General features: G+C 60.6%; 31 protein-coding genes, 1 tRNA gene, 2 rRNA genes and 9 pseudogenes (2 of these 43 cut by a window edge). 27 read left to right on the top strand and 16 right to left on the bottom strand.

Features of this window, described 5'->3' with window-relative positions; all coding sequences use genetic code 11:
* The 3 genes from ACW4PC_RS11910 to ACW4PC_RS11900 all read left to right on the top strand — a co-directional run.
* Nucleotides 1-1,929: ribosomal RNA gene (locus ACW4PC_RS11910) — 23S ribosomal RNA — on the top strand; it begins 1,015 nt to the left of the window's first position.
* Between the two features lie 106 nt (nucleotides 1,930-2,035).
* Nucleotides 2,036-2,150 (top strand): 5S ribosomal RNA (gene rrf / locus ACW4PC_RS11905).
* 112 nt (nucleotides 2,151-2,262) lie between these two features.
* Nucleotides 2,263-2,339: transfer RNA gene (locus ACW4PC_RS11900), tRNA-Met, on the top strand.
* A 574-nt stretch (nucleotides 2,340-2,913) separates the two neighbouring features.
* Here ACW4PC_RS11900 and ACW4PC_RS11895 read toward each other — a convergent pair.
* The 9 genes and pseudogenes from ACW4PC_RS11895 to bglB all read right to left on the bottom strand — a co-directional run bounded on the left by ACW4PC_RS11895 (nucleotide 2,914) and on the right by bglB (nucleotide 13,386).
* Nucleotides 2,914-3,807, bottom strand: coding sequence for an alpha/beta hydrolase family protein (locus tag ACW4PC_RS11895; RefSeq protein WP_455873955.1), 894 nt, complete (start codon nucleotides 3,805-3,807; stop codon nucleotides 2,914-2,916).
* A gap of 12 nt (nucleotides 3,808-3,819) precedes the next feature.
* Nucleotides 3,820-4,330: pseudogene (locus ACW4PC_RS11890) on the bottom strand (SDR family oxidoreductase).
* Nucleotides 4,314-5,399, bottom strand: coding sequence for an ABC transporter ATP-binding protein (locus ACW4PC_RS11885; RefSeq protein WP_455873954.1), 1,086 nt, complete (start codon nucleotides 5,397-5,399; stop codon nucleotides 4,314-4,316). Before ACW4PC_RS11885 ends, ACW4PC_RS11890 begins: the two are co-directional and overlap by 17 nt.
* Before the next feature lie 11 nt (nucleotides 5,400-5,410).
* The gene (locus ACW4PC_RS11880; protein WP_283069367.1) at nucleotides 5,411-6,463 is read right to left on the bottom strand and encodes a carbohydrate ABC transporter permease; all 1,053 of its coding nucleotides are present in this window, start codon (nucleotides 6,461-6,463) and stop codon (nucleotides 5,411-5,413) included.
* Nucleotides 6,460-7,488 carry a carbohydrate ABC transporter permease gene (locus tag ACW4PC_RS11875; RefSeq protein ID WP_455873953.1) on the bottom strand — a complete coding sequence of 343 codons (1,029 nt, stop codon included), beginning with the start codon at nucleotides 7,486-7,488 and terminating at the stop codon, nucleotides 6,460-6,462. Before ACW4PC_RS11875 ends, ACW4PC_RS11880 begins: the two co-directional genes overlap by 4 nt.
* A gap of 132 nt (nucleotides 7,489-7,620) precedes the next feature.
* On the bottom strand, nucleotides 7,621-8,889 hold the full coding sequence (locus tag ACW4PC_RS11870) for an ABC transporter substrate-binding protein (RefSeq protein ID WP_283069365.1): 1,269 nt from the start codon (nucleotides 8,887-8,889) through the stop codon (nucleotides 7,621-7,623).
* Nucleotides 8,890-8,971: 82 nt separating this feature from the next.
* Nucleotides 8,972-11,456 (bottom strand): annotated as a pseudogene (locus ACW4PC_RS11865) (hypothetical protein).
* Nucleotides 11,453-12,289 carry a 5-dehydro-4-deoxy-D-glucuronate isomerase gene (gene kduI / locus ACW4PC_RS11860; protein ID WP_455873952.1) on the bottom strand — a complete coding sequence of 279 codons (837 nt, stop codon included), beginning with the start codon at nucleotides 12,287-12,289 and terminating at the stop codon, nucleotides 11,453-11,455. Before kduI ends, ACW4PC_RS11865 begins: the two are co-directional and overlap by 4 nt.
* On the bottom strand, nucleotides 12,286-13,386 hold the full coding sequence (bglB, locus tag ACW4PC_RS11855) for a beta-galactosidase BglB (RefSeq protein ID WP_455873951.1): 1,101 nt from the start codon (nucleotides 13,384-13,386) through the stop codon (nucleotides 12,286-12,288). Before bglB ends, kduI begins: the two co-directional genes overlap by 4 nt.
* A gap of 115 nt (nucleotides 13,387-13,501) precedes the next feature.
* On the opposite strand from bglB, the gene ACW4PC_RS11850 reads away from it, so the two are divergent.
* Nucleotides 13,502-14,605 carry a LacI family DNA-binding transcriptional regulator gene (locus ACW4PC_RS11850; RefSeq protein WP_455873950.1) on the top strand — a complete coding sequence of 368 codons (1,104 nt, stop codon included), beginning with the start codon at nucleotides 13,502-13,504 and terminating at the stop codon, nucleotides 14,603-14,605.
* A gap of 273 nt (nucleotides 14,606-14,878) precedes the next feature.
* Here the strand turns inward: ACW4PC_RS11850 and ACW4PC_RS11845 are convergent, their stop codons facing one another.
* Nucleotides 14,879-15,877 (bottom strand): LacI family DNA-binding transcriptional regulator, encoded by a 999-nt coding sequence (locus ACW4PC_RS11845; RefSeq protein ID WP_455874991.1) that lies wholly within the window; start codon nucleotides 15,875-15,877, stop codon nucleotides 14,879-14,881.
* A gap of 227 nt (nucleotides 15,878-16,104) precedes the next feature.
* Here ACW4PC_RS11845 and ACW4PC_RS11840 point away from each other — a divergent pair, with 227 nt between their 5' ends.
* The 5 genes from ACW4PC_RS11840 (at nucleotide 16,105) to ACW4PC_RS11820 (ending at nucleotide 21,512) form a co-directional block, all read left to right on the top strand.
* Entirely contained in the window at nucleotides 16,105-17,421 is a 1,317-nt protein-coding gene (locus ACW4PC_RS11840; RefSeq protein ID WP_455873949.1) for an MFS transporter, read from the top strand.
* 85 nt (nucleotides 17,422-17,506) lie between these two features.
* Nucleotides 17,507-18,442: an L-threonate dehydrogenase gene (gene ltnD / locus ACW4PC_RS11835; RefSeq protein ID WP_455873948.1), complete on the top strand. Its 936-nt coding sequence runs from the start codon at nucleotides 17,507-17,509 to the stop codon at nucleotides 18,440-18,442.
* Between the two features lie 11 nt (nucleotides 18,443-18,453).
* Entirely contained in the window at nucleotides 18,454-19,230 is a 777-nt protein-coding gene (gene otnI, locus ACW4PC_RS11830) for a 2-oxo-tetronate isomerase (protein WP_455873947.1), read from the top strand.
* A gap of 3 nt (nucleotides 19,231-19,233) precedes the next feature.
* The gene (gene otnK, locus ACW4PC_RS11825; protein WP_455873946.1) at nucleotides 19,234-20,514 is read left to right on the top strand and encodes a 3-oxo-tetronate kinase; all 1,281 of its coding nucleotides are present in this window, start codon (nucleotides 19,234-19,236) and stop codon (nucleotides 20,512-20,514) included.
* Between the two features lie 668 nt (nucleotides 20,515-21,182).
* Nucleotides 21,183-21,512, top strand: coding sequence for a hypothetical protein (locus ACW4PC_RS11820; protein ID WP_455873945.1), 330 nt, complete (start codon nucleotides 21,183-21,185; stop codon nucleotides 21,510-21,512).
* 54 nt (nucleotides 21,513-21,566) lie between these two features.
* On the opposite strand, the gene ACW4PC_RS11815 is transcribed toward ACW4PC_RS11820, so the two are convergent.
* Nucleotides 21,567-22,202 (bottom strand): response regulator transcription factor, encoded by a 636-nt coding sequence (locus ACW4PC_RS11815; protein WP_455873944.1) that lies wholly within the window; start codon nucleotides 22,200-22,202, stop codon nucleotides 21,567-21,569.
* A gap of 443 nt (nucleotides 22,203-22,645) precedes the next feature.
* Here ACW4PC_RS11815 and ACW4PC_RS11810 point away from each other — a divergent pair, with 443 nt between their 5' ends.
* On the top strand, nucleotides 22,646-23,038 hold the full coding sequence (locus tag ACW4PC_RS11810; protein WP_074069787.1) for a response regulator transcription factor: 393 nt from the start codon (nucleotides 22,646-22,648) through the stop codon (nucleotides 23,036-23,038).
* Between the two features lie 81 nt (nucleotides 23,039-23,119).
* On the opposite strand, the gene ACW4PC_RS11805 is transcribed toward ACW4PC_RS11810, so the two are convergent.
* The 3 genes and pseudogenes from ACW4PC_RS11805 to ACW4PC_RS11795 all read right to left on the bottom strand — a co-directional run bounded on the left by ACW4PC_RS11805 (nucleotide 23,120) and on the right by ACW4PC_RS11795 (nucleotide 27,846).
* The gene (locus ACW4PC_RS11805) at nucleotides 23,120-26,254 is read right to left on the bottom strand and encodes a PAS domain S-box protein (protein WP_455873943.1); all 3,135 of its coding nucleotides are present in this window, start codon (nucleotides 26,252-26,254) and stop codon (nucleotides 23,120-23,122) included.
* 175 nt (nucleotides 26,255-26,429) lie between these two features.
* A pseudogene (locus ACW4PC_RS11800) lies at nucleotides 26,430-26,794 on the bottom strand (ISNCY family transposase); the annotation flags it as partial.
* Nucleotides 26,795-26,934: 140 nt separating this feature from the next.
* Complete coding sequence (locus ACW4PC_RS11795; RefSeq protein WP_194730243.1) at nucleotides 26,935-27,846, bottom strand: helix-turn-helix domain-containing protein; 912 nt, start codon at nucleotides 27,844-27,846, stop codon at nucleotides 26,935-26,937.
* Nucleotides 27,847-27,932: 86 nt separating this feature from the next.
* On the opposite strand from ACW4PC_RS11795, the gene ACW4PC_RS11790 reads away from it, so the two are divergent.
* The 12 genes and pseudogenes from ACW4PC_RS11790 (at nucleotide 27,933) to ACW4PC_RS11735 (ending at nucleotide 41,859) form a co-directional block, all read left to right on the top strand.
* The gene (locus tag ACW4PC_RS11790) at nucleotides 27,933-29,207 is read left to right on the top strand and encodes an ABC transporter substrate-binding protein (RefSeq protein ID WP_455873942.1); all 1,275 of its coding nucleotides are present in this window, start codon (nucleotides 27,933-27,935) and stop codon (nucleotides 29,205-29,207) included.
* A 76-nt stretch (nucleotides 29,208-29,283) separates the two neighbouring features.
* Complete coding sequence (locus ACW4PC_RS11785; protein ID WP_455873941.1) at nucleotides 29,284-30,144, top strand: carbohydrate ABC transporter permease; 861 nt, start codon at nucleotides 29,284-29,286, stop codon at nucleotides 30,142-30,144.
* Nucleotides 30,141-30,984: pseudogene (locus ACW4PC_RS11780) on the top strand (carbohydrate ABC transporter permease). Before ACW4PC_RS11785 ends, ACW4PC_RS11780 begins: the two are co-directional and overlap by 4 nt.
* Nucleotides 30,985-30,997: 13 nt before the next feature.
* Nucleotides 30,998-32,083, top strand: coding sequence for an ABC transporter ATP-binding protein (locus ACW4PC_RS11775; protein ID WP_455873940.1), 1,086 nt, complete (start codon nucleotides 30,998-31,000; stop codon nucleotides 32,081-32,083).
* A gap of 42 nt (nucleotides 32,084-32,125) precedes the next feature.
* Nucleotides 32,126-34,132, top strand: a pseudogene (locus ACW4PC_RS11770) (aldo/keto reductase).
* Between the two features lie 204 nt (nucleotides 34,133-34,336).
* The gene (glpD, locus tag ACW4PC_RS11765) at nucleotides 34,337-35,854 is read left to right on the top strand and encodes a glycerol-3-phosphate dehydrogenase (protein ID WP_455873939.1); all 1,518 of its coding nucleotides are present in this window, start codon (nucleotides 34,337-34,339) and stop codon (nucleotides 35,852-35,854) included.
* A 42-nt stretch (nucleotides 35,855-35,896) separates the two neighbouring features.
* Complete coding sequence (locus ACW4PC_RS11760; RefSeq protein ID WP_455873938.1) at nucleotides 35,897-36,976, top strand: ABC transporter ATP-binding protein; 1,080 nt, start codon at nucleotides 35,897-35,899, stop codon at nucleotides 36,974-36,976.
* A gap of 9 nt (nucleotides 36,977-36,985) precedes the next feature.
* Nucleotides 36,986-38,056, top strand: coding sequence for an ABC transporter ATP-binding protein (locus tag ACW4PC_RS11755; protein ID WP_455873937.1), 1,071 nt, complete (start codon nucleotides 36,986-36,988; stop codon nucleotides 38,054-38,056).
* 2 nt (nucleotides 38,057-38,058) lie between these two features.
* Entirely contained in the window at nucleotides 38,059-38,925 is an 867-nt protein-coding gene (locus ACW4PC_RS11750) for a carbohydrate ABC transporter permease (RefSeq protein ID WP_022716001.1), read from the top strand.
* A 10-nt stretch (nucleotides 38,926-38,935) separates the two neighbouring features.
* The gene (locus ACW4PC_RS11745) at nucleotides 38,936-39,763 is read left to right on the top strand and encodes a carbohydrate ABC transporter permease (RefSeq protein WP_074069775.1); all 828 of its coding nucleotides are present in this window, start codon (nucleotides 38,936-38,938) and stop codon (nucleotides 39,761-39,763) included.
* A gap of 11 nt (nucleotides 39,764-39,774) precedes the next feature.
* Complete coding sequence (locus tag ACW4PC_RS11740; protein ID WP_455873936.1) at nucleotides 39,775-40,056, top strand: DUF2160 domain-containing protein; 282 nt, start codon at nucleotides 39,775-39,777, stop codon at nucleotides 40,054-40,056.
* Between the two features lie 78 nt (nucleotides 40,057-40,134).
* Nucleotides 40,135-41,859, top strand: coding sequence for an ABC transporter substrate-binding protein (locus ACW4PC_RS11735; RefSeq protein WP_039846210.1), 1,725 nt, complete (start codon nucleotides 40,135-40,137; stop codon nucleotides 41,857-41,859).
* Between the two features lie 112 nt (nucleotides 41,860-41,971).
* On the opposite strand, the pseudogene ACW4PC_RS11730 reads toward ACW4PC_RS11735, so the two are convergent.
* Nucleotides 41,972-42,665 (bottom strand): annotated as a pseudogene (locus ACW4PC_RS11730) (TIM barrel protein).
* Nucleotides 42,666-42,856: 191 nt separating this feature from the next.
* Between ACW4PC_RS11730 and ACW4PC_RS11725 the strand changes: the two are divergent.
* The gene (locus ACW4PC_RS11725) at nucleotides 42,857-44,392 is read left to right on the top strand and encodes a phospholipase D-like domain-containing protein (protein ID WP_455873935.1); all 1,536 of its coding nucleotides are present in this window, start codon (nucleotides 42,857-42,859) and stop codon (nucleotides 44,390-44,392) included.
* Here ACW4PC_RS11725 and ACW4PC_RS11720 read toward each other — a convergent pair.
* Nucleotides 44,357-45,313: a lysylphosphatidylglycerol synthase domain-containing protein gene (locus ACW4PC_RS11720; RefSeq protein WP_455873934.1), complete on the bottom strand. Its 957-nt coding sequence runs from the start codon at nucleotides 45,311-45,313 to the stop codon at nucleotides 44,357-44,359. The genes ACW4PC_RS11725 and ACW4PC_RS11720 overlap by 36 nt on opposite strands.
* A 65-nt stretch (nucleotides 45,314-45,378) precedes the next feature.
* Between ACW4PC_RS11720 and ACW4PC_RS11715 the strand changes: the two genes are divergently transcribed.
* From ACW4PC_RS11715 to ACW4PC_RS11700, 4 genes and pseudogenes are all read left to right on the top strand, one after another.
* Complete coding sequence (locus ACW4PC_RS11715) at nucleotides 45,379-46,167, top strand: endonuclease/exonuclease/phosphatase family protein (protein WP_455873933.1); 789 nt, start codon at nucleotides 45,379-45,381, stop codon at nucleotides 46,165-46,167.
* A 226-nt stretch (nucleotides 46,168-46,393) separates the two neighbouring features.
* Nucleotides 46,394-47,758: pseudogene (locus ACW4PC_RS11710) on the top strand (ABC transporter substrate-binding protein).
* Between the two features lie 149 nt (nucleotides 47,759-47,907).
* A pseudogene (locus ACW4PC_RS11705) lies at nucleotides 47,908-48,799 on the top strand (carbohydrate ABC transporter permease); the annotation flags it as partial.
* Nucleotides 48,800-49,747, top strand: a pseudogene (locus ACW4PC_RS11700) (carbohydrate ABC transporter permease); it runs 43 nt beyond the window's last position.

Here is a 49,747-nt window from a genome sequence, read left to right as displayed (position 1 = left end):
AGAGCGTCGAGCGAATACCCCCGGGGGTAGAGCACTGGATGGGCTATGGGGACTCACCGTCTTACTGATCCTAACCAAACTCCGAATACCGGGGAGTACTACTCGGCAGACACACGGCGGGTGCTAACGTCCGTCGTGAAAAGGGCAACAACCCTGACCTCCAGCTAAGGTCCCCAAGTCATGGCTAAGTGGGAAAGGATGTGAGGATCCCAAAACAACCAGGATGTTGGCTTAGAAGCAGCCATCATTTAAAGAAAGCGTAACAGCTCACTGGTCTAAATAAGGGTCTTTGCGCCGAAAATGTAACGGGGCTGAAGCCATGCACCGAAGCTGAGGATGTGTAGCAATACACGTGGTAGCGGAGCGTTCCGTAAGCCTGTGAAGGGACAGTCGTGAGACATCCTGGAGGTATCGGAAGTGCGAATGTTGACATGAGTAACGATAAAGAGGGTGAGAGACCCTCTCGCCGAAAGACCAAGGGTTCCTGCTTAAAGTTAATCTGAGCAGGGTTAGCCGGCCCCTAAGACGAGGCGGACACGCGTAGTCGATGGGAACCACGTTAATATTCGTGGGCCTGGTGGTAGTGACGGATTGCTCAACTTGTAAGGTCTTATTGGATTGATCTTGCAGGGACGCGGTTCCAGGAAACAGCTCCACCGTATAGACCGTACCCGAAACCGACACAGGTGGTCAGGTAGAGTATACCAAGGCGCTTGAGAGAACTATGTTGAAGGAACTCGGCAAATTGCACGCGTAACTTCGGAAGAAGCGTGACCCCATTTTGGGCAACCAGGATGGGGTGGCACAGACCAGGGGGTAGCGACTGTTTATCAAAAACACAGGGCTCTGCGAAGTAGCAATACGACGTATAGGGTCTGACGCCTGCCCGGTGCTGGAAGGTTAAAGGGAGAGGTGCAAGCTTTGAACTGAAGCCCCAGTAAACGGCGGCCGTAACTATAACGGTCCTAAGGTAGCGAAATTCCTTGTCGGGTAAGTTCCGACCTGCACGAATGGCGTAACGACTTCCCCGCTGTCTCCAACATAGACTCAGTGAAATTGAATTCCCCGTGAAGATGCGGGGTTCCTGCGGTCAGACGGAAAGACCCCGTGCACCTTTACTATAGCTTTACACTGGCATTCGTGTCGGCATGTGTAGGATAGGTGGTAGGCTTTGAAGCGGGGACGCCAGTTTCCGTGGAGCCATCCTTGAAATACCACCCTTATCGTCATGGATGTCTAACCGCGGTCCGTTATCCGGATCCGGGACAGTGTATGGTGGGTAGTTTGACTGGGGCGGTCGCCTCCGAAAGAGTAACGGAGGCGCGCGATGGTGGGCTCAGACCGGTCGGAAATCGGTCGTCGAGTGCAATGGCATAAGCCCGCCTGACTGCGAGACTGACAAGTCGAGCAGAGACGAAAGTCGGTCATAGTGATCCGGTGGTCCCGCGTGGAAGGGCCATCGCTCAACGGATAAAAGGTACGCCGGGGATAACAGGCTGATGACCCCCAAGAGTCCATATCGACGGGGTTGTTTGGCACCTCGATGTCGGCTCATCGCATCCTGGGGCTGGAGCAGGTCCCAAGGGTTTGGCTGTTCGCCAATTAAAGCGGTACGTGAGCTGGGTTCAGAACGTCGTGAGACAGTTCGGTCCCTATCTGCCGTGGGTGTAGGAATATTGACAGGATCTGTCCCTAGTACGAGAGGACCGGGATGGACATATCTCTGGTGGACCTGTTGTCCTGCCAAGGGCATAGCAGGGTAGCTACATATGGAAGGGATAACCGCTGAAGGCATCTAAGCGGGAAACCCACCTGAAAACGAGTGTTCCCTATCAGAGCCGTGGAAGACGACCACGTTGATAGGCCGGGTGTGGAAGTGCAGCAATGCATGAAGCTTACCGGTACTAATAGCTCGATCGGCTTGATCGTTCTCATTGACAATGCTCATCAAAATGAGCCTGACCCTGACAGGTCAAGACGTGTTCAAAACGAAGTGAAAACTTCACCAGCTTCTCAAATCGTTGCGCTTCGCTGACCTGGTGGTTATGGCGGGGTGGCTGCACCCGTTCCCTTTCCGAACACGGCCGTGAAACGCCCCAGCGCCTATGGTACTTCGTCTCAAGACGCGGGAGAGTCGGTCGCCGCCAGGTCTGCGAAACGCAACAACGAAATCACAAATCTTCTCAACACAATAAAACGGCCATAAGCCGATATAAACCGGCCGCAAACAAAAGCGGTCCGTTCCGCTCAAAAAAACAATAACGCGGGGTGGAGCAGCCCGGTAGCTCGTCAGGCTCATAACCTGAAGGCCGCAGGTTCAAATCCTGCCCCCGCAACCAAACAAACTTTGCCAGGCAAGTTGTTTCTGATCGAACTCCTCCAGATAGCTCTGGAGGAGCTTTTTGCGTTTGGAATCAGAGTCGATCCGCTAGTCACCCGAATCTGAAGTTCGGCTCATTGTTTTTTGGCAAAATCGCTTGACCGAGGCGAGGATTTGGTCGGCGGATTTCACCCATCTGCCGACACGCAGTTCGAGGTTCGATACGAGCTCGTAGTCGCCCGGCGCCATGAGGTCGGCGAGATCGACGTATTGGTTTCGAGGAATGCACGCACCTGGCGCCCATCGGCGGACCGTTCTTCCTCTTCAGGTATGCGGACACGATGCACGCGATGCTTAGGCACGACACCGTGTTCAGGCGGCATAGCGGAGCACCGCCGAACGAGACAGGAGACCGAAACGAGCTCCCGATCCGAGCGACGCCCCGAGAGGGGTTGGGTGACGGCGCCGATTCTCTAGCCACGGTCGTGCACACCGGCCGACCGCGATTTCAACCAAGCCGCTCCATACCTAGCTTACGCCATCAAGTGCCACGTGCGCACGCTGAGCTCGCTGGCACCGCGTCGATTCCGCAATCACTTCAACCGGTATCGAAGAAAGTCGAGGACAGCGCGGCGCATCGATGGGGTTTCCCGGTGGCCGACGCCGGCTTCTGCCAGAAGAGCGATGGCGCCGGGGGCGCCAGCCGTGCGATAGGCGGCGTTCGTTTGGGCGAAAGCGCGCTCTGCTGCGAGCTTTGGAGTCAGCGGATCCTCGAGGCCGAGGCAGATGAGCTGAGGTCGCGGGGCGATGAGGCCGGCGATCTCGCCGATCGAGGTTTCCGACAAAAGGCCGGGGATGGTGAGGTAGTGGCCGTGCAGGTCGTGGGCGCCGGTTTCGACCAGCGTCGCGAAATCGGCGTAACAGCAAAGATGCGCGACAGCCGCGAGGCGAGCATCGATGGCGGCGAGGAAGTAGGAGAGGGTGGCCCCCATCGAAATGCCGGTCATGCCGATCCGGCCGGCATCGACATCGCTGCGCGCGGCGAGCCAGGTCAATGCGGCAGATTGTTCGCCGAGCATCTGCCCGAACAGCGTCCGCCCCTGCCAAAGGGCTGCCTTGGTCGCGGCACTCTCGCTTACCTCGGCGCGCTCTCCGAAAGTCGGCATCTCGATGCACAGGGTGACATAGCCTTCGCTCGCCAGGACAGGTCCGGGTGCATCGAGAAGTGCCGGCCGTCCTTCGATCAGCTCGCTCGCGCCGATGTCGTACCGGCTGCCATGTGCGTGGGCATAGAGAATGGCCGGTCCGGGCGCGCGGCTTGCAGACGGTCGTGTCAGGAAACCGCGGATTTCCGTTCCTCTGGCTAGGCGAAAACGCAGATGCTCAACAACGTGGTCACCTCGGTCTTCCGCGACAGATGCCACGAGATCCAGGGACGTATCCGTCACCCGCAGTAGCGCCCTGAGCCGTTCAACGGAAATCGTCATCGCCACGGCGGCCTATCGGACGAGCCAGCCGCCGTCGACCGGCAGGACGGTGCCCGTCATAGCCTGACGCAGGCGCGGCGAAGAACAGGACCGAGGTGGCGAGATTGTCCGGCGTGCCCCAGCGTCCCATCGGGATGCGCGCGGAAATCTGGGCATTGCGATCGGGATCGTTGCGCAGCGCCTCTGTATTCTCGGTCGCCATATAGCCGTGGGCGATGGCGTTGACGGTGATGCCGTGTGGCGCAAGCTCGTTCGCCATCGCCTTCGTCAGCCCGGTAATGCCGTGCTTGGACGCCGAATAGGCGGGCACCCGGATGCCCCCCTTGGAGAGATCGACCTCGAGCGCGTGAAAGCGGCGGCCGGTCTTCCGGACGAGACCGGCCGTCTCCGGCATGGGAGAGGAGCCGAGCGCCACGATGTCGGCACCGGCATCAGCCAGTGCCAGCGCCATGCCCTGGCCGAGGCCTGTCCTTGCCCCGGTGACCAGGGCGACTTTTCCGGAAAGATCAAACAGCGTTATCAAGGCGCAGGCCCTTCTCGTTGAACAGATGAAGCGGTGCGGCCGAGAGCGACAGGCGGAGCTCGCTCCCGGTCGTCAGGTTGTGCTGGCCAGGTGCGACCACCAGAACCTTCTGCCCGGCGACATCGGCATGGATGACGGTTTCCGAGCCGAGCGCTTCCACGAGCCTGATCTTGGCCGGAATGGCGGTCGGCTCGCTGCCAACCGTAATATGGTGGGGGCGCACGCCGACCGTGACCCGCGCGCCTTGGCCAAGATTGGCGCCGTTGACCGGAAGCTCGATCCGTTGACCGCCGGGCAACGCTGCAACGGCCCTGCCGGACTGCACGAATTCGACCGTTGTTTCGAGGAAATTCATGTGCGGCGAGCCGATGAAGCCCGCAACGAAGCGGTTGGCCGGTGAATTGTAGAGTTCGAGCGGCGTGCCGACCTGCTCGATCCGGCCGGCGCGCAGCACGACGATCCGGTCCGCCAGCGTCATCGCCTCGACCTGGTCGTGGGTAACGTAGATCATTGTCGCCGAAAGCCGGGCATGGAGTGCTGCAAGCTCGGCGCGCGTTGAGCCGCGCAGCTCGGCGTCGAGGTTGGACAGCGGTTCGTCGAGCAGGAAGGCGACCGGCCTGCGCACGATGGCGCGACCGATGGCGACACGCTGACGCTGGCCGCCAGAGAGCTGGCCCGGTCGCCGGTCGAGATAGGCCTCGATCTCCAGCATGCGCGCGGCTTCGCCGATACGCTCGGCGATCTCCGCCTTCGGCATCCTGGTGTTTTCCAGGCCGAAGGCGAGGTTCTGGCGCACGCTCATATGCGGATAGAGCGCATAGGACTGGAACACCATGGCAAGGCCGCGGTCGGCGGCCGGGATAGTGTTGACCACCTTGCCGTCGATGGCGAGTTCGCCGCCTGTCGGCTTTTCCAACCCGGCGATCATGCGAAGCAGTGTCGACTTTCCGCAACCGGAGGGCCCGACGAAGACGACCAGTTCGCCGTCCTTGATCTCCAGGTTGATGCCATGGAGCACGTCGACCGCCCCGAAGGATTTCGTGACATTGGTGAGCTTGATATGACCCATGACGGCCTCCTCTATTTCAGTCCGGTTCCGGCAATGCCGGTGGTGATGAAGCGCTGCAGGAAGATGAAGACGAGGACGACCGGGATCATCGTCACCACCGTCATCGCCAGGATGAAATGCCACTGCACATTGAGCTCGCCGGAATAGATGCTGAGGCCAACCTGCAGAGTATAGAGTTCCTTGCGCGACAGCACGATCAGCGGCCAGAGGAAGTCGTTCCAGCGCCAGACCACGGAGAAGATCGCAAGAACGGCGAGCGCGGGCGCGGTCAAGGGCAGGATGATGCGCCAATAGATCTGCCATTCCGACGCCTTGTCCATGCGGGCCGCGTCGATCAATTCGTCGGGAATGGTCAGCATGTACTGGCGCAGGATGAATACGCCGGTCGGCGTCGCCACGGTCGGCAGGATGACGCCCCAGAGATTGTTGAAGAGGCCGAGCGCCGAGACGATCGAATAGAGGGGCACCATGATCACCGAGAGCGGCACCATCAGAGTGGCAAGGATGAGCAGCATGGCAAATGTCCGGCCGCGAAACTCGTATTTGCTGAGCGCAAAGGCCGCCATTGAATTGACCACGAGCGTAATCAGCGTTGCCGTTACCGTCACGAAGACGGAATTCCACAGATAGCGGACGAAATCGAAATGGGTGAAGGGTTCGGTATAGTTCTCCGAGGCGAACGACATTTCGCGGACCGGGGCGCGCTGCGAGATGTTGACCTTGACGATCTCCCCCGGTTTCTGCGGATCGATCATCTGGCTCACGATGCCGATGCGCCGGACTTCGGCGAGTGTCGCCTTGCTGCCATCCGGCAGCGTGACGTTGTAGAGATCGAGCGGTTTGTCATAGCCTTCGACCGTCACTTTCTGAGTGACGTAGGGCAAGATGGTCGGCGGGAATTCGGCAAGGGCTGCCGGAGACTTGAATGACGAGCCGACGAGCCAGACTGCCGGGCCGAACATGACGAACAGGCCGCCGACGAGCCAGACCCAGGTGACGATATCCGTCCAGTGCCAGCCCTTGCCGCCCTTGCGGCGCAGGATGAATTCCGCAACCCGGCTCATTTGCGGGCTCCCTTCTTCTCACTGGATCGGCTGAGGCCGAGCTGCATCAGCGTCAGCACGACGAGGACGACACCCATGAGGATCGAGGCCGCCGCGGCAAGCCCGGGATTGCGCAACTGCGTGGCAAAGCCGGTCTCGTAGATATACTGGGTGAGGTAGAGCGTGCTGGTGCCCGGTCCGCCGCCCGTCAAGACGTAGACTTCATCGAAGATCTGCACGGCCTTGATAAGGACGAGGACGACAACGACGAGCAGGTTGGGCGCAAGCAGCGGCATGGTGATGCGCAGGAACGCCCGCGTCGGCCGGGTGCCATCCATTTCGGCGGCTTCGTAAAGATCCTTCGGGATCGCCTGCAGGCCGGCGAGCAGGATCAGCGTGTAAAAGCCCATATGCGCCCAGATCGACACGCCGATCGTGGCGGCAAAGGCCCAGTTGCGATCGTTCAGCCAGGCATAGGGATCAAAGCCGAAACCGTAGAGGCCGAAGTTCATCAGGCCCTGGCGCTGCAGGATCCATTTCCAGATCAGGCCGACAACGACAGGCGACAGCAGCACCGGGAAGAAGAACACCGCCCGCCAGAAGCTGCGCGCCGCCAGCTCACGGTTGAGGATCAGCGCGGTCACGAGCGAGACGGCGATCATCAGGGTGACCTGGATGATGACGAACCAGCCGGTATTGCCGACGGCCGTCCAGAACGTGTCTTCGGCGCAGCTATTGGGATTGAGATAGTTCGTGCAGTCGAACAGCCGGGCATATTGATCGCCGCCGACGAAGCTGCGATCCGGCAGGAAGAGGGCAGTCCCACCGGTCATCGAATAGGCGAAGTTGATGAAGAAGGGCAGAAGCACGAAGATGCCGAAGATCAGCATGTTGGGCAGCAGGAAAAAGGCCGCCATGCCGCTGATCCCGGTCACCCTTTGCAGCCACCGCAGCGGCGCGTCGATCAGCCCCATCGCGAAGCGCACCGGCGCGAGAACGACTTCGCCAATACCGGAGCCGGTCTTTCCGAGAACATTTGCCTTCATTGCCCACCTCCCTGCGGCAGGAGGAAAACTTACTCGTTTCCAGCTGCTGTCGCATTTTGCAAACTGCTTCTCAAGACGTGCAAGTGGGAGGCGAGCGGCGACGCAGTTTTGCTGCCGCCGCCCGCCTCACTGTTAGCGGCCCGAATCCTTGACCTTGGCCGCGATGTCCGCATCGATACGGGTGTAGGCTTCGGCCACCGGCATCTCGCCCGCAGCTGCCTGGCTCACTCGGGTGACCAGCGCCGCATAGTAGGTGTCCGACCAGAACCAGCCGGGCAGCTTCCGGGCGATATCGGAAAGCGAGCCGGTCGCCCCGACGAAGATGTTCAGGGCTGCCTTTGCCTGTGCATCGTCAGTCTTGAAATCCAGACCCTTTTCGACCACGCCTTTGTGCGCGGGCAGGAACAGCGTGCGTTCGGAAAATTCCTTCACGATGTCTTCGCGTGCCAGATAATCCATGACCTTGGCCACTTCGGTCGGGTTCTTGGTGTATTTGACCGCGACCAGGCCAGCGCCGCCGGTCATGCCGGTGCAGTTTGTCGGACCGCAAGGGCTGCCGGTTGCGACCCAGTCGAAGTTCGAGCCGATCTTGGTCGAGAAGTTCGGGACCTGCCAGGAGCCGGAATAGTAGTAGGCGAGCTGGCCGTTGATGAAATCGTCGGCGCCGGCGCGGTAGGTTGAGCCAGCTGCAGACACCCAGACGTCCTTGCTCATCGTTCCGTCGCCGACCCAGCCGACGAATTTTTCGATGAACGCCTTGGCGCCGTCATCCAGCGGAGCGGGTTTTCCGTCGGCACCGATGTAGTTCGAGCCATAGGCTAGGATCGGTCCGCTCAAGCGGTGACCGGATCGGTCAAGCGCCATGGCGAAAGGCACCTGCTGGCTTTCGGCGACCTGCTTGGAGGCCTTGGCCCAGTCGTCCCAGGTCGCATCCTTGCCCGGCAGGGCAATGCCCGCCTGGTCGAACAGCGTCTTGTTGGCAAAACCGCCGGCAAGCGTGATCTGCGTCATGAAGCCGGAAATCTGGTTGGACCCATCCGGACGCATCCAGTCGGCCTGAGCGCCGAAATTCGTGTCCCAATAGGCGGCGTCGGCGACCAGCGGGCGAAGATCGAGCCAATGCTGGCTCATTGCCTTCAGGTTGGTGACGCGGGCGATATCCGGACCGTCGCCGGCTTCAAGCTGCACTGGCAGCTGTTCGCGCACGACCGTGTAGGACACGTTGTCGAGCACGACGTTGATCCCGGGATTTTCCTTCATGAAGCGGTCGAGCAGATCTTTCAGGACCTCGCCCTCGACGCCATCGGAATACCACATGATGCGGACGTCGCCGGCGAGTGCCGCCGTCGACGTCAAAAGCCCGACGGCAAGCGCCGCCAGCAGTGTTCTGGTCTTTTGCATTGTCTTCCTCCTCTTGTGCACGAGCCCTTCTCCCGCTCGCAGGTAAACGTCGCGCCGGTTTCTCCTAGCCGGCGCTTCGCTATCAGTTGGCAGCCAGCATGGTGACCTCGCCGGCAACCGTGAAGTCCTTGGGCGAAACGGTGCGGCCCTCGGCCTCGACCGATCCGTCGGCGCGAAACGTTACTGTGCCGTAGTCCGGGTCCTCGATAGCGAGCGAGCCGTCTTCCTTCTCCTCGACCGCAAGCGCCGTGAACCGGGCTTCTACCGCGGCAAGGGTGGAGGCCTCGCAGACCCGAACGATCCAGCGGGTTTTTCTGCCGTATTGGCGCAGTTCCGCATTGGCGGATGGACCATCCTTGATCGCGACGAGATCGGTGCTGCCGCGCAGCATCATCGCGCCGTGTCCCGCAGCGCGCCAGCGCAAGGGTTCCATTGACGCTGCTCTCGTCGAACTCGCCAACCGGAAACCAGGCATGGGTGAAATCCGGCTGCTCTTCAAAGGTGGAAAAGTCGAGTACGGCCAACCCCCGGTACTGGTGGGCGCGAGGGAGGGTGCCGCAACCACCCCAAAAGGACGGCCGGCCGTACCCGAACTGAATTGTTTCACCGGGATGGTTGATCCAGACGGCCGCTTCTGGCCGCTCGCCGAGCCGCAGATGCAGCACGGTTTCCTGGTAACCCCATTCGTTCCAGCGGTAATGGGCAGCGGACCCCATGGCGAAGTCGCGGCTCTTGTAGTGATAGAGCGCTGCGAACCTGTTTTCGCCTTGGGCAAACCGCCATTCCTGGTGCTCGTCGGCCTGATGGCAGGCGACAGTGACAAGGCTTTCCGGAACGGTGAGGCCATGATCGCGCAGGCATACGGCGAGCTGCGGCAGTGCATGGACACGGCGGCCATACCAGCCCTTGCCCCAGAGTAGACGGGCAACCCCCGAAAGCTCCAGAGAACGGCCGGCGCAAAGCGTGTGTTCGTAGGAGCGCCCCTGCGCTGCTGTCACCATGCCGTGATGCGCCGAACGGGCGATCACTTCGCACAGGCGAACGATGCCCTTCTGCGCGCGCTCGGCGATGTCGGCATCGGGTGACAGGGCGGCGAGCGCGGTCAGCCCCTTGAGGTCGATCGGGAAATAGGGGGCGGAGTTGAACTCCGCCATTTCCCAGGCCTCGAAATGGTCGAGCCAGGCGCGAACACGGGCAGCACCAACGGCGCTCTGCTCGGCGCCTGTGCGGCCGGAGCGGGCGAAGGTCTTGTCGGCCAGAAGATGTCCGGCGAGATGGGCCGAGGTGTGGAACAGCAGCGCGTGGTTTTCGGAGAAGTACCATTGAACGTCGTTGCCGGGCTCATCCATCCAGTAGCGGAAACCGACGATCGCCTCGTCGATGCGGGCGCGTGTCGCCTCGCCGATGTCCTTGCCCCAGACGGTGCGCGACCAGATCAGCGGAACGAGCGAGAAATCGGCGCAGTCGTGGCAGTCCTCGATCGATGGCAGGATTTCCTCGATCATCGCATCGGTGTCGGCGCCACTGCGGCCGCTTGCCAGCCGCGCAAAGGCGCGGACGGTATCGCGTTCGGAAAATTCGGAGATCTCGTCCAGAGTTTCGGTGATCCGTTCGGCAAGTGCTGCCGGTGCTTCGCCCTGACGGCCGGCATGGCAGATTTCGACGCCGAGCGAGCGCGAGGCGACGAAACCGCCGGCCTTCAGCGTGATGCGGAAATGACGGAAGTCGGCGGGTGCGTTTTCCGAGAGGCCAATAACCAGACGCGCATCGCCGGCCTTGAGGACGAAGTCGTAGTCGAAGCGCTCGGTCGACATGAAGTCGCCTTCGACGGTCACATTGACATCGACATCCACCGGCAAGGGCTCGGCGAGAAGCAGTGTGATGTCGCCTTCGAAATAGGCCGTCTTGTCGAAATGCATGCCTTCGAGCGCCGCCTCGATCGTCTCGGCGATCTTGCCTTCGATCGGCACGGGCACGGCGACGCTTGCCGGCGGTCCGTCGAGATAATCAAGCTGGAAGAAATAGCGCGCATCGCGTTCGGCCAGATCGTCGAAGAAGATGGTGACCTCGTTCAGTCCTTCTTCCAGCGGCAGGTCGAATTCAGCCTTTGCCTCGAGGTTGCGGCTATAGGGCGCCATCCAGCCGATCTCGTTGCCATTCAGCCAGAGAACCGCGCCGCCACAGGTACCAAGGCGGACCTTTGCCGTCCCGCCTTTCTCGGCAGCGATGAATGTGCGGGCAAAGGTGGCAAGTCGCGTCGGGCGGAACCAGAAGCCGGAGAGATCGAGCCGCGGCGAGCCGAAAGGCAGCCACCAGCGCGCCGCGTCGAACGCGCCGCGCACGTCCGGCCGCTTGCCGCGATAGGTTTCGGCGAAGATCGTGCGGCAGGGATATTCGTGCGGAATGAAGTTCTTGTGCTTGGTGAGGAAGAAGAACGGGTCCATCTCACCCTTCATCGAGGCGTCGGGAACGTCGAAACGCTCCTCGGCGATCGTGCCGAGCTGCCAGTAGCGGATGGCTTCGCCGGGGCTAAGGTCACGGTCCATAAGTGATCTCATCGGGCTCATTTCAGTTCCGCTAGGGCCACCGGGGCCACATCGTTATATTCCTGGTTTTCTCCAGTCATGCCCCAGACGAAGGCATAGGGGCCGGTGCCGGCGCCCATATGTATAGACCAGGCGGGTGACAAGACGGCGTCGCCGTTGGCGCCGATGAGGTGACGCGTTTCTTCCGGGCGGCCCATCAGGTGGATGATGCGATCTTCCGCCGCCATGTCGAAATAGCAATAGGCTTCCATCCGGCGCTCGTGCAGATGCGGCGGCATGGTGTTCCAGACGCTGCCTTCGGCAAGATCGGTAATGCCCATCAATAGCAGGCAGGACGGTGTCACCTCGGGATGAATGTACATGGCGAGCCGTCGCTTGTTCGACCGGCGGCCGTCTCCCAGATCGATAGCCTTCAATTCCGCCTTCTTGATCAGCCGGTGGGGGATGTCGGCGCCGGCGGGCACCGAGTTCATGTAGAACCGGGCAGGGGTCTTTCCCGAGAGGCTCGCCATCGCAATCTCGCGCGCACCGCGGCCGAGATAGAGCACGTCGCGGTTTTCCAGCGTGAAGGACTGCCCGTCGACGGTCACGGTGCCCGTGCCGCCGAGATTGGCAATGCCCATTTCGCGGGCAGACAGGAGATAGGGCGTGCCGATCTCGGCGCCGGAGCCGAAGGTCACGCTTTGAGAAACCGGCATCGCACCGCCGAGAAGCAGGCGATCGACATGCGAATAGGTGAAATTGACAGCGTCCGGCAGGAACAGGTCCGTCATCAGGAAGGCGCTGCGGAGCTTCTCCGTATCATAGGCTTTGACGTCTTCCGGTGCCGCTCCGTACAAAATCTTCATCGTCATGCTGGTTGTCCTTCCGTGCCGACATGCTGCAGGCCTTCGGAGAGGCACAGGATTGCCAGCGCTTGGCCGTAGCCGGTCGGTTGAATGGGGATATCCTTGTAGAACTCGAGATCGTGGCCCATGCGCGTACCGTAGGAGACGTTGAGCACGGTGCCGGTCTCGTCGATATTGTCCATCACCACCTGCAGGGCTTTCAGCCCGGCTTCGCGCCATGCCGGCGTGCCGAGCCCAAGGCGGTAACCTTTCAGAAGGCCGTAGCCGATGCCGGCCGTGGAGGAAATCTCTTCATAGGAGGTGGGATCGTCGAGCAAGGTGCGCCAGGCGCCGGACGGAGCCTGGAGCGCGAGCAGCGCATCGACCTGCGCCACGAGAACGCCCTGCAGAAAATCTTTCACCGGCTTGCTGATCTCGGCGAGGTCGAAGAAATCAAGCAGACCCGCCGTGATCCAGGCATTGCCGCGCGCCCAGCGCGCTTCGGCGAAATTGTGCCGTCCGTCGAAGGTCCAGCCGTGGAACCAGAGGCCGGTATGGGTGTCTGCGAGGTAACGTGTGTGAACCAGGAATTGCCGCGATGCCTCATCGACCAGTTCGCGCCGACCGCTCGCCTGACCGTAGGATGCTAGGAACAGGGCGACCATATAGAGGGTGTCGTCCCAAAGTTCGTTGTCGTTGACCTTGTCGGAGACGTGATGCTCGAAACCGCCTTCCGGGGTGCGGCCCATGTCCGACATTACGCGGTTTGCCCAGTCGTCGAGGACCGGCTGCCATCGGGGGTCGCGGGTCTTGGCCCACAGCACCGACAGGCCGAGCATCGGCGCCGTGGTGTTGACGTTGAGCTGCGGCAGGCCCGCCTCGATACGTGCCTGGTACCAGCTTTCGATGAGCTGGCGCAGGTCGTCGCGGCCGGTGAAAAGCCAGAGCTTGATCAGGCCATAGAGGCCGACGCCCTGCGGCCACTCCCAGCTATCAAAGCTGATGTAGTCGCCGGCGGTTCCGTCGAGATTGGGTTCGTGAAAGCGACCATCGTGCTTCAGGCCGGTCGTTCCGGCGACAAGGCGTTCGAGACGATCGCGAATATCGCGGCCATTCGGGGCCATAGCATTCCTCCCAACTCCGTCCGCTCTTCGGCGGTTCCGTTGAGAAAATAAAGCCACGGGGTTTTTTCTTGCGCAATCTGAAAATTTTTCTCATGATTGCGGCAGGAGACGAAGGATGACTGTCAAACCATTGCCGGGCAAACGTGGAAAGAAGAGCAAACGCGTGCGTCTGGAAGATATTGCGGAGGCCTGCGGGGTTTCGCTGAGCACCGCCTCGCGTGCCCTTGCGGGCGAAAAAGGCGTTCGGCCGGAAATCCGCCAGCAGGTGCTCGAAGCCGCAAAGACTGCCAATTACGTCATTCCAACCGCGGTTGCGGGGCAGAAAGTCATTCTTGCCGCATCGAGCGCTGCCATGATCGACTATGTGCGCAACCAGTTCACGCTCTATGTCCTGGAAGGCTTGAAGGATCGGGCGCAGGCGCTCGGGCTCGAAATCGTCACGCGGCCGATCGGAGACAGACAAGAGGAACTTGCCGTTCTGAAGGAGGCGCTGGATGATCCGCAGGTTGCCGGCCTGCTGTTTCTCACTGTCGATGACGAGGGCATGCTTGCCGCCACGCGCGGCTTTCACAAGCCTGTGGTCCTTCTCAACAGCGACGATCCGTTCATGCGGCTGTCCAGCGTCACGCCCTGCAACCGCTCAAGCGCGCGGCTCGCCGCCGATCACCTGATCGATCTCGGCCACGAGCGTATCCTGTTCCTGATGCGGCCCGGCCGGCGCACCATCGAAAGGCGCTACGAAGGCTGGAAGGACGCGTTGCTGCATCGCGGACTACCCTTCGACAAGGGTCTCATGGTGCCTGTCGAAGACTGGCTTCCGGAGCTTGCCGCCCAGGCAGTCGCGGCACGCATCGCTGCCCGCGGGCTCGATTTCACCGCCATACTGGCCGCTGGCGACAGCCTGGCCGTCGGTGCGATGATGGGTGTCCAGCAGTCCGGATTTACTGTGCCAGGCGACGTTTCAGTGATGGGTATGGACGATCTTCCGCAGGCGGCCTTCCTCAATCCGCCGCTGACGACCATGCATATCCCAATGCGCGAGATCGGCTCGGTGGCGCTCGATCTGCTGCGCGACAACCTCTCCAGCCTGCCCATGCCGCCGCGTCGCGTGGAACTTGCCTGCCGTCTCGTTGAACGCGCATCCACCGCTCGGTGCCGGCCTGTTCCCATTCACCAGATTTCTATGGATAGTCAGGATCGAGAGAGCTTTCCTCGCTGACGGCGAATTGGCAAGTCTCCGTGGTTTCAAGCCCCCGCAACCAAAATTTACGACAAACTCAATGGGCTCCGACGAAACTCGGAGCCCTTTTTTGCGTTCAAATGGTGAAATTCGGGTTGACCGAAAGCGATGCATACACCCCATCTGGCGATGGCAGGTCAGCGGGTTTTCCGTGACTAAGCGATCCAGGAATTAGATCAGGTTGTGAACTTCTATGTGTGCTGCCTAATAGGCCAGAAGCACCGACGTATATTTTGCCCGCCAGAGGTCAAGTCAGGCGGTTGCCCCTTCGATCAGCTCAAATCCGAGATCGACGACCTGGGATGGCGCATTATTGACGACAAGCTGTGCTGCCACCTTTCCGGTCTCAACGCGCGGGGTGCGGATGGTCGAGAGCGGTTGCGGCGTTGCCCGGCCGATATCGAGACCGTTATAGCCGAAAATGGCAAGCTGCGAGGGGATCGAAATTCCCCTTGCGAGGCAATGAAAATAACCACCAAGCGCCATGTCGTCGTTCGAAAAATAAACCGCATCGAGATCTGCGGTCCGGGCGAGCAAGCGCTCCAGCCCTAGCCTGCCGTTCTCCACGGATGATGCCCCCGCGAGAATTTCGCGATCGGCGAGGGTCGCATCGCCAGCGGCGAGCGCTTCGCAGAAGCCGGAAAACCGCTTGCCGGCGCGGGTATCGCGGTTCAGGTCGTGACCGACATAGCCGATGTGGCGATAGCCCCGCTTTAGCAGGAAAGCAGCACTTTCCCGTCCGGCAGCGCGGTTGGAAAAACCAACCGCCATGTCGAGAGCATCACCGTCCAGATCGAGCAGTTCCACGATCCGGCAACCGCTCGCGCGCAATCTCTTTACGGTGCCGTCAGTGTGCTCGTATCCCGCCACCATGACTGCCGCCGGCCGCCAGGCGAGCATCGCGGCGGTCAGGGATTCCTCCTTCTCCGGATCATAGTCGCTGACGGAGAAAACCGCCTGGTATCGGTTTTCCTCCAGAATAGTGCTGGCGCCTCTCAGGACGTCGGGGAAGACGATGTTTGAAAGCGATGGGACGACGAAGGCAACAAGACGCGAACCGGTGGAGGCGAGAGTTCCCGCGATCCGGTTCGGTACATAACCCAGTCGCTCGACCGCTGCCATGACCCGGTCCCGCGTCTTGTCGGAAAAGGAACCGTGGTTGCGCAGCACGCGTGATACGGTGCTCTCGCCGACCCCGGCCGCTTCTGCGACCTCGGCAAGGGTCACTGTAGCCTGATGTTTGAATTCCACGGTCATGCTTGAATCCAACCCTGGCGCTGCCTCAGTGGCGGGCGATGAGAATCCACCGTGCCACCATTTTTCACCGCTTTCACCAAGAAGCAAGTTCCTTTTTGGCAGCGCTGCCAATTTCGCTATTGGCAGCGCTGCCAAAATGGTCTAAATAAAATGGCAGCGCTGCCAACATCCCGGCCGGCGTACCGCGGAAGGAGACTTGCGGTAAACCCTTGGAGGAAATCATGACGCTGCAAACGCAGGCGCCAGTCGATGGCGTGTACCCCGCACAGGCGGTGGAGGATCGTGCCTATGGCAAGGTATTCTGGCGAATCGTCCCTTTTTTGATGCTGTGCTACGTGGTCGCGTATCTCGACCGCGTCAATGTCGGCTTCGCGAAGCTCCAGATGGCGAGTGAACTCGGCCTGTCGGAAGCGGCCTATGGCATCGGCGCAGGCATTTTCTTCATCGGGTATTTTCTGTTTGAAGTGCCCAGCAACGTCATCATGAACAAGGTTGGCGCGCGGGTGTGGATGGCCCGTATCATGGTCACCTGGGGCCTCGTTTCCGCCGCTTTCATGTTCACCTCGTCGGAAACCGTCTTTTATATCCTGCGTTTCCTTCTGGGCGTTGCCGAGGCGGGATTTTTCCCCGGCATAATCTTGTACCTGACGTCCTGGTATCCGGCGCACCGCCGCGCCAAGATCATTACCACGTTCATGTCCGCGATCCCGATATCCGCCATCTTCGGCAATCCGCTTTCGGGCCTGCTGATGGACAGCTTCCACGGAACGCACGGTCTTTCCGGCTGGCAATGGATGTTCCTGATCGAAGCCATTCCGGCCATCCTTTTCGGCGTCGCCACGTACTTCTACCTCGATGATACGATCCGTGCCGCCAAATGGCTGGACGAAGATGAAAAGGCGGTGCTGACGGCCAATATCGAAGCGGAGAACCGAGCCAAGGTTTCGAGCCCCCACAGCATTGCCGGAACACTGACAGACCGCCGCGTCTGGCTGATGTGCCTTATCTATTTTTGCTTCGTGCTCGGGCAGTACGGACTGAATTTCTGGATGCCGTCCATTGTGAAGGCCTCGGGCGTAACCGGAAATCTGAATATCGGCCTGATTTCCGCGATCCCCTACATCTGCGCTTTCGTTGTCATGCTGGCGCTCGGACGCTCCTCCGACAGATTGCGCGAACGGCGGTGGCACCTCGTCATTCCCGCCCTCATCGCGGCCGGCGGTTTTGTCGCAGCAACGACGGCTACAAGCACGACAGTCGCCATTGCCTGCCTCTCGCTCGCCACCGCAGGCGCCATCAGTTGCGCACCCCTTTTCTGGTCCCTTCCGACGGCTTTTCTCGTCGGTACGGGTGCGGCCGCCGGAATTGCCTGGATCAATTCGGTCGGAAACCTCGCCGGATTTCTCGGGCCGTTTCTGGTGGGTTATCTGAAGGACCTCACCGGCAGCAACAGCACGGGCATGTATTTCCTGGCCGCAGCGCTCGTCGTCGGCTCGCTGGCCGTGCTGGCGGTTCCCGGAAAAACCGTCAATCGCTAAACCTTCCAAGCTGCCGCCCTCCGGAGATCTACGGCTCGAAGGGGCGCGGACCTGCTAGATTTTCAAAAACCTGGAGAATATCGTCATGGCATCGCATGCTGAAAATCTGGGACAGACGGTCGCTGCCGTGATCGGCCTCGGCTCCATGGGGGCCGGCATGGCCCGGTCGATGAAGCGCGCAGGCCTCGACGTCGTCGGCTATGACATCACGCCTGCCGCCATCGATCGCTTCGTCGCGGATGGCGGGCGTGGCGCGGCCACCGCCGCCGACGCGGTTCGGGGCGCTGACATCATCGTTTCAGTCGTCGTAAACGGCGCGCAGACCGCGGCCCTATTGTTTGGTGCCGAAGGTGTCGCAAGCCTAATGAAACCAGGAGCCGTATTCATTTCTTCGGCGACAATGGATCCTGCCGTTGCGCGAGACCTGGCACACCAGGTGGAAGCCATCGGCCTACACTACCTCGACGCGCCAATTTCCGGCGGCGCGGCAAAAGCGTCGAGCGGCGAGCTGACGATCATGGCGTCCGGCTCCAGGCCTGCCTTCGAAGCGGCTCGCCCGGCCCTCGATGCCATGGCCGCCAAGGTCTATGAACTTGGCGATGCGGCTGGCACAGGGGCAGCCTTCAAGATGATCAACCAACTCCTTGCCGGCGTGCACATCGCAGCTGCGTGCGAAGCGATCGCCTTCGCTGCCAAGCAAGGCCTCGATCTCGATAAGGTCTACGAGGTGATCACGGCGTCGGCCGGCAATTCGTGGATGTTCGAAAACCGGATCCCGCATGTGCTGGCGGGAGATTATACGCCGCTCAGCGCCATCGAGATTTTCGTCAAGGATCTCGGCATCGTTCAAGACATGGCGCGTTCGGAGCGTTATCCGGTACCGTTGGTGGCGGCCGCCTTGCAGATGTACCTTGCGGCTTCAGGCGCGGGTATGGGCCGTGACGATGATTCCTCGCTCGCCCGGCTCTATGCCCAGCTTTCAGGTGCGAAATTGCCTGGCACAGTCAAAGAGTCGCGATAAAGGAGGTAGGTATGCCCATTTTCGCAGCCAACCTGACGATGATGTTTAACGAATGGTCGTTCCTCGATCGCTTCAGTGCTGCAGCGGATGCCGGATTTGCCGCCGTCGAATACCTTTTTCCCTATGAAGCCCCGCCGGAAGCGATCGCCGAACGGCTAACCCGCAACAACCTGCGGCAGGCACTGTTCAATCTGCCGCCGGGTGATTGGCTAGCGGGCGAGCGTGGTATCGCAGCTCTTCCTGGGCGGTTCGACGAATTGAAGTCTGACGTGGAACGGGCACTGGACTATGCGGCGGCGACCGGCGCAAAGCGGCTGCATCTAATGGCAGGGCTTGCCGAGCCCTTTGATACAGAGGCCGCAACCTGCTATCGGCATTCCGTGGCCTACACTGCGGCGCGGCTCGGAGAGAACGGTATCGATCTGTTGATTGAGCCCATCAACGGACGAAACATGCCGGGATACTTCCTCAATGATTTCGGTGCCGCTGAGCGGCTCATCACCGACCTCGGCCTGCCCAATCTAAAGCTTCAGTTCGACGTCTATCACCGCCAGATCCTGCATGGCGACGTGGTCATGGGCTTGCGCCGGTTGCTGCCGATGACCGGTCATATCCAGGTCGCTAGCGTGCCGTCGCGCAATGAGCCGGATGGGGAGGAGCTAAACTATCCCTATTTGTTCGAGGAATTTGACCGGCTCGGTTACGGCGGCTTTGTAGGCTGCGAATATATCCCCCGAGGCCAGACGCTGGACGGCCTCGACTGGTTCAGACCTTTTGCAAGGAGCTAGCCGATGACCCTCCTGCTCGGATCGATCGCCGACGATTACACCGGCGCGTCAGACCTTGCCAACACGCTGACGAAGAACGGTCTTCGCACCGTGCAGACCGTCGGCATTCCCGACCCGTCGCTGGTGTTGCCGGAAGTCGACGCAGTCGTCGTCTCCATGAAAATTCGCTCCGTCGCGGCTGGTGACGCCGTGGCTGCGGCGACGGAGGCCGAACAATGGCTGCGCAAACGCGGGGCGGCCCATGTGCTTTACAAGGTCTGCTCGACCTTCGATTCGACCGATGCCGGCAATATCGGTCCGGTAACGGAGGCGCTGAACATTGCTGCCGGCGGCGGCACGGTGCTGGTTACGCCCGCCTTCCCGGAAACTGGACGCACCGTCTATCTCGGTCACCTCTTTGTCGGCGGGCAACCGCTGAACGAAAGCCCGCTAAAGGATCACCCCCTCAATCCAATGCATGATGCCAATTTGGTGCGCGTCATGGCCCGGCAGTCGCGCGGTGCGGTCGATATTGTCGATCTCGCAACGGTCTCGGCCGGAGCCGGTGCGGTAAAGGCGCGGCTTGAGGCTCTGCGCGCCGCGGGCGCGACCGCCGCGATCGCGGATGCGATCTTCGAACAGGATCTTGAAACGCTCGGCGAGGTGGCGCTCCAAACACCGGTGTCTACCGGCGCATCGGGCCTCGGTCTTGGTCTCGCCCGCGCCCTTACGCGCTCAGGCCGGGTATCTTCCACGACTGCAGCAACTGCAGACGCCATGCGCCCCGTGGGCGGGCTTGCGGCGATCGTTGCCGGCAGCTGCTCCAGCGCGACGCTCCGGCAGCTAGACATCGCCGAACGGTCGTTGCCCGTTCTGCGGCTCAATCCGGAAAAACTGCTTGCCGGCCCCGAGGAGATTTCCGCCGCGATTTCCTGGGCCGGAGACCGCATTTCCGCCGGCCCCGTCGTCGTCGCAGCGAGCGCGTCGCCGGAAACCGTTTCCCGGCTGCAATCGCAATACGGACGGGACGCCTCGGGCCACGCGATCGAAACCGCGACGTCGATCATTGCCGAGGAACTTATGACAAGAGGCGTGCGGCGCCTGGTGATCGCCGGCGGCGAAACCTCCGGCGCAGCGGTCGACAGGCTCGCCATTCCAGCATTTCTGATCGGCCTGGAAATCGCGCCTGGTGTACCGGTGCTGCGAACGGTCGGCAATAAGCAGGGCGACATGCTCCTGGCCCTGAAATCCGGAAACTTCGGAGGCGAGGATTTCTTCACGGCTGCGCTAGCAATGATGCACTGACTTGATAATCGGGTCGAGGACTTCCATCGACGTCGGTTCTTGGGGTTACTATCTAGTCCCGCGTAAAAGCGCACCTAGCCCCTCGTATAAGTCATCCCTTCCTCGTTGGTATCTGATCCTTCCTCCTGATCAATAGGCAGGTCCGACAACGTGCTGCTATCGTCAGTGTACATTCTCCCCCGGGGCCGTTTCCCAAAGCGCCATCAATGGACGGGCGGCACATCGGGGAGGCGGAGCCGCCCGAAAAGACGGAAATGCTATTTCACAGCGGCTCAATCTTTCGAATGGGAAGCTTCGAAACCGAAGCCGGTTCAATTCACCATCGAGGTGCGGATCATGAGCAAGGCAGCAGCTATTTTCTTTGCAGTCGTGATCGCTGCTCCGGCAGTGGCGCATGATGCGACGCCAACGGCGGCACAGCCGCACGGATGGACATATCCGTTTTCGTGCTGCAGCGGGATGGATTGCCGCGAGGTCCGCGATCAAGGGGTTCTCGAGGGACCCCGCGGATATGTCATCAAGCTCACTGGGGAGCTCATAACGCCACTGGATACTCGCATCAAGAACAGTCCAGACGGGCAGTTTCACCAATGCACGGTGGCCGGCGAGCCCACGGGTCGCACCATTTGCCTGTTCGTTCCTCCGCGCTCCTTTTAAGGATTGTCACCATGACACAAGAACTCAACCGCATCGAAATCGATCTGCAGCGCATGTCAGAAGGCTGGACGATAGCATCAGGTTATCCGATCCAGATGCCGCCAGACTATCCATCAGTGCCGAATTTGGACCCTGAAGCGCATTTGATGAGGTTTTCCGTCATGCCGCGCGAAACAATCGCGCCTCTCGGGGGGCAAGCTTTGCAATCCCGGACATCTGCTTTTACCCTGTACGCGACTGGGACGCGCTTCGGTCTCTTGTGCTACTCGCTCGGGCTTGTCCGCCTTGTAGAGGACTTTGAGGAGCTTTGCCTTTCGCAGCATTCCGTGACGCTACATTAAGGTCAAGCGGTGCCCTCCAAGGACTCTTTTGTCGGGAGGATTGGCCGGGCGGACCTAAGAGCCTTGCGGCTTTCCTGGCTCGAGCTTCAGCTTATCCGCCATGAGGGCGAGTTCGGGCAAGGACTTGGCACGCATCTTCTGCATGACCTGGCTGCGATGAACCTTTACGGTAATCTCGCTCACGCCCAGATCGGCGGCGATCTGTTTATTTAGCCGTCCAATCACCACCATAGCCATCACCTCGCGCTCGCGCGGGGTCAGGCTATCAAAACTCGCACGCAACTTCGCCAACGCTTTTTCACTCTCAATCCAAGCGCGGTCGCGCGCCAGGCCGACGTGAACGGCGTCGAGCAAATCCTGCTCGCGGAACGGTTTCGTCAGGAACTCAATCGCGCCCCCTTTCATCGCTTGGACGGACATGGGAATGTCGCCGTGCCCGGTGATGAAGACGATCGGCAGCTGAATATTTCTCCGCGATAACTCTCGTTGAAATTCAAGACCGCTTTGTCCCGGCAGCCGGACATCGAGCACGAGGCAGGTCGGCCCGTTGGGTCGTCCAGACTTGAGGAAGTCGTCCACAGAGGCGAGGAGTTTCACGTCAAAACCGACGGAACGCAGCAGGCTGCCGAGCGCCTCGCGGATCGCCGGATCATCATCGATGACGATGGCGGTTGCTGGCATCTCCGTCATGTCAGCGCACCTCAGGGGGAGCCGGATCTTGCGGGCACGAGGTGTCTGCACCCGCTGCTGCGGTATCGGGGCGAGCCCAACCGACAGAGTGGCGATGCCGCAATGAGAACACTCCCCTCTCTCTTCTCAGCCGGTGCCGAACCGAAGCTTTCTCGCACATCAGAATGCGCCCTAATTCCTTCAGCCACAAGGCCAGTTACAATGGGATCGGGCTGCCGGCCAAGGCGTTGCACCTCCTGCCATCGCCCGCACGTCAAACCGGCAGCCAGCTGGCCCAAAAACTCATCCTGGCAAGCTCGGCTCTTCGCGACGACGAGTCTTAAACAATCTATACCATCGTATAGCTCCCTATGCCTTTGTCGCCCTTGCAGGCTGATGTATCTTACAGCCGCGACCACACCTAGATTTCTGCAAAAACGCCTATCGCGAATTTGGAGGCAGTAGTGCCAACGAAGAAGCCTCTAATTGCGATCGTCGATGATGACCAGTCGATGCGCGAGGCCACCAAGGGACTCATGAGGTCGCTGGGATTTGATGCCGAGGCTTTTTCGTCCGCCGATGATTTCTTGAAATTCCCCCATCTAAACCGCACGGCCTGCCTGGTAACGGACATCCATATGCCCGGAATGAGTGGGCTTGATCTGCACCGGAGCCTGGTTGCGTTGGGCGAGAGCATTCCGACCGTTCTGATCACTGCCTATCCGAACGAGAATGTGCACGCGCGTGGGTTGGGGCCGGACATTGTCGGCTATCTGGCAAAGCCGTTTGGCGAGCAGGATCTGCTGAAGTGCATCCGTTCTGCGCTAGCGCGCGGTAGCGACGGCGACAATGATTGATGAGGGGCTGCTGACGCCAGGCTGCACGTCGAAGGCGATGCATGAAGTGTCGCCAGGACCCGACACCTCGCACTGCCGGCGTTAGGCCGGGTGCTCGCCAGAATTGCTCTCGTCCGGGGATGAAGGCAGGGTGAATTGAAACACAGCTCCCCAAGGCTCATTCGTCCTGGCCCACAGCCGCCCCCCGTGCGCCTCGATGATCGACCGGCAGATGGCCAAGCCCATGCCCAGACCCTCTGCCTTCGTCGTGTAAAACGCCTCGAACACCCGCTCCACACTCTGCGGCTCCAATCCGACGCCGGTGTCCTGCACTTCGACCAGAACGGCCCCGGATGCGTCGAGCAGGGACCTGATGAGCAGCTTGCGTGGCCGGTCCGCGATCGTCTTCATCGCCTCGATGCCGTTCATCACCAGGTTTAGGATTACCTGCTGCAGCTGCACCCGGTCGCCTGCAACGCGCGGGAGGTCGTTAGCCAACTCGGTCCGTAGCAGGATCCGATGGCGGCGTACCTCACCTTGGACGAGGGCTACCGAATCTTCGACGAGGCTGTTCAGGTCCACCTGCGCCGTGACAGTGGCTGTCTTTTTCAGGAGCGCGCGCACCCGGCCGATGACTTCGCCGGCCCGGTGCCCGTCACGGACGATGCGCGCCAACGTCTCCTGAGCCTCGTCGAGGTTGGGGGGCTGGCTGGCGAGCCAATGCAGGGCCGCGTTGGCGTTGGCGACCACGGCGGCGAGCGGCTGGTTAACCTCGTGGGCGATGGAGGAGGTCAGGGCGCCCATCGTCGTCACGCGCGCGACATGCGCGAGCTCGGCCTGCGCCTTCTGCAGGGCCTCCTCGGCCCGCTTGCGATCTTCGATGTCGACGAGAAACCCATACCATTTGAGAATGTTTCCGTGCTCATCGTGCAGCGGCACGGCATTTTCAAACCACCAGCGATATTCACCGTCGGCCGCCCGACGGATCCGCACCTCAACCTCGAACGGGTGGCCCGTGGTCAAGGAGGCGCGCCACCTGGACATATACTGCTCAAGGTCTTCGGGGTGAAATCGGGCTTCAGCGCCCCAGCTCGCTCTTGCCGTTGCGTCCAGGGACAAGCCTGTGAACTCCTGCCAACGCCGATTGATGAAATCGACACGGCCGTCGGGCAAGGCGGTCCACACCATCGCAGGAACTGTCTCGATGACCTCGCGAAGCTCTTCTTCACTCCGCCGGGCGGCCTCTTCGGCGCGCTTGCGTTCGGTGATGTCCTCGCACACGATCAGGATGACAGGTCGCTTCTTGATCACCATCGCTCGGGCCGTCTCGCGGACCCAGAGCATCGAGCCGTCCTTACGTATCTTGCGCAGTTCCCAGCTCATGGCTCGGCCGAGATGTTCGAGGCAGGCGGCCGCATGCCTCTGGACGGTTTCTCGGTCTGCCTCATGAAAGATGTCCTGTACGGGTCGGTTGATCAGTTCGTCGACCGTGTATCCAAGCTGCTCCGCCCCAAAGGGATTCACAGACACGACGGTGCCACTCGCGTCCACCATGAAGTACATCGTCGGATTGTTCTCGAATACGGCTCTCCACTGCTCCTCGCTGTCCCGCAGCGCCTCTTCCACCCGCTTGCGCTCGGTAACGTCCTGGATCGTACCGAACATGCTGTGCGGCACTCCCGACGCGTCCCTTGTTAGATCGCCCTGGCTGTGAACGATGCGCAGCTCGCCGCTGGGCCGGACGATGCGGTACTCCAAGTCGTAGCGAGATTCGCCACGCACGGCCTCTGCAGCGGCCCGGCTCCAGATCGACCGATCCTCTGGATAAATCCGCTCAACCGCTTCGGCAAGACTGACCACCGCGCCTGCGCGCGGCGTCAGCCCAAAGATGCGGTATGTCTCGTCTGACCAGGTAAGACAGTCTGTGCCGAGGTCACGTTCCCAATAGCCGACATGGGCAACGTGTTGCGCTTCTGCGAAGTTGGCCTCGCTTCGACGCAGGCCCTCCAATGTCTCCTTGAGACGGAAGGTCATGAGAGCGAACGCCTGGGCAAGCAGGCCGACCTCATCGTTTCGGCGAACCTTGGGCACGTCGCGCCATTCGCCGTTTGCAATCGCGTGCGCCGCCTGCGTCAAGGCAGTCAAAGGCCGCAACGTGCGACCGACCAGCGCTAGTCCGAGGACCCCGAAGACAGCGACGATGACCGTGCCGACGCCTATCGAGAGATAGGCCGCACGATATACAGGCATCAGGAAATCCGAAGCTGGCACCGCTGAGATGATGGTCCAGTTAAGTGCGCCGGGGGCAGCGGCGCGATCGACCGCCGCATAGATCCTGCCGCCCTCAGGGTCACTGAAGGAAAACACGTGCGGTCCGGGTGACGAGGACCCGGCGATGCCAGGGTACTGACGAAGGTAGCGGGCGGTTTCGCGAACGATGGGATCGGTCGCCTCTGATGCCTGCAGGCGCAGGTGCCCGCCGTCGGCGCCCATGGTGACGGGCGACACTCCTCCCGACGCGCCAATCAAATGTCCGGTGGCATCGATGATGAAGGCCCTGCCGTTCTCGCCGATTTCGAGTGTCTGCAAGAACCTGGAAAGCTGAGTGAGGATGAGATCGATCCCGCAAACCCCGACGAAGTTGCGGTTCTTGTTGAAGACCGGGACGGAGAGCGAGATGCCCAAGATCGGCTCGGCCACACCGAGATAGGGCTCGGTCCAGTATCGCTTGCCCGTCTCCTTGGCCTGCGCGTACCAAATCCTCTGGCGTGCATCGATCGCGCCTTCCGACTTCCGCAATCGGCCGATCCTGCCGCTTGGCAGTGCTTCGAACTCGCGCACGACGCCTGCGCGAAATTCATCGGTGATCAAAAACACGACGCTTGAATCTGCCAATCGCCCGACCGAAACCATCCCGCCGGCCTCGTTGCCGAAAAACATCCAGTCGACATCGGGTTCCTCGCCCAGCAAGGCATGGAGCTCCTGTGCGACAGCATCTGGGTCGCCGGGCGATAGGTCGTGACGAACAAGACCGTTGGCCAACCGGGAAACCGCTTTGTCGGCGCCGCGCACCAAATGACCGACGTCGCGATGCACAGCATGCGTCACCTCTCGGATCAGGCGCTCGGACATGATCGAGACGATGACGTTTCCCGTCCAGATCCATAGACCGGCCAGGACTAGACTTAAAACGAGAACGACGCCGGCGACGGCGAGGATTAAGTGATTCCGTAACATGATCGCCGAGTTCCCCAGACGGTCAGATTAATATTATGTGTCCCTTATATTGCTCCTATGGCTGGGCGCTCGCAATCGGGGGCTCGCTGATCTGGCCTGGCGCGGGCCGGGGATGGTTCAGGGTTGGCTCAAGGCGGGTCAGATCTATCCCGGCATGCCGGTTGAGACCTCTACGAGCCAAAAGCACCCAGTTGATCTCTTCAAAGGTTTGCGGCCGGATCGCGCTGATCGTCTTGTGTAGGATTCCTCGGGCTCCGCCCCCGCGGCTGTCGGGCATAAGTCCGGAACGGGGCGGACACTTCCAGATGGAACGCCAACTCCTGACAGCTCAACTGGCGATCTTGAGCAATTCGCAGGACACTGCCTCGGCCGACAGCCCCAACGGGCGGTCTCCTTGAACCATGCCGGCGCAGTTCCCGCGTCACCAGTCCGGACAGATCGCGATGCTCATCCGACCAATGCGGCATCGCCTTCAATTCACGACCGATCTCCTGTTCGGCGGAAAAGCTCGAAGACACTGGCCGGGACGGCGCATTCTCGGCTGCCCGGCGGCTGCGGGCTTTGACTTTAGAATCAGTAGTTTGATTTAATGGTGTACCTGAAGCATCCGGGCTTTACTCCCGGCAATATCGTGATTCTTCACAGTTTCAGAAGTTTATCGTTTATGGACGGGAACCAGCCTAGCTTGCCGGTGCGCCGCTGGATGTGGCGAGGCGAATGTCTCTTCGGAAGTCCGAGGGCGACATGCCGGCGATGTGGCGGAAGGATTTGTTGAAGGCGCTGATGGAGCCGAAACCGCTGTCCATCGCCACCTGAAGCACATTGGTATCGTCGGCCATCAGCAACGCCTGGGCGCGGGAGAGGCGCAGCAGATTGAGATATTTGCTGAGCGTCATTCCAGTCGATTTCTTGAAGACGTTCATTGCATATTTCGGATGCAGGTCCGCCGCCCGGGCGATATCGACGGTGTCGATGTCCTCCATGAAATTGGCGGCGATGAAATCGCACATCCTGACTATGCTGCGTGACGGTTGCGCATGGGGCTGATCGGCCTCCGTTCCACCGTAGCCGACGACCGTCATCGAATAGGGTTCGAATGCGATGCGCTCGATACGGAGCAACAACTCGTCGACGGCATGCTGCGCCTTTGCCGGATTGCCCGAATTCGCGTAGCGGAACCAGCGGGAAAAGTTCTCTTTGTCCGCGGCATCGGTGGCAGACGTCAGCAGCGTCGAGCCCTTCATCAGGCGGCTGGAGATTTCAGCGGGAAGGCGAAGACGGAAGAAATAGACAAGCGGCAAATGGGCACCTGCGTAGAGCGAATCTTCCGAGGATTCATCCATCTGATGCGGCTGGCCGCCCCAGAAGAGGCACATGTCGCCAGCCTTGAGCGTCATTTCGTGATCGTTCATGCGGTAATGCACAGTGCCCCGCATGATGTAATTCACCTCCACCTGCGCATGCCAGTGCGGCATTGCCATCACCGGTGGATGGGCATGAAACAGCTGCAGCTCTGTCGGCGAGCCTTCGATGCTGCTTGCGCCCGGCTGATAGATGGCTCTGCTGGCAACCTTACTTTCCGCCAAATTGATATTCCCTTTTTAGGAGACAGCGGCTCCCTTACAGATAACTTAGCCACGTTCGCTAAAGGACGGCAATTGAAAAGGGAGGATTTTCAATGCGCTTCAAACTTATCGGTGCGACCGCTGCGGTCGCACTGCTTTCTTCCGGTTCCGCATTCGCGCAGTCGGGCAATCTCACCATCTGGAGCTGGAACGTCGCGGCATCGGCGCTGAAATCCACGCTCGAAGGCTTCAACAAGCAATATCCCGATATCAAGGTCACGGTCGAAGACCTCGGGAACAGCCAAGTCTTCGACAAGACACTTGCCGGCTGCGCAGCCGGCGGCGACGGCCTGCCGGACATCGTGACGATCGAAAATTTCGAGGCGGAAATCTTCTGGAACCGCTTCCCGGACTGCTTCGCCAACCTGAAGGATCTCGGCTATACGGCGGAAATCCAGGCGAAATTCCCGGACTTCAAACGCACCGAGCTGGAGGTGGATGACGTCGCCTATGCGATGCCGTGGGATTCCGGCCCGGTCGCCGTCTTTTACCGCCGCGATTTCTATGAAAAGGCCGGCGTCGATCCGGCAACGATCAAGAATTGGGACGATTTCATCGCCGCCGGTAAGAAGATTTCCGAAGCCAATCCCGGCGTCGTCATGGCCCAGGCCGATTTCAACGGCGATAGCGAGTGGTTCCGGATGATCGCCAACGAGCAGGGCTGCGGCTATTTCTCCACCGACGGCCAGACGATCACGATCAACCAGCCGGCCTGCGTCGCGACCCTCGAAAAGGTCAAGCAGATGAAGGACGCCGGTACGCTGACAGCCGCCATCTGGGACCAGAAAATCCAGGCCAATACCGCCGGCAAGGTCGCAAGCCAGATGTATGGCGGCTGGTACGAGGGCACGATACGCTCAGGCTCTCCAGACCTTTCCGGCAAATGGGGCGTCTACATGATGCCGAGCCTCACGGCTGACGGTCCGCATGCCGCAAACCTCGGCGGTTCGTCGCTCGCCATCAACGCCAATTCCGAAAACAAGGAAGCGGCCTGGGCCTATCTGAACTATGCGCTGGCAACCAATGAGGGCCAGGTCACGATGCTGAAGTCCTTCGGCCTCGTCCCTTCGCTGCTGTCGGCCGTCCAGGATCCTTTCGTCAACGAGCCGCTGCCTTACTGGGGCGGACAGAAGGTCTGGGCAGATATCCTTTCGACGCTGCCGAAGATCGTGCCGAGCCGCGGGACGGCGTTTCAGAGCGATGCGGACGCGATCTACAAGGCAGCGCAGACGAAGTATTTCGCGGGCGGTTATCCGGATGGGAAAGCTGCACTTGACGATGCGGCCAACCAGATCGCCTCGGCGACCGGCCTTCCGATCGCAGAATGAGCAACCCGCCGGGCGCCTGATGCGCGCCCGGCATTCACCGACAAGGTGGCTCGTTTTGCTTGTGAGGAGGAAATAAATGCCGTTCAGGACCCGGAGCGCCTATGCGTTCCTTGCGCCCTATCTGCTGGTCTTCGCGACCTTCTGGGTCTGGCCGATCATCAACTCGTTCTTGATTTCGTTCCAGAATACGCGCGTCAATCCCTGGAAATTCAGCCTTGCGTCGAATTGGGGGCGCCTTTTCGGCGACCCGGCTTTCTATAACGCGCTCTACAACACGCTGATCATCCTGGTCATCCAGGTACCGGTGATGATTGCGCTTGCAACCGTCATGGCGGTGCTCTTGAATTCGCCGCTGCTGAAGGCGCGGTCTCTTTTCCGCTTCGCCTTCTTCGCGCCCGTCGTCGTCGGCGAGGTCGCCTATGCCGCCGTCTTCCGGCTGATGTTCAGCATCGACTTCGGCATCGTCAACAAGCTGATCGGTTCGGTCGGCATCGCTCCCGTTTCCTGGTTCGACAATGCGAATGCGGCGATGGCCCTCGTCATAATCGCCGTTACCTGGCGCTGGGCCGGCTACAACGCGATCATCATCTTAGCCGGCTTGCAGTCGATCCCCGAGGATGTCTACGAGGCTGCGACGCTCGATCGCGTCAGCAAGGTACAGCAGTTCTTTCACATCACCCTGCCTCTCCTGAAGCCGATCGTCCTCTTCTGCGTGGTGCTGTCGGTGATCGGCACGATGCAGCTCTTCACCGAACCCTTCCTCATTACCAATCGCGGCGGCCCGGGCGGGGGCACGGAAACGCTCGGCCTGCTTCTTTACCGGCAGGGCTTTACATCGCTGAATTTCGGCTACGCGTCGGCGATCGCCTACACGATAGCCGCACTGGCGATTGCGATTTCGCTTTTCAATCTCTGGGTGGGGAGGGAGCCGAAATGAAGTCGAGGTCCAAGTCGCAGTCCCTCTTGATGCGCAAGATTGCGCTGCATATCGCGCTGACGCCGCTTGCCATCATCTGGCTCTTTCCGCTCTGGATGATGTTCGTCTTCTCGACCATGCCGGACAATGGCATCTTCAGCCCGGACATCGTGCTCTGGCCATCGACGAATTTCTTTGAGAATTTCAGAGAATCTGGAGGCTGATACGAATTTTCTCCGGGCGATGTTCATCTCGATCACCGTCGCGGTCATCTACACCTTCTTGTCGGTGCTCCTGACATCGATGGCCGGCTGGGCGCTTGCCCGCTATCGATTCGCCGGCCGCTCCGTCGTCACAGCCATCATTCTCGGCACGATCACCTTGCCGTTCGCCGTCGTCGTGATCCCGCAATTCATCATGGTGGCGCGTGAATTCAAGCTGGCGAATACCTGGGTGGCGCTGATCGTCCCGCCGCTCTTCAATTCGCTGGGCGTGCTCTTCATGCGCCAGTCCTTCTCGATGATGCCGAACGAGCTCTTCGATGCCGCCCGCGTCGAAGGCGTCAAGGAGTGGCAGATCTTCCTGCGCATCGCCTTGCCGCTTGCCCGTCCGACAATGGCGGCGCTCTCGATCATTCTCTTCCTGGCATCCTGGAACAACTATCTCTGGCCGCTGCTCATCAATTCCAGGCCCGGAATGATGACGGCGCCGGTGGCTCTTGGAACGCTGATCGGCCTCACCAAGGTCTCCTGGGGCGGCATCATGGCGGGTGCGATGTTGCTGACCGCGCCGATCCTCGTCGTCTTCGTGCTGTTGCAGCGCCACTTCATCGCCGGCATCGCGGCCGGCGCAATCAAATAATAGGGGAGGCCGCATGGCGGAGCTTTCACTCAGGAATGTTGTAAAACGCTTTGGCGCCTTCGGCGTGATCCATGGCGCCAATCTCGACGTGAACGACGGCGAGTTCGTCGTCTTCGTCGGCCCTTCGGGCTGTGGAAAATCCACCCTGCTCAGGATGATCGCCGGGCTCGAAGATATCTCGGAGGGCGAGATCACGATCGGCGGCAGGGTCGTCAACAATGTCGAGCCCGCCGACCGCGGCATCGCCATGGTTTTCCAGTCCTATGCGCTCTACCCGCATATGACGGTAGCAGACAACCTCTCTTTCGGCCTGCGCATGAACGGCAACCCGAAAGAGGATACCGAAAAACGGGTGCGCCACGCCGCCGAGATCCTGCAGATCAAGGAATTGATGGAACGCCGCCCCAAGCAACTCTCCGGTGGCCAGCGCCAGCGTGTTGCGATCGGCCGCGCCATCGTTCGCGAGCCCGAGGTCTTCCTCTTCGACGAACCGCTCTCGAACCTCGATGCAGAACTGCGCGTGCAGATGCGAGTGGAGATCTCCAGGCTGCACAAGCAGCTCGGCGCGACGATGATCTATGTCACGCACGATCAGACGGAGGCGATGACGCTTGCCGACAAAATCGTCGTGCTGCGCGCCGGCAACATCGAGCAGATCGGCGCGCCGCTCGATCTCTACGACGATCCGGCTAACCAGTTCGTCGCCGGTTTCGTCGGTTCGCCGAAGATGAATTTTCTGGCGGCAGAGGTTGTTGAAAGCGATGCATCGAACGTGACGGTCGCCTTGGCGGGCGACAGGAACGTCCGCCTGACGCTGCCGGTTTTGGCGGCAACCGAAAAAGGGGCGCAAGTAACGCTCGGCGTGCGGCCCGAGCATTTTGCCGACCAGGGCAGTGGCGACGCCGACCTCACCGTCGCGGTCGATGTTGCCGAACACCTCGGCAATACCAGCTACATCTATGCGACCGCTGCGGGCGGCCAGCCCCTCATCATCGAACGTCCGGAATCCCGTTCTGCAGCCGATCGCGACACGCTCACCGTCGCGCTATCGGCAAAACGCACCTTCCTGTTCGACAGCGAAGGCAATCGCTTGCGCTGACGAAATCCGCTCCCAAGACGAAGATACGAAAGAGGAATAGTCATGAGTTCAGAACAACCGATCCGCTGGGGCATCATCGGCCCCGGCACCATCGCCCGCACCTTTGCAGACGGCATTGCCCATTCGCGTACGGGTAAACTGGTGGCGATCGCGAGCCGCAATCCGGAAAAGCCCGGCCTTGGCGATGGCTTTCCCGGCGCCCGCATCGTTAAGGGCTATGACGCGCTGCTGACCGATCCGGAGATCGACGCCGTCTATATAGCCACCCCGCATACCGGCCATGCCGAGTGGGCGATCAAGGCGATTCGCGCTGGCAAGCATGTGCTGGTGGAAAAGCCGATTGCGCTTTCGGCCTTCGATGCGGAAGCGATCTACCATGAAGCGCGGAAGGCCGGTGTCTTTGCTGGCGAGGGCTTCATGTACCGCTTGCATCCCCAGACGGCGAAGATCGTCGAACTGGTGAAAAGCGGCGTGATCGGCGACGGTGCGCATCATCCGCTCAAGCTTCGGCTTCAACATGGGCAGCTTCAAGCCCGAGCATCGATTATTCGCCAACGATACGGCGGGCGGCGGCATTCTGGATGTCGGTGGCTACCCCGTCTCGATGGCGCGCCTGATCGCCGGCGCGGTTGAGGGCAAGCCGTTCCTCGAGCCGGAGAAGGTTTCCGGCGTGGCGCACCTCGGACAGTCCGGCGTAGACGAATGGGCCTCCGCCGTCTTGAAATTCCAAAACGGCATCATTGCCGAAGTCTCCTGCTCGATCATGGCCCAGCAGGACAATACGCTTCGCGTCATCGGCTCCGAGGGCCGCATCGAGGTCAAGGACTTCTGGTTCGCCTCAGGTCACAAGGGCGGCGTCGGCACGGTCGAGATTTTCAAGGGAGCCGAGCAGGAAACGATCGAGGTCAAGGAAGACCGCTGGCTCTATTCCTTCGAAGTCGACGCGGCTGGAGATGCAATCCGCGCCGGCGAGAAGGAATTCGCTTCGCCGGGCATGAGTTGGGCCGATTCCACCGGCAATCTTCGCGTTCTCGATCAAATGGCGGGCCTCTGTCGGCCTCGAATATGGTGTCGAGAAGGCGTCAAAGCGAACCACGAATATTGCGGGCGGAGCAGTCCGGCCTGGCAGCAGCATTCCGCATCGCCAGATACCAGGCATCTCTAAACCAGCCTCCGTCGTAACGCTTGGATTTCGAGTTCTTTGCGAACTTTGCGGCCGCCTCGCTGACGCTCGATGCCTTCTACGAGGCGGGCGGCAACGTCTTCGACACGGCCTATGTTTACGGAAGCGGCAAGACGGAGAGTATCTTCGGCGATTGGCACACGAGCCGCAATGTTTCGCGTGACGAGATCGTGCTGATCGGCAAGGGGGCGCATTCGCCGCTCTGCTATCCGGACATGATCGCCAAGCAACTCGATCAGTCGCTCGAGCGGTTGAAGACGGACTATGTCGACATCTACTTCATGCATCGGGACAATACCGGTATTCCGGTGGGAGAGTTCGTCGATGCCATGGATGCCGAAGTCAATCGCGGCCGCATCCGCGGGATTTTCGGCGGCTCGAACTGGACCCGTGAGCGGATGGACGAGGCAATGGCCTATGCGGCAAAGACTGGCAAGAAAGCGCCTGCGGCGCTTTCCAATAACTTTTCGTTGGCCGAAATGCTCGATCCGATCTGGGCCGGATGCGTCGCGGCCTCGGACGACGAATGGAAGAAGTGGCTGAACGAAAAGCAGATTCCGAACTTCGCTTGGTCCAGCCAGGGCCGCGGCTTCTTCACTGACCGGGCAGGACGCGACAAGCACGATGATGAGGAAATCGTTCGTTGCTGGTATTCCGATCGCAATTTCGGACGCCGCGACCGCGCGAATGAACTGGCAAAAAAGCTCGGCCGAAACCCGATCCATATCGCGCTCGCCTATGTGATCGCCCAGCCGTTCCCAGTCATTCCGCTGATCGGCCCGCGCACGATCGCCGAACTGGAAGATAGTCTTTCGGCCCTCGACATCGAGCTTACGCCTGAACAGGTAAAGTGGCTGGAGGGCTAGGAATACAGCCCGGTTCATGCCGGTTTTCCTGCGCTCTCGCCCGCTTCATAATGCGCCGCTACCCGATCGGGTGGCGGCTTTTTCTTATCCTGCCTTGATGCGAGAAACATTCGTTTGACACGCGAATGGTTTTCGTTTTTACTTCAATAAGTTTCGATTTGTGCGGTTTGCGCAAATCGACTGCGGCGCACGGGGAGGGGTAAAGTGGGCCAAACACATCACGACCTTTTCGTGATTGGCGGCGGGATCAACGGCTGCGGCATTTGCCGGGATGCTGCTGGACGCGGCTATTCGGTGGCGCTGGCGGAGATGGGCGACTTTGCCTCTGGCACGTCGTCTGGGGCGACGAAGCTGATCCATGGTGGCTTGCGCTATCTGGAGCATTACGAGTTCCGGCTGGTGCGCGAATTGCTGATGGAGCGCGAGGTGCTGTGGGCGATGGCACCGCACATCATCTGGCCGCTGCGCTTCGTGCTGCCCTATCACAAGGGCGGCATCCGGCCGGCCTGGCTGATCAGGCTGGGGCTGTTTTTCTACGACCATCTTGGCGGCCGCAGGCTTTTGCCGCCGACCGCCGTGCTGAACCTGCGTCGCGATCCGGCGGGCCGGCCGCTGAAGCCGGTGTTTGCCAAGGCCTTCGAATATTCCGACGGCTGGGTCGACGATGCCCGCTTGGTGGTGCTCAACGCCCGCGATGCCGCCGACCGCGGTGCGCTGATCATGCCGCGCACCAAGGTGGTGGCGGCGCGGCGCGAGAACGGCCTGTGGGAAATCGACAGCTGCGATATGCTGACCGGCGAAAGGCGCAGGCATCAGGCCCGCATGCTGGTCAATGCCGCCGGTCCCTGGGTCGACCAGGTCCTGCGTGCAGCCCTTGGCGAGACCGAGGCCCGCCATGTGCGGTTGGTGCAGGGCAGCCACATCGTCGTCAAGAAGAAGTTCGAGGGGCCGCGCGCCTATTTCTTCCAGAACCCCGACAACCGCATCATCTTCGCCATCCCCTACGAGGACGACTTCACGCTGATCGGCACCACCGACCGCGACTATAGCGGCGATCCCAAGGATGTGCACATCTCTGCAGAGGAGACCGGCTATCTCTGCGCCGCCGCCAGCGAATATTTCAACGCGCCGGTGACCCCGGACGACATCGTCTGGAGCTATTCGGCGGTGCGGCCGCTCTATGACGACGGCGCCTCGAAGGCACAGGAGGCGACGCGCGACTATGTGCTGCAGCTCGAAGGCAAAGGTGGCGAGGCGCCGCTGCTCAATGTCTTTGGCGGCAAGCTGACCACCTACCGGCGGCTGTCGGAGCATGCGCTGGAAAAGATCGGCGAGGCGGTCGGCAAGAAGGGCGGCCCGTGGACGGCGAAGAGCCATCTGCCGGGCGGCGATTTCCCGGTCAAGGGCTATGCGGCCGAGGTGAGCAAGCTGAAAGCGGACTATCCGTTCCTTGCCGAGGCCCATGCCCGCCGGCTGGTGCGCCGCTACGGTACACGCGCCGCAAGCCTGCTCGCAGAGGCTAAATCTATCGCCGATCTCGGCCACTGCTTCGGTTCCGATCTCTACGAGGCCGAGGTCCGCTATCTCGTCCGCAACGAATGGGCCGTCACCGCTCAAGACATCCTGTGGCGAAGGACCAAGAACGGGCTATATCTGCAGATGGATGAAGTACAGAAATTGGAGGAGTACATGGCCGCGATCCCTGCGCAACTTGCGGGATGAAGCGCCATGTCGTCCCCGTCGTGAGGAGGCACGGGAACCGGAATGCTTGAATTGCGGAATGCCGCTAAGATGGTAGGTGGTGAATACCATATTCACCCGACCGATCTGACACTTGAACGGGGTACGCTGAACGTCCTGCTGGGACCGACGCTCTCCGGCAAGACGTCGCTGATGCGCCTCATGGCTGGACTTGACCGTCCAACCAGCGGCTCCATCCATTTCGATGGCGCCGATGTGACCGGCGTGCCGGTGCAGCAGCGCAATGTCGCGATGGTCTACCAGCAATTCATCAATTACCCCGCATTCACCGTCTATGAGAATATCGCCTCGCCGCTCAGGATCGCCGGCCGGGACGCGAAGACGATCGATGTGGAAGTGCGCAAGGCGGCCGAACTCCTGAAGCTGACACCTTATCTCGAGCGTACTCCGCTCAACCTGTCGGGCGGGCAGCAGCAGCGGACCGCGCTTGCGCGCGCCCTTGTCAAGAATGCAGGCCTGGTGCTGCTCGATGAACCGCTTGCCAATCTTGACTACAAGCTGCGCGAGGAACTGCGCCAGGAACTGCCGCGGATATTTTCCCAGTCGGGCGCGATTTTCGTCTATGCGACGACGGAACCTTCGGAAGCCTTGCTGCTCGGCGGCAATACCGCAACCCTCAATCAGGGAAGCGTGACGCAATTCGGTCCGACGATTTCCGTCTATCGCCGGCCCACCGATCTGGTGACGGCCAAGACCTTTGCCGACCCACCGCTGAATATCATTTCGGTTTCGAAAGCAGGCGCGAGCTTTCAGCATAATGGCCTAATCGGTATTCCGGTGCCGGCACATCTTGCGGCAATCGCGGACGGTCCGGTCACCATCGCGTTTCATCCGCATCATCTTGGGCTGGAACCACAGACCGCTGATGCGCCCAAGCTTCGCGCCAGAACGCAGATTTCCGAAATCACCGGCTCCGAGAGCTTCGTGCATCTGGATTACGAAGGGGTGCGCTGGGTTATGCTGGCGCACGGCATTCATGATATCGAGCCGGATACGGAGGTCGACGTGTTCCTGGACACGCGTCACCTGATGGCCTTCGGCGAGAACGGCGGCGCCATCGCCGCCACGCGGCTAGCGGCATAGGGGGACAAAATGGCACGGATCACGCTCGACCATATCCGCCACGCCTACGGACCCAATCCGAAGACGGACAAGGACTATGCCCTGAAGGAAGTCGATCATGAGTGGACCGACGGCGGCGCATATGCGCTTCTTGGTCCGTCAGGATGCGGAAAGACAACGCTTCTCAACATCATCTCCGGTCTGCTGCAGCCTTCGCACGGGCGCATCCTGTTCGGCGGCCAGGACGTAACGATGCTATCGACGCAAGCCCGCAACATCGCGCAGGTTTTCCAGTTCCCCGTCATCTACGACACGATGACAGTCTACGACAATCTTGCTTTTCCGCTTCGCAACCGGGGTGTTTCGGAGGCCGACGTCGATCGGCGCGTTCGCGAAATTCTCGAGATGATCGATCTTGCGGACTGGGCCAAGCGCAAGGCGCAGCGGCTTACGGCCGATCAGAAACAGAAAATTTCGCTTGGCCGCGGTCTGGTGCGAAACGACGTCAACGCCATTCTCTTCGATGAACCGCTGACCGTTATCGATCCGCACATGAAATGGGTGCTGCGGTCGCAGCTGAAGCGGCTGCACAAGCAGTTCGGTTTCACGATGGTCTATGTGACCCACGACCAGACGGAGGCGTTGACCTTCGCCGAAAAGGTTGTCGTCATGTATGAGGGAGAAATCGTGCAGATCGGCACGCCGGCGGAACTATTCGAACGCCCGAGCCACACGTTTGTGGGTTATTTCATTGGCTCGCCGGGGATGAATGTCATGCCAGCGGAAGTTGCCGGCAATACCGTCAAGATTGGCAGTGAGACGATCAATCTCGGCTACGCGCCGAAAACGAATGGTGCGGCCAAGATCGAACTTGGAATCCGTCCCGAATTCATCCGCCTCGGCCGTGAAGGCATGCCCGTCTCGATTTCGAAGGTCGAGGATATCGGCAGGCAAAAGATCGTTCGCGCGCGGTTTGCGGATCAGCCGATCGCCATCGTCGTGCCGGAAGATGTAGAAATTCCAGCGGATGCGCGCGTCAGCTTCGATCCGGATGCGATCAGCATCTACGCCGGATCGTGGCGGGTCGGCAGGGAGGGCTGATCATGGAAAAGACCTGGAACAACAAGGCCTGGTTTCTCGTCCTGCCGGTATTGCTGCTCGTCGCGTTTTCGGCGGCCATTCCGCTGATGACGGTCGTGAACTATTCCGTTCAGGACACCTTCGGCAACAACGAGTTCTTTTGGGCCGGCACCGACTGGTTCGACGACATCCTGCATTCCGACCGCTTCTGGGAAGCCCTGCAGCGAAACCTGCTGTTCTCCTTCATCATCCTGGCGCTTGAAATCCCGCTTGGCATCTTCATCGCGCTCAACATGCCCAAAAAAGGCATTGGCGTTCCCGTCTGCCTCGTGCTGATGGCGCTTCCCCTCCTCATCCCGTGGAATGTGGTTGGCACGATCTGGCAGGTCTTCGGCCGTGTCGATATCGGCTTGCTCGGCCACAGCCTGGAAGCGATGGGGCTTGACTACAACTATGTCCGCGACCCTATCGATGCGTGGATCACGATCATCATCATGGATGTCTGGCATTGGACGAGCCTTGTCGTGCTGCTCTGCTATGCCGGTCTCGTTTCGATCCCGGAGGCGTACTATCAAGCTGCGAAGATAGACGGCGCTTCGCGCTGGTCCGTCTTCCGCTATATCCAGTTGCCAAAGATGAAGCGCGTGCTGCTGATTGCGGTGCTATTGCGCTTCATGGACAGCTTCATGATCTATACAGAACCCTTCGTTGTCACCGGCGGTGGACCGGGCAATTCCACGACCTTCCTTTCGATCGATCTCGTGAAGATGGCGGTCGGCCAGTTCGACCTCGGGCCTGCAGCCGCCATGTCGATCGTCTACTTCCTGATCATCCTGCTGCTCTCGTGGATATTCTACACGGTCATGACCAGCAGCGACGCGAATTCATGAGGAGAGGGTCATGGAAACCACGATGAAATACAAACCCGCCGGCAACTTCTCCTGGGTCGTCTCGACGATCTATATCGTCTTTCTGCTGCTGCCGATCTATTGGCTGATCAATATGAGCTTCAAGGAGAATGCCGAGATCACCGGCGCCTTCTCGCTCTGGCCGCAGAACCCGACGCTCAGGAACTACAGGGTGATCTTCACCGATCCATCCTGGTACAATGGCTATATCAATTCCATCATCTACGTCGTGATGAACACGGTGATCTCGGTGCTTGCAGCGTTACCGGCGGCCTACGCCTTCTCGCGCTACCGGTTTCTCGGCGACAAACACCTGTTCTTCTGGCTGCTGACGAACAGGATGGCACCGCCGGCCGTCTTCGCGCTTCCTTTCTTCCAGCTCTATTCGGCGTTCGGCCTCATCGACACGCATGTTGCCGTTGCTCTGGCGCATTGCCTTTTCAACGTGCCGCTGGCGGTGTGGATCCTGGAAGGCTTCATGTCAGGTGTGCCGAAGGAAATCGACGAGACTGCCTATATCGACGGCTATTCGTTCCCGCGCTTCTTCGTGAAGATCTTCATGCCGCTGATCGCAAGCGGGATCGGCGTCGCAGCCTTCTTCTGCTTCATGTTTTCGTGGGTCGAGCTGCTGCTTGCCCGCACGCTGACGACCACGGCTGCAAAGCCGATCTCGGCGATCATGACACGCACCGTTTCGGCGGCCGGCATGGATTGGGGCGTGCTGGCTGCTGCCGGCGTGCTGACGATCGTGCCGGGCGCGCTCGTCATTTATTTCGTCAGGAACTACATCGCCAAGGGCTTTGCTCTTGGACGCGTTTGAGGGAGATCGATATGAACCTTTCCTGGATGGCGTGGACGCTGCCCACGGCACTGTTCTTCCTGACGATCCTCGTGCTGCTGATCGGCATGAGCGTTTGGGAATATTTCGCGCCGGGGGGCACGCCGCGGGTCGGCGTGCTGCGTTTCGAAACGACGCGCGGGGACCGGCTCTTCATTTCGCTGCTCGGTGCAGCATTCATTCATCTCGCATGGCTGGGCCTTGTCGGGCCCAACCTGTGGTGGGCACTTGCCCTCGCCGTAGTCTACGCCATCGGGGTGTTCCGCTACGTGTGACGGCAGGGTAATACAGATGGCCGGGGGACTGGCCGCCTGAGACGTGAAGACTGCGATCGCAAACCCTGGGAGGATATTATGCGACGGCATTTACTAGCGACAACAGCAGGCATCTTGCTGGCCATGGCGGGCTCCGCCTATGCCGGTATGGATGAGGCGAAAGCCTTTCTAGACAAGGAAGTCGGCGATCTCTCGACGATTTCCCGTGCGGACCAGGAAAAGGAAATGCAGTGGTTCGTCGATGCCGCAAAGCCTTTCGCCGGCATGGACATCAAGGTTGTCTCCGAAACGATCACCACGCACGAATATGAATCGAAGGTGCTGGCACCAGCCTTTACCGCCATCACCGGCATCAAGATCGCCCACGATCTGATCGGCGAAGGCGACGTCGTTGAAAAACTGCAGACGCAGATGCAGTCAGGCGAAAACATCTACGACGCCTACATCAACGACTCGGACCTCATCGGTACGCACTGGCGCTATCAGCAGGCGCGCAGTCTGACCGACTTCATGGCGAACGAGGGGAAGGACGTCACCAATCCCAACCTCGACATCGACGACTTCATCGGCAAGTCCTTCACGACGGCGCCGGACGGCAAGCTCTATCAGCTGCCCGACCAGCAGTTCGCGAACCTCTACTGGTTCCGCTACGACTGGTTCAACGACGAGAAGAACAAGGCAGACTTCAAGGCGAAGTACGGCTACGACCTCGGCGTGCCGGTCAACTGGTCGGCCTATGAGGACATCGCTGAATTCTTCACCGGACGTGAGGTCGGTGGTAAGAAGGTCTATGGCCACATGGACTACGGCAAGAAGGATCCGTCGCTCGGCTGGCGCTTCACCGACGCCTGGCTCTCCATGGCCGGCAACGGCGACAAAGGCATTCCGAATGGCAAGCCGGTTGACGAATGGGGCATCAAGGTAGACGAGAACTCGCGTCCAGTCGGCTCTTGCGTCGCACGCGGCGGCGACACCAACGGTCCTGCAGCCGTCTATTCGATCCAGAAGTATCTGGATTGGATGAAGGCCTACGCTCCGGCGGCAGCCCAGGGCATGACCTTCTCCGAATCTGGCCCGGTTCCGTCGCAGGGTGAGATCGCCCAGCAGATGTTTACGTACACGGCCTTCACCGCCGACTTCGTGAAGCAGGGCTTGCCGGTCGTGAACGAGGACGGCACGCCGAAGTGGCGCTTCGCCCCGTCGCCGCACGGCGTCTACTGGAAGGACGGTATGAAGCTCGGGTACCAGGATGCCGGCTCCTGGACGCTGATGAAGTCGACCCCGGACGATCGTGCCAAGGCCGCCTGGCTCTATGCTCAGTTCGTCACGTCGAAGACGGTCGACGTGAAGAAGAGCCACGTCGGGCTGACGTTCATTCGCGAGTCCACCATTCGTGACAAGAGCTTCACCGAACGCGCTCCAAAGCTCGGCGGTCTGGTCGAGTTCTATCGCTCGCCCGCCCGCGTGCAGTGGTCGCCGACGGGCACCAACGTGCCGGACTATCCGAAGCTCGCACAACTCTGGTGGCAGGCGATCGGCGATGCTTCGTCGGGCGCGAAGACCCCCCAGGAAGCCATGGATTCGCTTTGCGCCGAGCAGGAAAAGGTACTGCAGCGCCTGGAACGCGCCGGCGTCCAGGGCGATGTCGGCCCGAAGCTCGCCGAAGAGCAGGATCTCGAATACTGGAACAAGGATGCCGTCGCAAAGGGCAACCTCGCTCCGCAATTGAAGGTCGAGAACGAGAAAGAGAAGCCGGTAACGGTCAATTACGACGAACTGGTCAAGAGCTGGCAGTCGAACTGATCGTCATCGGGGCGGGTCGGAAGAAACGAGGCTTCCGGCCCGCCCTGCAATGGCCGCCGCGACCCATATACTTGCGAGTTGCGCCGCGTCATCGCAGCTTGCAAGCGGATTACTATCGAAGCACGCCAATCGCATTTCTGACCGTCACAACGCCTTGCGTAAGCGGCCGATACTCCAGTCCCACGCTTCCTGCGTATCCCCTGTCGAACAGCCAGTTGAGGCGGTGCGCCAGATCGATGCAGCCCGAGCCGGGTTCGTTGCGACCCGGGTGGTCTGCGACGTGAACATGAAACACGCGCGAAATCCGGTCGCCGATCACATCCTCCGTTCGCTCATCCATCACCGCCGAATGGTAGATATCGTAGACGATCCCGATTTCGGGGCGATCGATCTCGTCAGTGATGTCGAGGGCCTTCGCGGGTGGATTCCAGAAAATAACCGATGTGGTCGATGCGGGTGTTCAGTGGCTCGACGCCGAGGCGCACACCCGTGCCCCTTAGGACATCGGCGCCGGCGCGCAGCGCAGCCGTCAGCGCAAGGCGCTGCTTTACCGACGCGGCCAGTCCTTCCAGCCACTTTTGCTTGTTGGTGGCATCTGTCAACGGAATCATCGGCTCTGTCACGATGCTGGATACGGCGAGGCCGGTCTGCTTGAGGGCAGCGGAAATCGCGCCGAGATCCTTGTCCGTCCAACGCCAGAACTCGATTGCCGGCAAACCGGCCTTCCTGGCGCGGTAGATGCGGTCTTCGAAACGGTCACCGGGTTCGGCGAACAGCCATTCGATACAGGCTGAGTATCGGCGCATGTGGATTTCTCCCTGGTGCCTTAGCAACGCGTCAAATGCCTGCAGGCGGCAAGGCGGATTTAACGACTTCCATCGGCCGAGCAGATTGCGGCGGCATCATGATAAACAACCGGTGCTTTTGCTCCATCCGGGAACAAGCCGCGTATTTCGGGCGTTTCCAGCGCATAATATTCAAGGGCGCTGGACAGCGAATGACCGATTTTCGAGCCGTATCCGATAGCCGTAAGACAACAAAAGCAATTGATTATATCACGGCGGTCGCGCGTCGGCGCCGCGCCGCTCTTTCGGTCATTCCGGGCGGCATTATCCGCAACGGGCGAAACGTCTGGCGAGCTGGCAAAGCGGATAAGGCGGCTTTTCTGGTTGACGGCGCTGCCTATTTCGCAGCGCTTGATGAGGTTCTGCGACAGGCAAGACATTCGATCTGGATCATCGGCTGGGATTTCAATCCCGATATCCGGCTGAGGCCACATCAAAGCTCGGAAACGCTTGGTGAACTTCTGCTGGCGCTTGCCGATGAAAATCCATGGCTGCAGATCCGGATACTGATCTGGGGCATGGGGCCGGTCTATTCCGGCAAATCCTTGAAGCTTTTCAAGGAAAACGGCTTCTCCACACATCCGCAGATCAGCTTGCGTTTCGATCTGCGCCATCCTGTGCGTGGCTGCCACCATCAGAAACTGGTTTCCATCGATGACAGCATCGGTTTCCTCGGCGGTGTAGATTTGACCGCCCGGCGCTGGGACGAGCCTGATCATCGGGCCGACAATCCGCTTCGAAAGGCTCCGGACGGTGTGCCATACGATCCTGTGCATGATATGCAGTCGATGGTCTCAGGCAGCGCTGCGCGGCTGATCGGCGACGTGTGTCGCCGGCGGTGGAAGCAGGCGACCGGCAAGCTGGTCGAAGTAGCTCCGCAGGGCGGCATGTCATGGCCGCATACGCTCCCGCCGGAAATGGAGAATGTGACGGCGGCGATTGCACTCACCGAGCCAGGATGGATCGGCAAACGCGGGCGGTTTGAAGCTTTTCGGCTGACGCGCGATGCCATAAATGCCGCAAGGAAATACATCTATATCGAGACCCAATATCTTGCCTCCTTCAGCGTGGCGCGGGTCATCGCGAAACGCCTCAAGGAGGCGCATGGCCCGGAGATTGCTGTTCTGGTTACGAAGAGCTCGCACGGACTGATCGAAAAGCTGGCAATGGGCCACAACCGCGACCGGCTGATCCGCAGGCTGAAGCGCATCGATCGCTATGACCGGCTGCGTGTGATGTACCCGGTGGTCCCGGACGGGAAGGGGGGCGAGCAGGAGGTTGTCATCCATTCGAAGCTTATCATCGTCGACGACCGTTTTATTCGCATCGGCTCTTCGAATCTCAACAATCGTTCGGAGGGGCTCGATACGGAGTGCGACCTGGCGATCGAGGCGGAAAGTGCTGCTCACCGGCGGGCGATAACGTCGTTTCGCCACCGGCTGATTGCCGAGCATCTCGATGCGACGAGCGAAGCTGTCAAAGAAATGGAGACGGCGAAGCGGTCCTTGCTCAATGCCATAGAGGCGCTGAACATCCGCAAGCGCGGCCTTCGCCACTTTGCGATCGATATTGCGAGAGGCGAGACATCGCCGATGATCGGAACTGCTTTCGTGGACCCGCGGCGACCTTACCGGCCGCTACACAAGCTGCGTCTACGCATGAGCCGACTGTTGAGAGCGATCTTCTGACGGTAGCTGCTTTGGCTTCGGAATGACGACTTCGCTGATCGCGAAGACCGGCAGGCCGATCATCAGCGGAACCAGAAAATAAATCACCCTGAAGGCCACCAGTGCCCCTATCGAGGCGGCGCCGGGCAGGACATAGCTGACCGTGGCCTCGATGACGCCCAGACCGCCAGGCACATGGGTAACGAGGACAGCGATATTGGCGAGCACGTATGCCGTGGCCGTCTGCACGTAGCTCGCCTGGCCTTGTACGGCCAGCATCTGATGCAGGCAGGCTGCGACGAAGATGAAATTCACCGTGCCGATGACGACCTGGCCCAATGCGAGCTTCAGGCGGGGCATTTCGAAAGACCATTTCCAAAGATGCAGTGGCGTGCGGACGATGGCGGACAGAGTGACATAGACTACGGGCAGGCTGAGACAGGCGCAGCCAAGCGCGAACAGACTGTCCGGGCCGAGTTTCAGGAGATTTGCGGCATCCTGCGGATTGATGATGAGGGCGATGCCCGCAAGGGCCGAAAGGCCAATGCCTACGGTCACGCCGCAAAACAGGATGACCTTTGCAACTTCTTCGGCATTCAAGCCCCAGCGAGAATAGAAGCGGTAGCGCACAGCGCCGCTGCTCAGCGCTGCAAAGCCAAGATTATGGCCGATCGAGAGGCTGGTGAACGAGGCAATGGCGGCCCTCGGATAGCTCAGCGGCCTGCCGGCGTAGCGCAGCGCCAGCCAGTCGAAACCGGTCAGGCAGAGGTAGGAGGCGGCCGCAAAGCCGAGGCCCCCGAGAATGCGGGCTCCCGGTATCGTGCCGATCGAATCCAAGACGTCGCTCAAGGTGTAACGGCTGAAGACCCTGTAGAGCAGAAAGGCCGCAAGCATCAGGCAGAAGACGAGAGCCAGATTGATAAGCACGCGTTTGATGGACATAAATGCCCCGTTTCGTTGGAGTTCCGGGGATGGAACGAAACAGGCTGAAAGCTAGTTCCCCCGGGATGAGCACATTCTCCCCCGTTCCGCCGCAATCAACCGGCAGCGAGCTGAAAATCCTGACCTACAATGTGCATAGCTGCATCGGCACCGACCGGCGGATCGAACCAGCACGCATCGCCGATGTGATCGCGCAAACCGGCGCGGACATCATTGCGCTGCAGGAACTGGATGTCGGCCGCAAGCGCACGGGCGGCATCGACCAGGCACATGCGATCGCTTCGCTCTTGAAGATGCAGGCCCACTTTCATCCGGCGCTGCATGTCGAGGAGGAGCAGTACGGCGATGCCATCCTGACAGCCATGCCGACCCGGTTGATGAAAGCCGGGCCGTTACCCTCCGTAGGCGAGATGCGGGGGGCGATATGGGTGCAGATCGAAATGGCGGGGATTCATCTGAACTTGCTGAATACGCATCTTGGCCTGCGCGGCATCGATCGGATGCGGCAGGTGACGACGCTGCTCGGCAGGGAATGGATTGGAAGCCAGAAATTCCAGGCGGCTCCCGCGATCATCTGCGGCGATCTCAATGCTGTCCCGTCATCGCCGGCTTACAAAATGCTGGCGCGGCATTTCCGCGATACGCAGCTGCTCGCCGCGCGGCGTCCCCGCCCGACCTATCCCTCCCGGCTGCCGATCCTGCGGATCGACCATATTTTCGTGTCGGACGGGATTGGCGTGACATCTGCGACGGTCACCGCGACACCGCTCGTGCGCCGGGCCTCGGATCACCTGCCGCTGCTGGCTACCATATTGCCGGGTGCGGCAATCACGCGAAGGGAAATCTCGTTTTAAGCGGTCACTGGAAGCGCCTGCCGAAGTTAAATATTTTCAATAATTTATACGGTGAAGGCCGATTTTTCTCACGAGTCGAGAAAGACTTGACGCCGCTCGTTTTATAACGCTTTAAATTATCAACCGCGACTGGGAGAGTTGCGGGGCATGTTTGCCGCTTCGACTGCGGGAGACATCGGCGGACGAGGAGGGTCTCGCCGCTTTACTTGCGAACGGGAGGAATATCATGCGCAAGTTTTTGGGCTCGGCAGCCGTTGCTGCCGTGATGATGGCAGGTACGGCGGCCTACGCGGCCGACGTGAACGTGGAAGTCCAGATGCTGCACTGGTGGACGTCCGGCGGCGAAGCCGCGGCTCTCGACGTGCTGAAGGAGGACCTCGAGTCCAAGGACAGGCTCTGCCTGGACCGACGTGCCGGTGGCGGGCGGCGGCGGCGACCGCAGCCATGACCGCGCTGCGAGCCCGATGGTTGCCGCCGGCAACCCGTCCGACCGCCGTCGCAGATGCTCGGATATACGGCATTCTCGACTGCGCGCAAGGCAGGTGCCCTCGGCAACCTCGACCGAGACCGCGACCAAGGAAGGCTGGGACAAGGTCTGTTCCCGACCGCTCTGCAGAACTTCTCCGACTATGACGGCCAATGGGTTGCCGCTCCGGTCAACGTGCACTCGGCCAACTGGCTCTGGATCAACAAGGCCGCCCTCGAAAAGGCCGGCGGCACGGAGCCGGCAAGACCTGCGACGACCTGGTCGCACTGCTCGACAAGGCCAAGGCTGCAGGCGTCATTACGCCGATCGGCGCACGGCGGTCAGCACGTGGCAGGATGCGACGATCTTCGATGCCGATCGTGCTCTCCGCTGGCGGGCCACGACTTCTACAAGAAGGCCTTCAACGACCTCGATCCGGAAGAGTCGCTCGGCAGCAGACAAGATGAAGGAAGTCCTTCGACAACCTATGACCAAGCTCACGGAACTATGTCGACCACGAACTTCTCCGGCCGCGACTGGAACCTTGCGACCGCCATGGTCATCGAAGGGCGAGGCACGGGCTGCAGGTCATGGGCGACTGGGCCAAGGGCGAATTCCTGGCGGCCAAGCAGGACGCCGGGCACCGACTTCCTCTGCATGCCGCTTCCCGGGCACGCACGGCAGCGGTGACCTTACAACTCCGACCATGTTCGCGATGTTCAAGGTGCCGGATGACCGACAAGGCCGCGCAGGCCGCAGCTTGCCGATGGCCACGGCTCTCGCAAGCCCGACCTTCCAGTCGGCCTTCAACGTCGTCAAGGGTTCAGTTCCGGCTCGTACCGACGTTCCGGACACGGACTTTCGACGCCTGCGGCAAGAAGGCGTATCAAGGATCTCAAGGCCGAGGCCAACGACCAAGCGGTACGCTGATGGGCTCGCATGGCTCACGGCCATGGCGCACATCCGGCTGCTGTGAAGAATGCGATCTACAAGGATGTCGTGTCCAAGTTCGTCATGGACAGATCAAGATCTCTAATCAGGCCGTGGAAGCTGCTCGTCAAGGCAATCGAAGACTGTCAAGGAACTTGCCGCCGACCAAATAGGATCCTGCCGCTGCGCAAGTAACGGCGGCATTTAGCCACGATCCTCACGGCCCTGGGACGGGGACGATTTCGTGGCCACTCGTCGCAGACCCCAGACGTATCGACGCTGATGCCCGAACGCAAAATTGGCAATTCCAGTCCGCACCCGCTTGCAGGAAGTATTGCCCGAGACTGGTGCTCGCGCCGAGCTTCGTCATCGTCCGTGATCTTCGTTTATGGCTTCATCGCTTATACCGGCTATCTTTCGCTTGACCGACAGCAAGATGCTGCCTTCCTACAATGCTCGTCGGGACTTATGCAACTACCAGAGGCTCTGGCGCTGGACGTTTGAGACCGCATCTGCCGTGGCTGGTACGCCTCGATCAGCAATCTCGCGAATCTTCGCCTCGCTCTACATCGTCATCTGTCTCAGTGCTTGGCCTGTTCCTAGCGATCCTGCTCGACCAGAAGATCCGCGGCGAAGGCTTTATCCGGCCGATCTACCTCTATCCCATGGCGCTTTCCTTCATCGTCACCGGCGCGGCCTGGAAGTGGTTCCTCGATCCCGGCCTCGGCCTTGAGCAGACACCATGCATCACTGGGGATGGGACGAGCTTCTCACTTCGATCTGGATCAAGGATCGAAGGACTTACGTCGATCTACTGCGGTCGTCATCGCCGCCGTCTGGCAGGCTTCCGGCTTCGTCATGGCGATGTTCCTCGCCGGCCTGCGCGGCGTCGACGGCGAGATCATCAAGGCCGCCCAGAGTCGACGGCGCCACGACCGGTCGACGCTCTACCGGCGCATCATCATTCCGCTGCTGCGGCCGGTGCTTCCTGTCGGCCTTCGTCGTGCTCGCCCATCTGGCGATCAAGGCCTACGACCTGGTCGTCGCCCTGACTGAGCGGCGGGCCCGGTGGCTCGGCGACGGAGCTGCCTTCGCGACCTTCATGTATGCCTACACCTTCACCCGCAATTCGAAATGGCTGTCGGTTCGCGCGAGCGGCGATCATCATGCTGGCGACGATCTTCGGCGATCATCGTTCCCTATCTCTACTCCGAAGCTCGCGGGAGCAACAGCGCGATGAGCAGCATCCCAATCCGCAGCAACTGCCATGTCCGCAAGGCAGGCAATGGCCGCCGGTGGATCGCTCGCACCGTCATCTGCGGCCTGCTGGTCCTCTTCGTCGATCCTATTACCTGCTGCCCCTCTTCGTGATGCTGGTCACCTCGCTTCAAGACCGCTGGACGAGATCCAGCCAGCGGCGGCATGCTGAGCATTGCCGCAGGTTTGCCGACCGTCGAGCCTTGGGTATCGCGCCTGGTCGACGGCGCAGACCGGCGTACGGCCTGACCTGCGCCGGCCTCAAGGCCCTATCTTCATGCAACTCGATCCACATGGTCGTACCGGCGGTCGCGATCTCCACCATCATGGGCGCGCTCAACGGCTATGTGCTCACCAAATGGCGCTTTCCCGGATCGATACAGCTTGCATTCGGGCTGCTGCTGCTTTGCCTGCTTCATCCCGTTCCAGATCGGTGCTGCTCCCGATGGCGACGCATCCTCGGCGCACTCGGCCGCTTCGGTGCCACGCTCCAAAACGCCACGGGCATGAGCTTCGGCTTCGGCAATCCGACCGTCAATCTGGTCTTCGTGCATGTCGATCTACGGCCTCGGCTTCACGACGCTCTATCTTCCGCAACTATCTACGAGGCCTTTCCGACCGAGCTGGTGCAGCGCGGCGCAGGTCGACGGCGCCAGCTTCTTCCAGATCTTCCGGCGCATCCTGCTGCCGACTTCGGCGCCGATCATCGTCGTCATCCGTCATCTGCCAGTTCACCAATATCTGGAACGACTTCCTGTTCGGCTTGCGCCGTATGCCGGCACCGGTGAATCCACGCCGATGACGGTGGCGCTCAACAACCTCGTGTCGTCACCTCGACCGGCGTGGACGAATACAATGTTCAACATGCGCCGGCTGCGATGCCTCGCCGCCGTGCCCACGCTTGTCGTCTACGTCGCTCGCCGGCCG

The organism is Rhizobium yanglingense (genome assembly GCF_977109285.1).
Note: the sequence above shows the minus strand (reverse complement) of the source record. Positions and strands in the feature narration are given on the sequence as shown.

Coding starts and splice junctions, on each gene's coding strand:
- ACW4PC_RS11895 (WP_455873955.1), bottom strand. CDS start 3,807: ATGACGATTTCCGTTGAACGGCTCAGGGCGCTACTGCGGGTGACGGAT.
- ACW4PC_RS11885 (WP_455873954.1), bottom strand. CDS start 5,399: ATGGGTCATATCAAGCTCACCAATGTCACGAAATCCTTCGGGGCGGTC.
- ACW4PC_RS11880 (WP_283069367.1), bottom strand. CDS start 6,463: ATGAGCCGGGTTGCGGAATTCATCCTGCGCCGCAAGGGCGGCAAGGGC.
- ACW4PC_RS11875 (WP_455873953.1), bottom strand. CDS start 7,488: ATGAAGGCAAATGTTCTCGGAAAGACCGGCTCCGGTATTGGCGAAGTC.
- ACW4PC_RS11870 (WP_283069365.1), bottom strand. CDS start 8,889: ATGCAAAAGACCAGAACACTGCTGGCGGCGCTTGCCGTCGGGCTTTTG.
- kduI (WP_455873952.1), bottom strand. CDS start 12,289: ATGACGATGAAGATTTTGTACGGAGCGGCACCGGAAGACGTCAAAGCC.
- bglB (WP_455873951.1), bottom strand. CDS start 13,386: ATGGCCCCGAATGGCCGCGATATTCGCGATCGTCTCGAACGCCTTGTC.
- ACW4PC_RS11850 (WP_455873950.1), top strand. CDS start 13,502: ATGACTGTCAAACCATTGCCGGGCAAACGTGGAAAGAAGAGCAAACGC.
- ACW4PC_RS11840 (WP_455873949.1), top strand. CDS start 16,105: ATGACGCTGCAAACGCAGGCGCCAGTCGATGGCGTGTACCCCGCACAG.
- ltnD (WP_455873948.1), top strand. CDS start 17,507: ATGGCATCGCATGCTGAAAATCTGGGACAGACGGTCGCTGCCGTGATC.
- otnI (WP_455873947.1), top strand. CDS start 18,454: ATGCCCATTTTCGCAGCCAACCTGACGATGATGTTTAACGAATGGTCG.
- otnK (WP_455873946.1), top strand. CDS start 19,234: ATGACCCTCCTGCTCGGATCGATCGCCGACGATTACACCGGCGCGTCA.
- ACW4PC_RS11820 (WP_455873945.1), top strand. CDS start 21,183: ATGACACAAGAACTCAACCGCATCGAAATCGATCTGCAGCGCATGTCA.
- ACW4PC_RS11815 (WP_455873944.1), bottom strand. CDS start 22,202: ATGACGGAGATGCCAGCAACCGCCATCGTCATCGATGATGATCCGGCG.
- ACW4PC_RS11805 (WP_455873943.1), bottom strand. CDS start 26,254: ATGTTACGGAATCACTTAATCCTCGCCGTCGCCGGCGTCGTTCTCGTT.
- ACW4PC_RS11790 (WP_455873942.1), top strand. CDS start 27,933: ATGCGCTTCAAACTTATCGGTGCGACCGCTGCGGTCGCACTGCTTTCT.
- ACW4PC_RS11785 (WP_455873941.1), top strand. CDS start 29,284: ATGCCGTTCAGGACCCGGAGCGCCTATGCGTTCCTTGCGCCCTATCTG.
- ACW4PC_RS11775 (WP_455873940.1), top strand. CDS start 30,998: ATGGCGGAGCTTTCACTCAGGAATGTTGTAAAACGCTTTGGCGCCTTC.
- ACW4PC_RS11760 (WP_455873938.1), top strand. CDS start 35,897: ATGCTTGAATTGCGGAATGCCGCTAAGATGGTAGGTGGTGAATACCAT.
- ACW4PC_RS11755 (WP_455873937.1), top strand. CDS start 36,986: ATGGCACGGATCACGCTCGACCATATCCGCCACGCCTACGGACCCAAT.
- ACW4PC_RS11750 (WP_022716001.1), top strand. CDS start 38,059: ATGGAAAAGACCTGGAACAACAAGGCCTGGTTTCTCGTCCTGCCGGTA.
- ACW4PC_RS11745 (WP_074069775.1), top strand. CDS start 38,936: ATGGAAACCACGATGAAATACAAACCCGCCGGCAACTTCTCCTGGGTC.
- ACW4PC_RS11740 (WP_455873936.1), top strand. CDS start 39,775: ATGAACCTTTCCTGGATGGCGTGGACGCTGCCCACGGCACTGTTCTTC.
- ACW4PC_RS11735 (WP_039846210.1), top strand. CDS start 40,135: ATGCGACGGCATTTACTAGCGACAACAGCAGGCATCTTGCTGGCCATG.
- ACW4PC_RS11725 (WP_455873935.1), top strand. CDS start 42,857: ATGACCGATTTTCGAGCCGTATCCGATAGCCGTAAGACAACAAAAGCA.
- ACW4PC_RS11720 (WP_455873934.1), bottom strand. CDS start 45,313: ATGTCCATCAAACGCGTGCTTATCAATCTGGCTCTCGTCTTCTGCCTG.
- ACW4PC_RS11715 (WP_455873933.1), top strand. CDS start 45,379: ATGAGCACATTCTCCCCCGTTCCGCCGCAATCAACCGGCAGCGAGCTG.